The sequence below is a fragment of the Zunongwangia pacifica genome (assembly GCF_023499215.1).
GTDB classification, from domain to species: Bacteria; Bacteroidota; Bacteroidia; order Flavobacteriales; family Flavobacteriaceae; genus Zunongwangia; species Zunongwangia pacifica.
Map to the genome: position 1 here is coordinate 57,672 of NZ_JAKHSK010000016.1, position 46,734 is coordinate 104,405.

46 protein-coding genes and 2 pseudogenes (1 of these 48 cut by a window edge) are annotated in these 46,734 nt (G+C 37.1%); 14 read left to right on the forward strand and 34 right to left on the reverse strand.

Annotation, left to right across the window (positions count from 1 at the left end; all coding sequences use genetic code 11):
• The 17 genes and pseudogenes from L1967_RS12280 to istA all read right to left on the reverse strand — a co-directional run.
• Window positions 1–1,510, reverse strand: partial view of a heavy metal translocating P-type ATPase gene (locus tag L1967_RS12280; protein ID WP_249601871.1) — the 5' portion only. Its footprint begins 1,040 nt before the window's first position; only the first 1,510 of its 2,550 coding nucleotides appear in the window; its start codon is at window positions 1,508–1,510; its stop codon lies beyond the left edge, outside the window.
• A gap of 12 nt (window positions 1,511–1,522) precedes the next feature.
• Window positions 1,523–1,606, reverse strand: a pseudogene (locus L1967_RS22480) (SpoIIAA family protein); the annotation flags it as partial.
• Between the two features lie 39 nt (window positions 1,607–1,645).
• Window positions 1,646–1,777: a hypothetical protein gene (locus L1967_RS22280; protein ID WP_258539130.1), complete on the reverse strand. Its 132-nt coding sequence runs from the start codon at window positions 1,775–1,777 to the stop codon at window positions 1,646–1,648.
• Between the two features lie 24 nt (window positions 1,778–1,801).
• On the reverse strand, window positions 1,802–2,563 hold the full coding sequence (locus L1967_RS12285) for an AlbA family DNA-binding domain-containing protein (protein WP_249601872.1): 762 nt from the start codon (window positions 2,561–2,563) through the stop codon (window positions 1,802–1,804).
• A gap of 58 nt (window positions 2,564–2,621) precedes the next feature.
• The gene (locus L1967_RS12290; RefSeq protein ID WP_041250021.1) at window positions 2,622–2,813 is read right to left on the reverse strand and encodes an SHOCT domain-containing protein; all 192 of its coding nucleotides are present in this window, start codon (window positions 2,811–2,813) and stop codon (window positions 2,622–2,624) included.
• A 57-nt stretch (window positions 2,814–2,870) separates the two neighbouring features.
• Window positions 2,871–3,092, reverse strand: a complete 222-nt coding sequence (locus tag L1967_RS12295; protein WP_013073459.1) for a SpoIIAA family protein — start codon at window positions 3,090–3,092, stop codon at window positions 2,871–2,873.
• Between the two features lie 210 nt (window positions 3,093–3,302).
• On the reverse strand, window positions 3,303–3,845 hold the full coding sequence (locus L1967_RS12300; protein ID WP_013073460.1) for a hypothetical protein: 543 nt from the start codon (window positions 3,843–3,845) through the stop codon (window positions 3,303–3,305).
• Window positions 3,845–4,096, reverse strand: a complete 252-nt coding sequence (locus L1967_RS12305) for an SHOCT domain-containing protein (RefSeq protein ID WP_013073461.1) — start codon at window positions 4,094–4,096, stop codon at window positions 3,845–3,847. The genes L1967_RS12300 and L1967_RS12305 overlap by 1 nt, the downstream gene beginning before the upstream one ends.
• Before the next feature lie 30 nt (window positions 4,097–4,126).
• Window positions 4,127–4,486 carry a SpoIIAA family protein gene (locus L1967_RS12310; RefSeq protein ID WP_128766681.1) on the reverse strand — a complete coding sequence of 120 codons (360 nt, stop codon included), beginning with the start codon at window positions 4,484–4,486 and terminating at the stop codon, window positions 4,127–4,129.
• Between the two features lie 26 nt (window positions 4,487–4,512).
• A complete protein-coding gene (locus L1967_RS12315) occupies window positions 4,513–4,935 on the reverse strand; it encodes a Fur family transcriptional regulator (RefSeq protein ID WP_249601873.1) in 423 nt (140 codons plus the stop codon).
• A gap of 15 nt (window positions 4,936–4,950) precedes the next feature.
• Entirely contained in the window at window positions 4,951–5,289 is a 339-nt protein-coding gene (locus tag L1967_RS12320; RefSeq protein WP_009778856.1) for a P-II family nitrogen regulator, read from the reverse strand.
• Between the two features lie 96 nt (window positions 5,290–5,385).
• A complete protein-coding gene (locus tag L1967_RS12325) occupies window positions 5,386–6,636 on the reverse strand; it encodes an efflux RND transporter periplasmic adaptor subunit (protein WP_187288243.1) in 1,251 nt (416 codons plus the stop codon).
• Between the two features lie 22 nt (window positions 6,637–6,658).
• The gene (locus tag L1967_RS12330) at window positions 6,659–11,092 is read right to left on the reverse strand and encodes a CusA/CzcA family heavy metal efflux RND transporter (RefSeq protein WP_249601874.1); all 4,434 of its coding nucleotides are present in this window, start codon (window positions 11,090–11,092) and stop codon (window positions 6,659–6,661) included.
• 138 nt (window positions 11,093–11,230) lie between these two features.
• Entirely contained in the window at window positions 11,231–11,551 is a 321-nt protein-coding gene (locus L1967_RS12335) for a DUF6660 family protein (protein WP_220114942.1), read from the reverse strand.
• 178 nt (window positions 11,552–11,729) lie between these two features.
• Window positions 11,730–11,888, reverse strand: a complete 159-nt coding sequence (locus L1967_RS22485) for a YkvA family protein (protein ID WP_220114933.1) — start codon at window positions 11,886–11,888, stop codon at window positions 11,730–11,732.
• A 748-nt stretch (window positions 11,889–12,636) separates the two neighbouring features.
• The gene (istB, locus tag L1967_RS12340; protein ID WP_228249459.1) at window positions 12,637–13,362 is read right to left on the reverse strand and encodes an IS21-like element helper ATPase IstB; all 726 of its coding nucleotides are present in this window, start codon (window positions 13,360–13,362) and stop codon (window positions 12,637–12,639) included.
• Between the two features lie 7 nt (window positions 13,363–13,369).
• Entirely contained in the window at window positions 13,370–14,896 is a 1,527-nt protein-coding gene (gene istA / locus L1967_RS12345; protein ID WP_228249460.1) for an IS21 family transposase, read from the reverse strand.
• 74 nt (window positions 14,897–14,970) lie between these two features.
• Here istA and L1967_RS12350 point away from each other — a divergent pair, with 74 nt between their 5' ends.
• Window positions 14,971–15,396, forward strand: a complete 426-nt coding sequence (locus tag L1967_RS12350; RefSeq protein ID WP_249601875.1) for a hypothetical protein — start codon at window positions 14,971–14,973, stop codon at window positions 15,394–15,396.
• A gap of 159 nt (window positions 15,397–15,555) precedes the next feature.
• A complete protein-coding gene (locus L1967_RS12355; protein WP_249601876.1) occupies window positions 15,556–16,029 on the forward strand; it encodes a hypothetical protein in 474 nt (157 codons plus the stop codon).
• A gap of 504 nt (window positions 16,030–16,533) precedes the next feature.
• Here L1967_RS12355 and mobC read toward each other — a convergent pair.
• The 5 genes from mobC to L1967_RS12380 form a co-directional block, all read right to left on the reverse strand.
• Window positions 16,534–18,519, reverse strand: a complete 1,986-nt coding sequence (gene mobC / locus L1967_RS12360) for a conjugal transfer protein MobC (RefSeq protein WP_041580061.1) — start codon at window positions 18,517–18,519, stop codon at window positions 16,534–16,536.
• A 20-nt stretch (window positions 18,520–18,539) separates the two neighbouring features.
• Window positions 18,540–19,844, reverse strand: coding sequence for a relaxase/mobilization nuclease domain-containing protein (locus tag L1967_RS12365; RefSeq protein ID WP_013072826.1), 1,305 nt, complete (start codon window positions 19,842–19,844; stop codon window positions 18,540–18,542).
• Complete coding sequence (locus L1967_RS12370; RefSeq protein ID WP_013072827.1) at window positions 19,832–20,221, reverse strand: plasmid mobilization protein; 390 nt, start codon at window positions 20,219–20,221, stop codon at window positions 19,832–19,834. The genes L1967_RS12365 and L1967_RS12370 overlap by 13 nt, the downstream gene beginning before the upstream one ends.
• A 237-nt stretch (window positions 20,222–20,458) precedes the next feature.
• Window positions 20,459–21,358 carry a toprim domain-containing protein gene (locus tag L1967_RS12375; protein ID WP_249601877.1) on the reverse strand — a complete coding sequence of 300 codons (900 nt, stop codon included), beginning with the start codon at window positions 21,356–21,358 and terminating at the stop codon, window positions 20,459–20,461.
• A 100-nt stretch (window positions 21,359–21,458) separates the two neighbouring features.
• Window positions 21,459–22,031, reverse strand: a complete 573-nt coding sequence (locus tag L1967_RS12380) for an AAA family ATPase (protein ID WP_249601878.1) — start codon at window positions 22,029–22,031, stop codon at window positions 21,459–21,461.
• A gap of 73 nt (window positions 22,032–22,104) precedes the next feature.
• On the opposite strand from L1967_RS12380, the gene L1967_RS12385 reads away from it, so the two are divergent.
• Window positions 22,105–22,395, forward strand: a complete 291-nt coding sequence (locus tag L1967_RS12385; RefSeq protein ID WP_072319141.1) for a hypothetical protein — start codon at window positions 22,105–22,107, stop codon at window positions 22,393–22,395.
• Window positions 22,396–22,409: 14 nt separating this feature from the next.
• Here the strand turns inward: L1967_RS12385 and L1967_RS12390 are convergent, their stop codons facing one another.
• From L1967_RS12390 to L1967_RS12405, 4 genes and pseudogenes are all read right to left on the reverse strand, one after another.
• Complete coding sequence (locus L1967_RS12390; protein ID WP_249601879.1) at window positions 22,410–22,619, reverse strand: hypothetical protein; 210 nt, start codon at window positions 22,617–22,619, stop codon at window positions 22,410–22,412.
• A gap of 325 nt (window positions 22,620–22,944) precedes the next feature.
• Window positions 22,945–23,229 carry a hypothetical protein gene (locus L1967_RS12395; RefSeq protein WP_249601880.1) on the reverse strand — a complete coding sequence of 95 codons (285 nt, stop codon included), beginning with the start codon at window positions 23,227–23,229 and terminating at the stop codon, window positions 22,945–22,947.
• A 72-nt stretch (window positions 23,230–23,301) separates the two neighbouring features.
• Window positions 23,302–23,505: a helix-turn-helix transcriptional regulator gene (locus tag L1967_RS12400; protein ID WP_249601881.1), complete on the reverse strand. Its 204-nt coding sequence runs from the start codon at window positions 23,503–23,505 to the stop codon at window positions 23,302–23,304.
• 52 nt (window positions 23,506–23,557) lie between these two features.
• Window positions 23,558–23,879 (reverse strand): annotated as a pseudogene (locus tag L1967_RS12405) (transposase); the annotation flags it as partial.
• A gap of 145 nt (window positions 23,880–24,024) precedes the next feature.
• Here L1967_RS12405 and L1967_RS12410 point away from each other — a divergent pair.
• The gene (locus tag L1967_RS12410) at window positions 24,025–24,177 is read left to right on the forward strand and encodes a hypothetical protein (RefSeq protein ID WP_249601882.1); all 153 of its coding nucleotides are present in this window, start codon (window positions 24,025–24,027) and stop codon (window positions 24,175–24,177) included.
• A 63-nt stretch (window positions 24,178–24,240) separates the two neighbouring features.
• On the opposite strand, the gene L1967_RS12415 is transcribed toward L1967_RS12410, so the two are convergent.
• The 5 genes from L1967_RS12415 to L1967_RS12435 all read right to left on the reverse strand — a co-directional run bounded on the left by L1967_RS12415 (window position 24,241) and on the right by L1967_RS12435 (window position 29,004).
• Window positions 24,241–24,750, reverse strand: coding sequence for a nucleotidyltransferase domain-containing protein (locus L1967_RS12415; protein WP_249601883.1), 510 nt, complete (start codon window positions 24,748–24,750; stop codon window positions 24,241–24,243).
• A complete protein-coding gene (locus L1967_RS12420; RefSeq protein WP_249601884.1) occupies window positions 24,743–25,612 on the reverse strand; it encodes a hypothetical protein in 870 nt (289 codons plus the stop codon). Before L1967_RS12420 ends, L1967_RS12415 begins: the two co-directional genes overlap by 8 nt.
• A gap of 153 nt (window positions 25,613–25,765) precedes the next feature.
• Window positions 25,766–26,581: an SMODS domain-containing nucleotidyltransferase gene (locus L1967_RS12425; protein ID WP_249601885.1), complete on the reverse strand. Its 816-nt coding sequence runs from the start codon at window positions 26,579–26,581 to the stop codon at window positions 25,766–25,768.
• A 1-nt stretch (window position 26,582) separates the two neighbouring features.
• The gene (locus L1967_RS12430) at window positions 26,583–27,044 is read right to left on the reverse strand and encodes a hypothetical protein (protein ID WP_249601886.1); all 462 of its coding nucleotides are present in this window, start codon (window positions 27,042–27,044) and stop codon (window positions 26,583–26,585) included.
• 1,711 nt (window positions 27,045–28,755) lie between these two features.
• Window positions 28,756–29,004, reverse strand: coding sequence for a hypothetical protein (locus L1967_RS12435; protein WP_249601887.1), 249 nt, complete (start codon window positions 29,002–29,004; stop codon window positions 28,756–28,758).
• A gap of 706 nt (window positions 29,005–29,710) precedes the next feature.
• Here L1967_RS12435 and L1967_RS12440 point away from each other — a divergent pair.
• From L1967_RS12440 to L1967_RS12450, 3 genes are read left to right on the forward strand one after another with little or no spacing between them, the layout of a single operon-like run.
• A complete protein-coding gene (locus tag L1967_RS12440) occupies window positions 29,711–32,671 on the forward strand; it encodes a SusC/RagA family TonB-linked outer membrane protein (protein ID WP_249601888.1) in 2,961 nt (986 codons plus the stop codon).
• A gap of 10 nt (window positions 32,672–32,681) precedes the next feature.
• A complete protein-coding gene (locus tag L1967_RS12445) occupies window positions 32,682–34,076 on the forward strand; it encodes a RagB/SusD family nutrient uptake outer membrane protein (protein WP_249601889.1) in 1,395 nt (464 codons plus the stop codon).
• A 3-nt stretch (window positions 34,077–34,079) separates the two neighbouring features.
• Window positions 34,080–36,929, forward strand: coding sequence for a M16 family metallopeptidase (locus tag L1967_RS12450; RefSeq protein ID WP_249601890.1), 2,850 nt, complete (start codon window positions 34,080–34,082; stop codon window positions 36,927–36,929).
• A gap of 75 nt (window positions 36,930–37,004) precedes the next feature.
• Here the strand turns inward: L1967_RS12450 and L1967_RS12455 are convergent, their stop codons facing one another.
• The 3 genes from L1967_RS12455 to L1967_RS12465 form a co-directional block, all read right to left on the reverse strand.
• Entirely contained in the window at window positions 37,005–37,295 is a 291-nt protein-coding gene (locus L1967_RS12455) for a DUF6520 family protein (protein WP_249601891.1), read from the reverse strand.
• A 214-nt stretch (window positions 37,296–37,509) separates the two neighbouring features.
• Complete coding sequence (locus L1967_RS12460; protein WP_249601892.1) at window positions 37,510–38,433, reverse strand: helix-turn-helix transcriptional regulator; 924 nt, start codon at window positions 38,431–38,433, stop codon at window positions 37,510–37,512.
• A 21-nt stretch (window positions 38,434–38,454) separates the two neighbouring features.
• Window positions 38,455–38,826 (reverse strand): DUF7793 family protein, encoded by a 372-nt coding sequence (locus L1967_RS12465; RefSeq protein ID WP_148211755.1) that lies wholly within the window; start codon window positions 38,824–38,826, stop codon window positions 38,455–38,457.
• 223 nt (window positions 38,827–39,049) lie between these two features.
• Between L1967_RS12465 and L1967_RS12470 the strand changes: the two genes are divergently transcribed.
• The 7 genes from L1967_RS12470 to L1967_RS12500 all read left to right on the forward strand — a co-directional run.
• Window positions 39,050–41,464: a bifunctional aminotransferase class I/II-fold pyridoxal phosphate-dependent enzyme/GNAT family N-acetyltransferase gene (locus tag L1967_RS12470; protein WP_249601894.1), complete on the forward strand. Its 2,415-nt coding sequence runs from the start codon at window positions 39,050–39,052 to the stop codon at window positions 41,462–41,464.
• A gap of 198 nt (window positions 41,465–41,662) precedes the next feature.
• The gene (locus tag L1967_RS12475; protein ID WP_249601895.1) at window positions 41,663–42,880 is read left to right on the forward strand and encodes a hypothetical protein; all 1,218 of its coding nucleotides are present in this window, start codon (window positions 41,663–41,665) and stop codon (window positions 42,878–42,880) included.
• A 12-nt stretch (window positions 42,881–42,892) separates the two neighbouring features.
• The gene (locus L1967_RS12480; protein WP_249601896.1) at window positions 42,893–43,423 is read left to right on the forward strand and encodes a hypothetical protein; all 531 of its coding nucleotides are present in this window, start codon (window positions 42,893–42,895) and stop codon (window positions 43,421–43,423) included.
• A 239-nt stretch (window positions 43,424–43,662) separates the two neighbouring features.
• Window positions 43,663–44,136 (forward strand): hypothetical protein, encoded by a 474-nt coding sequence (locus L1967_RS12485; RefSeq protein WP_249601897.1) that lies wholly within the window; start codon window positions 43,663–43,665, stop codon window positions 44,134–44,136.
• A gap of 131 nt (window positions 44,137–44,267) precedes the next feature.
• Window positions 44,268–44,606: a DUF4134 domain-containing protein gene (locus L1967_RS12490; protein ID WP_084839765.1), complete on the forward strand. Its 339-nt coding sequence runs from the start codon at window positions 44,268–44,270 to the stop codon at window positions 44,604–44,606.
• Between the two features lie 12 nt (window positions 44,607–44,618).
• Window positions 44,619–45,047, forward strand: a complete 429-nt coding sequence (locus L1967_RS12495) for a hypothetical protein (RefSeq protein ID WP_249601898.1) — start codon at window positions 44,619–44,621, stop codon at window positions 45,045–45,047.
• 87 nt (window positions 45,048–45,134) lie between these two features.
• Window positions 45,135–46,734, forward strand: a 1,600-nt coding sequence (locus L1967_RS12500; RefSeq protein ID WP_249601899.1) for an Eco57I restriction-modification methylase domain-containing protein, incomplete at its 3' end; no start/stop codon positions are given.

A 46,734-nucleotide genomic window follows, 5' to 3' on the forward strand; every position in this document is an offset into this window, starting at 1 on the left:
GGGTCGAGATTGCCAACGCACAGGGACTTGCAGCTACCAGTACCGCCATTGCCCGGTAAAAGCTCGCGCTAAAGGGTTCGTCAATAACTAAAAAAGCGAACAAAAGAATCCCGACCAAAATAAGGACGGACGGCACAAAATATTTTTCAAATTTATCGGTGAGCAACTGGGTAGGTGATTTTTGGGTCTGGGCCTCGTTAACCAGTTTCACCAATCGGGAAAGCGTTGAATCTTTGGCTGCTTTGATCACTTTAATTTCCAAAGTATTGTTCCCATTGATCGTTCCGGCAAAAACGCGGTTTTCATCCTTGATATCATCTTGCGCCGAATAATCCTTGTCAACATCTTCTACGGGAACTTTATCTACCGGTACACTTTCCCCGGTAATCGGAGCTTGGTTGACACTGCTTTTTCCGTTGACCACAACGCCATCGGCAGATATTTTACTGTTCGGCTTGACCACGATAATATCGCCTATACCCAATTTTTCGATACCCACCTCTTCGGTTTTGCCATCTTTTTTGAGCAAAGCTGTTTTTGGTGCGAGATCGGCAAGGGCCGCTATGGACTTTCGGGCCTTGTTCATTGCATAATGCTCCAGGGCATGCCCCAGGCTAAAGAGAAATAATAACAAAGCTCCTTCAGCCCATTCCCCAAGAATAGCTGCTCCTATAGCTGCGACCAACATGAGAAAATCAATTTCAAATCCACCTTTGGCTACGGTCTGTATGGCTTCTTTTGCTGTAAAGTAACCTCCAAAAAAGTAGGCACCTATGTATAGGGATAAGCTGACCCATTCCGGTATTGATGTTACGTAGGACAAACCAAAACCAATACCCAAAAGAGCACCACAAATAATAGCAAAAATAAGTTCGGTGTTTTTCCCAAAAATACCTCCGTGGGCGTGGGAATTTTCTTCCCCGGCCCCGTGGCTATCCGCTTCTCTATGATTCTGGAGATCAGTATCTTTATGCTTTTGTTCTTCTATATCCCTTACCTTTTCTTTATTTAAATTTTGAGGATTCTTTTCGGCAGATTTAAAGCCCTTATTCTCAGCAGAGGAGCTTTTTTTAACTTGTAGGTTTTCTTTTTCGAGCTTTGTAGTTATCTCATCAAAACTTGTTTCCCGTTTATCATATTCTAAACGGATCATTCCTCCGGCATTGGCGGAAGCTTCCAAAACGCCTTTGATATTCAGCAGACTCTTTTCTAAAGTCCTTGCATGCCGGGTATGTCTAATCCCCTCAACCTCTATAAGCAAATGTCCATATTTCGCGGTAATTTCAGCCCCGGTTCTTTCTGCCAATGATTGAATGCGGTCAATAGAAATTATATCCGGATCGTAATGAAAGCACAATTGTGGCACCGTATCTTCCTGATCGTCTTTTATATGCACTTTATCAAGACCTTCTTTGGCTTCTAATTCTTCAATGAGCCTTTGCACACAAGTGTCTTTTTCATTTGGCACCTGTGGAAGGATTACGGGAATTTTGATTTTTAGTTTTTTCATATCCTTAGTTATTTATATCCAGTTTTTTGCTTGTTCTTTATCCTGAAGGTCAAAATATTTGACTTCTGAACCAGTAAAGAAATCAGTAGCTTTAGCGACCCATTCCTGCTATTTTTTTCGCCTACAAATGCCATTTTACACCTTATGATATTTACCGATGATGTTGTGGATGAGCGGATGGATTTTTTCTATATCCTTCTTTGTGATTTTACCATTGACTTTAGCGGCAATCAAGTTTTCTTTTTCTATGTCCAATACCTGTATCATTTTTTCAATTTTATAGGGTCTATATTAATTTAAGTGTATCTCCAAATACTCCAGAGCCTCAGGCATATCCAACTCACGGGTACCATTCCCGGTTCTGATAAAGAAATGCGAACGGTCACTCAAATTCAAATACACAGGTTTTTGTGATTTATGAACCCTTACATAACAGATATCCTTTTCTTCAAATTGGTGAAAAGACACTTTAACCAAAGTGCAAAAATGGGTACCCAACTTGAGGGACACCAATTGCATTATATATTGCTCAAACCCGTCCTTGCCAGGTTTTTTTAAAGTACCATAATCCTGTTCCAGCCCCAGAATACTACCTTCATCATCAATTCCGATAATTAAATGCCCTCCTTGGGTGTTCATAAACCCGGCAATTGTTTTTGCTATTACGTCTTCCAAAGCCTTATTCGGTTTAAACTGCCTCAAATCCCATCTCAAGGTAGATTTAAATTCTACTTGCTGGTTTTCTCCTGCCGCAATCAGCTCTCTGATCTCCTCCAGCTTATCTCTTCTTCCGGTCAATTGAAATATTCTTTGCCTGACCATAAACATAAGCGACAAGGCAATGCCCAGCAGTCCAAATAGCAATTTGATTATGGCTTGATCCAAATCCCATGAACTAAATTCCTGCTGATATGAAGCAAGCAGAGATTTCCACCATTCGCCATTACCTCCCTGCATGTCATACATGTGGAGTGAAATAACCAGGGGCTGTATTATAAATAAGCCAAGGGCTAATCCAATGAATATAAAAACAAATACTTTCCGTTTTTTCATTTTTACCTTCTTTTATATGCCATAGGTGCCATCGCCTTCGATACCTGTGGCCTTATAACTACTTCTTCTTATCCTGAAGGACTTTCTTCTTTTGTTCAAATTCCTCATCGCTTATCTCGTCCCGGGCGTATCGATCTCTCAGGGCTTCCATAGCCTTATCCTTCCGTCTGTTTTGTCCCGGGGTGGGATAAGGAATTAAGAATATCCAAAAGATAAGGATTATCCAAAGCCCCCACCATATCCAGTGCATTCCCCCAAAATATCAGTCGTCCATCATAATCTTTCTGTTTAAATTTATTTAACTTTTTTAATGATTTCCTTTCTCCATCCATTCCTTGGCCAAATCTTTTTCTTCAGGGCTAAAGAATTTAATATGTGCCCTTGTAAAGGGAATCAAAACTTCCGTAAACTGTTCCTTCCATTTTGTATTTCCCACCAATGCAACCTTTTTAACGCGTTCTTCGTTCGGAAGTTTCAGTTCAATGCTCTTCCAATACGCACTTGCGGTCCACCCCTCAAAATTTTCCATTATTAGTAATAAGCGAAAAATGATAAGACGGAAATATTTATATATCACATCTATGTCCCTAATTGCGGTACAAATTTTGTACGGCAGGAGGATATTTTATTTACACTTATTACATCTCCCCAGCGCTATTTTAATAAGGCACTACTGGAAGAGGATGGGATTCTATTTATACTTTTTCATCTTTCTATGTTATTTTGAATTAAATGGCATTCACTCTTTCTTTAAAATAAGCTGGGCAAATTTTATTTCTATGGATCCTTCAAGTCCAGGAACCACTTGATTTAAGCTTGGGCTTATAGTTTTCTCTATAAATCCACCGGCACTTAAAAGACAGGAAAATGTAGGACCTTGGGGGATGTGGGTCAATGTCGCTTTAAAGTAGTTTTGCACTTCTTTATTAGGAAGCCTGATCGTTACCAACCAATTAAAATCAATTGGTTCATGTGGGCGCAAAAGGAAATCCTCAACCGGGACCTTCCCGGAAAATCTTATCCATATAGGTGCTTGAGTACTTTTAAGATAGGTGGCTAGCTGTGGATTATTTGTGTCTATAGTTCTCAAATCTATGGAACCCGTAATTTCTTTACTTGTGTAATCAAAAAACATGGAAAGTTGATGGCTTTCCGCCTTAAATGCATTGCCATCTATATTAGCTTTTATAAGGATATGCCCCTCCCGTGTACTGTATATAGTTTGGGTATGCAGGATAGGAGCCAGCATTAAAAAAAATATAGTTAGTTGTCCTTTTCCCATTATTTTTCCTGCCTAATTTTTTTCTGGTCCTTTGGTTCATTTTTATTTTGAAGTATATTTACCCGGTGTTTATATTCTTCCTCGCTTATTTCGCCCCGTGCAAAACGCTCCCTTAGAATTTCCATTGCTCCGTCTTTTTTCCGTTTTTGTCCCGGGGTGGGGTAAGGAATTAAAAATATCCAAAAGATAAGAATTATCCAAAGTCCCCACCATATCCAGTGCATTCCCCCAAAATTCCAGTTGTCCATCATAATCTTTCTGTTTAAATTTACTTAACTTTTTTAATGATTTCCTTTCTCCATCCATTCCTTGGCCAAATGTTTTTCTTCAGGGCTAAAGAATTTAATATGTGCCTTTGTAAAGGGTATCAAAACTTCGGTAAACTGTTCCTGCCATTTTGTAATTCCCACCAATGCAACCTTTTTAACGCGTTCTTCATTCGGAAGTTTCAGTTCAATGCCTTTCCAATACGCACTTGCAGTCCACCCCTCAAAATTTTCCATTTCAATATACCAGTATACTTTATGGTTTGCCTGTATATGGTTTTTTAATTGAGATATCAAATTGTCATAATCGGTAGCATCCAATCTATTTTGAGCTACCATATATACCTTGTTTTCTTTTTTATAAATTTTCATCATTGTTCCAATTTTTTAAATCAAAAAACTTAATCCAAGTCATTGCTACATTTCTCACAGACTCCCTTGGCCACCAGATTGATATCCTCTGCCACATAGCCGTCGGGCAGGTTTATCTGAGGGATTTTGTGCTCTGTAAGGCACACGGTTTCCCCGCAACTATTGCAATGAAAATGTAAGTGAAGGTCGTTTCCCTCCTCACATTCACAATTGTCTTCGCACAGGGCATATTTAATGATGCCGGTGCCATCCTCAATTTGATGCACGATTCCTTTTTCTTCAAATGTCTTCATAGTACGGAAAAGCGTACTCCTTTCCGAGCTTTCGAAATCCTTTCCAAGGTCGCCTAAGCTAACGGCCACATTCAGTTGTGCCAGCCGTCTATAGGTCATCAAGCGCATTGCCGTAGGGCGGATGCCTTTGCTTTCCAACTTTTTTACTATTTTTTCCATTTGCTATAAAAGTATTTAGGGGTCGTAACGCTTTATGGATTCCCCGGTTTTTATCTGGAAGGCATCTTCAATATCGGAAAGATAAATTATTCCGTCACCGGGTTCAGTTGTTTTTGCATTCTCAAGGATAATATCTATTGCTGATTGTGCTTCTTCGTTTTGACATACCAGTTCTAACTTTACAACCGGACTGTCTGTTACACGGAAATCTAAAGAAGGTGATGCGCCTTTTGCTTTAAAAGCCCCCGTTCCTTCTCCCTGGGAAAGGGTCATACTTTTAAATCCGCTTTCACTAAGAGCTTCAATTACATTTTGAACTCGTTTCGGTTTTATAAATGCTTTTATTTCTTTCATTGCTGTAATATTAATTTTAGTATTAAGGATGAACCCTCTGGAATTTTAATTAAGACAAACATTTAACAGAGAGTCCATCCATCTAATTTTTTTAATTTAATGACCATGGGAAGTCTGGCTTTTCTGCATTTCAGAAACCAGATAATAGGCATTATTATAGGCAACCAACGTACCTTCAGGCAGAGGCTCCAGCAGTTTAATTTCAACCCAACCATCTTCATTTATTCCCGTTCTAACCTGCACTGGTTTCAATTCCCATTCGGTTTCACCATCTTCCTGGTGTTTTTGGGCCGTAAAGATGTAGGGATTTCCTTCTTCTTCAATTATTGCTTCTTCCGGTAAGGCAGGAACAGCTTCTTCACCGGTCCTGATTTTTCCGTTTATATACATCCCCGGAATTAGAAAATCTTCTTTATTATCGATTTCTGCATGCACATGTACCGCTTTGGGGTTTTGTTCAAATTGTTTCCCCACTGAATAAATTTCCCCGGTTAAATTACTGCCTGGAACCGATTCCAGTGTAAACGCAATCTTTTGGCCTTCTTTCACCTTATAAATATCTTTTTCAAAAACCATTAGATCGGCATGCACATATTCATTATCAACTACCATAAACATACTGGTCTGAGGGTCTACATATTGTCCTACCTGTACCAGTACTTTTTCAATATAACCTCCAATTGGGCTTACTACCGGAATATATTCATATAATTCACCGTCTCTAACCTGGGAAGCATTTAGGTTTAACTGCCGTAACTGTGATTCATACCCCCGCACTTCACCTTGTACAGACTGGTAATCTGATTGGGTTTGTTGAAAAGATTTTCCAGATCCTACCTCTGCTTCATATAAACGTTTCTGTCTTTCAAATTCCTTTTCCAAAAATTGCATCCTACTATATGCATTAATATAATCAGACTGCATTCTGGTTAAATTTGGGTGAGAAAGATAAGCCAACACCTGACCTTTATTTACCTTATCCCCCTCAATAACCTTTATAGAAGTTATATTACCGCCTAAAATTGCCGTAACGGTAGCTTCATATTGTGGCGGCACTTCTAACTGGCCATTGGCTTCCACAATACCGGACAAAGCTTTTTTAGGCAAGGTATCTACTTTAATCCCCAGACTATTGAATTTCATTTCTGAAAGATGTACCGAACGCATCCCACCTTCTTCTTCACCGTGTTCTTCATCTCCTTCCTCACCGTGATTTTCACCTTCTTCGGTATTAGTAGTTGCAGTTTCACTGGAAGCATCTTCCCCTGCCGCAGGATTTTCTTTACATCCAAAGAATATGCTGAGCGTTAAGGCAAGCATTAGAATATTTATTGATCTTGTATTCATATCGATTTTCTTATTTTAATTTTTAATTTGAATTCTTAAGGTAATATTCCAGTTGGTAACGGCTGTCGAGATAATCGTTAAAAGCACTCCAGGCATTTACCTCGATTCTAATGGCATCTCTTATATTTTGGAGAAATGTCACATAATCGATAGCGCCTTCCTTAAAGGCCAGCACTGATCCATCTTGTTGCTCTTTGGCCAGCGGAAGTGCTTCATCCCTATAATAATTCCATGAGTTTCTCCATTTGATATAGTCTTCACGCATATTTTTATAGGCGGTTTCCAGTTCGATTTTATCCTGATAAAAGTTTTGCTCTGCAATCTGTCTATTTACTTGTGCTTCCTGTGTACGGCCTAATTCCGGCCCAAAAAACAGCGGAATTTGAATTCCTATTTGATATTGGAAGAAACCCGATTGCCCGGCTATTTCCTGCCTACCGTACTGACCCTGAAATTTGGGCAAAAATTCAGATTTTCGTTCTCTGGTAACCGCTTTGGCAACATCTATCCTTTGTTCCGAAACCTGTAGCAACGGATGATTTTCAAGCGACTCTACCAGAAAGTTTAAAGGTTCGTCTAAAGTTTCAACAGGCAAATCTGGTACATCATAGATTGTGTCACTAACGAACCATAGGTTTAAACGCTGTATTGATTTCAGGTAATCTCGGTACGATTGTTCCAGCTGTATTTTAACCTCGTTCGCCTGGTTGGAGGTAGCAAGATATTCCAATTTGGAGGTGGCCTCTGTTTCATACCTGATTCTTGCAGCCCTTTCAATATCTTCAAAAATTGAATCCATTTTTCTATATACCTGATACGCCTTTTTAGTTGTATAAACCGAGGCCCAGGCCCTGCTTACTTCACGTTCAATTTCAATAGTAGATAACTCTAAGGCACTTTCAGCAAGGGCAACCCTTTCTTTCTGCAATTTTAACCGGGGGGCAATTCCAAAAATATCAATGCCTTGCTGTTGGACGCCAATTTGAGTATAGACCCCATCAGAACCATTTCCTACCTCTTCTTTTCCTGTAAAGATTTGGGTATTCCCAAAATCATAAGCGGTTTTACGCAATACTTCCTCACTTTCAATTTCAAGTTGGGCAGCTTTTAATTGTGGAAAGTTTTGGATTGCCATTTCTTTAGCCTCTTCCAAACTAATAGTTTGTAAAGAATCCTGTATTGGATTTTCCGATGACATTTCATCAGATTGTGCATTTACGGAAAAGGTTCCGCCTAACATCAATCCAATTATCAAAATTGTGGCTAAAGATCGTGAATTGGAAGAACCAAGCTTGTTCTGTTCCTTTTTCTCTCGTCTCTTCTCTACAAATGTATAAAGGACAGGAAGAACCACCAGCGTAAGCAAGGTAGCCGTAAGCATACCACCTATAACAACTGTAGCAAGTGGTTGTTGAACTTCTGCACCGGCAGATGTGGAAAATGCCATTGGTAAAAAACCGAAAATATCTGTTGTTGCTGTTAACATAATAGGTCGTATTCGTTCTTTGGTTCCTGTAAAAATTCTATCTCTTAGACTGGTTACTCCTTCTTCTTTTAAAGAATTGAATCTATTTATTAGTACCAGTCCGTTTAAAACTGCAACACCAAACAGAACAATGAAGCCTACACCTGCGGAAATGCTAAATGGCATACCTCTTAACCAAAGGGCAAAAACACCTCCGATAGCAGCCAATGGTATCGCCATATAGATCATGATAGATTGGGAAAAAGATTTTAAGGCAAAATATAGAAGCACGAAAATCAGGAATAAGGCTATCGGTACCACAATCACTAATCGGTCTTTGGCACTCTGAAGGTTTTCGAACTCCCCTCCATAAGTAATATAATAACCTGGTGGCAATTCTAATTCCTCATCTAATTTTTGCTGAATGTCGTTCACCACAGACTCTACATCCCTTCCCCGGGCGTTTACACCCACATAGGTTCTTCTGTAGGTATCATCTCTTGAAATTTGCATGGGGCCCGGAACATACTCAATATCTGCTATTTCTTTTATAGGCACCTGAGTTCCGTCTGGAAGATCGATATACATACCACGCAAATCATCAATATTCTTTCTATGATCTTCATCAAATCTTACTACCAGATCAAATCGTTTTTCTCCTTCAAAAATGACTCCGGCTGTTCCTCCTGCAAAAGCTGTACTTATGTAATCATTGGCTTTTTGGATATCCAGTCCATATTGCGCAATTTTATCACGGTTAAATTTAACGGTCATTTGTGGGAGGCCTGATGTTCGCTCCGCGTTTACATCACCAGCTCCAGGTACAGTTTGGATAATATTGGCCATTTCCTGCACTTTTTCCGATAACACCTCCAGGTCCTCTCCATATAGTTTAACCGCAATATCTTCTCTAACCCCTTCTAATAATTCGTTGAACCTTAATTCTACAGGTTGCGTAAACACAAGGTTTACCCCAGTAAGTTCTTTATTGAGTTTTTCCTTGATCTGCGCTATAAGTCCTTCTTTAGTTTCAGCAGTTGTCCATTTATCCTTATCTTTTTCAAGAATCAGGTACATATCTGCTATATCCATCGGCATGGGATCTGTTGGGATGTCGGCCACTCCAATTCTTGCTGTTGCCGTTTTAATTTCAGGAAAATTTTCTAAAAGGATATTCTCTATTTTTTTTGAAACATCAATAGACTCTGTTAATGAACTTCCTGGTCTTATTAAAGCCTGCATCGCGATATCCCCTTCATCTAATTGAGGCACAAATTCTCCTCCCATTCTCGAAAAAAGAAAACCGGCTAACACAAGCAGTACCACTGCAGATCCTATAACAATTAATTTCAGTTTTAAGGCTCCTTTTAATAAGGGCATATATACTCTTTGTATTCCGCCAATTATCTTATCACTGATTTTTTCCAGCCAACGTTCAAATTTTCCAAACCAGTTCTTTTTATTCTGAATTGGTTTCATGAATAAGGCCGACATCATAGGTACGTAGGTAAGACACAAGAAGATAGCACCTATCATGGCAAAACCGAAAGTGTAAGCCATCGGCTTAAACATTTTGCCTTCTACCCCGGTAAGAAAAAGAATGGGTGTAAATACGATAAGAATGATAATTTGTCCAAAAAATGCAGAGCCCATCATCGTGGTTCCGGCATCATAGGCTACTTTATCCATTACGCCTTGATTGAATTTTAGCTTTCCAGACCTAATCCGTTTTTGGATCTCATACACCGTTCCTTCTATAATAATCACGGCACCATCTATAATAATCCCAAAGTCTATAGCTCCCAAGCTCATTAAGTTTGCCCATACATTAAATTGCTTCATTAATATAAAGGCAAAAAGCAAGGACAACGGTATGGTCGTGGCCGTTATGATGCCACCTCTTAAACTACCCAACAATAAAACAAGGGCAAATATCACGATTAGGGCGCCTTCCAGTAAATTGGTTTTAACGGTATCGGTCGTTCTGGCAATTAGCTCACTACGATCAATGATAGGGGCGATAGTGAGACCTTCTGGCAGGGATTTTTCAATTTCTGCCATACGATTCTTAACATTTTGAATAACCGCATTAGGGTTTGAACCTTTTAGCATCATTATTATTCCTCCCACGGCTTCCTTACCGTCTTGCGTAAAAGCACCATAACGTACCTGATTCCCAAAATGGACGCGTGTTGCAACATCTCCAATAGTTACGGGAATGTTGCCCTCGTTAATAATCGAAATATCTTTAATGTCTTCCAAAGAGCGAATAAGACCTTCACCTCTTATGAAATTTGACATTTTATTTTTTTCTATGTAAGCACCGCCTGTATTCACATTGTTCCGAGCGAGAGCCTCATACACTTGTGAAATACTAATACCTAAACTATTCAACTTATCTGGGTTGACAGTGACCTCGTACTGTTTAATACTGCCTCCATAAGAGTTGACCTCTACCACGCCTTCCAGTAATGTGAGTTGTCGTTTGATAACCCAATCTTGCACGGTGCGCAGTTCCATAGGCGAATACTTGTTTTCAAAACCCTCCTCTGGCTTTATAGTGTATTCATAGATTTGACCTAAACCAGTAGAGATGGGACCCATAGATGGACTTCCAAATTTTTCAGGGATAGATTCGCCCAGTTCGTTTAGTTTTTCCTGTACCAGCTGTCGAGGAAGATAGGTTCCCATATCGTCTTCAAAAACGATAGTAACTACGGAAAGGCCAAAGCGTGAGATAGATCTTATTTCTGTAACGCCTGGTAAATTACCCATAGATAGTTCTACGGGATAGGTTACAAATTGTTCAATATCTTCTGTGGCAAGATTTGGCGACTGGGTGATCACCTGAACCTGATTGTTAGTAATATCTGGCACCGATCCCAGGTTGACGGTCATCATGGACCAAATACCCGTCCCTATCAGCGCTAAGGTAAGTAGTCCAATAATAAATTTATTATTAATGGAAAATGCGATAATCTTATTAATCATATAAATAAAAATTTAATTCAGTTAAAATTCTTGATAATAATTTTGTGCCTAACAAAATCTATCAATAGGACCAAGGATCTAGTATGAGAACCAGGATTTGGTCAAAAAAGGATATAATTATCCTTTAAAAAAACTGAATTAAACTTTTGGGGGATCTAAAAAGGAAAGAATAGGTTCTTCCACTGAGCTGTCAAAATGGACAAAGGCTTTTGATGGAATTTCAATAATCAAAGCCTTGAAATTTGAAGAACCGAAATCTACTGTATGCACATGGCAGCAATGACAACTACAAAAAGGAGGGCATAAATCTGCTACTTTATCATGTGAATGGTCGATATCTAAATTCTGCGTAGCAACCACTGTTACTTCTGAATCAGAAATCACTTGTGAAGTATCACTATCATTACAGGCTAATAAGTTAAGCCCGAATATATATAGAGATAATATGACAGCGATCATTTTCACACTACAAAGATAAAAGAAAATCAATGCACAGATTGTGCAAAAATATAATGAGTACGTTGTTAAAGGATATTCATTTATTTCAAATCTTGAAATAATTGCGAAAATCTGTACAACAATGAACAGGCAAAATAGAATAATGATGGCCCCGATCACCCAATTGTTGGTAGTTCTTTTAATTTATCAAACACTTTACATCTTCAGGAATAAACCTTACGATGAAATAAATTCCAATCGGTAGTAAGATTAGGCCGTCAAGATATCCAATTATCGGGATGAAATCAGGATTAACATCAATTGGACTTAACGCATAACCGATAATTATAAAAATCAAAAGTTCGGCTTATCAGGGAGTTCGCTTTTCTTTCGAAATCAAATGGAGCATCACTATTCGCTGCTTTAGGTTATTCCCCCAGGTTTTTAAATTTTTAATAATACATAGGCCTGTTCAAAATACTTAAGAATTGTTGCACAAAGGGGATGCCAAATAGAAATTGATTCTATTTATTGTCTTTTAGTTTAAGATAATCATATATCTTTGCATTTACGAATAAAATCGGTGCAAAGGTTACCTATCCGGTTACCTGATTTTATTGAAACAATGTAAGTGTCTGGTTATTAAAATATTGTCTAGTGGTAATTTAGTTCTGCCACCCCGACTTTTTAAACTACCAAATTTTGGTTAATTAAGGGTAATTATATGGTTTTCATATAGTTACCCTTTTTTAATGCGTTAAATTCCACCAAACTTCACCAGCTATAATGTGAGTTATTCGTGAGTTTTGGTGTTTTTCGTGAGTTAATCGTGAGCTTATTTTTTGTAACTTGATTAGCCCCATGACCCTTAGTACATATTGATCGTTTTGGCTTTCAACCCTTAATTATTGTTTCATTTAAAAAACAAAACGATGCGTACCACTCAAACATTTATGATTTCTTTTTTCATCCGTAAGAAAAAAAACAAGCCGGAAGAAGCCCTCCTTTATTGGATAGGGCGGACAAACTGAGCCACCCGCGGCGGGTCAAACTGAGCATAGTAAACTAAGTGCTCAAAATCGATTCATTTGTGGTTAAATTTAGTGTTATTTTTTTAATTTTTTACGCATCGACTCTCCCTTAATATCGATACGGTGAGCTGTGTGAACAAGCCGATCCAAAATGGCATCAGCAATAGTTTGTTCTCCTATCATTTTATGCCAGGCTTCCACAGGTAATTGAGAAGCAATAATAGTACTGCGTTTACCATGGCGATCTTCAATAATTTCCATTAAAGCATGTCGATTAATATTATCCAGAGCTTTAAGTCCAAAGTCATCCAAGATTAATAGATCTTGTTTTTCCAGTTTACTAATCATCTTTAAATATGAGCCATCAGCTTTAGCTGTTTTTAATAAGGTAAAAAGCTTATTAGCGTTGTAATAAACCACCTTGTACCCAAGAGAACAGGCTTGATGGCCTATAGCTGAGGCCATATAACTTTTTCCAGCCCCAGTACTACCTGTTATGAGGATATTTTGGTTATTCTTAATAAAATCGCAGCTGGCAAAACGCTGGATCTGGTTCTTATCAAGTACTCTTGAAGGATCGTAATCTATAGCTTCTATAACCGCATTATACCTAAAATGTGCTGACTTTGTCAAGCGGTCTATTTTACGATTTTGACGATCATCCCATTCGGATTGGGTAAGATATGCTATGAGTTCATCACTGGTGTAATTGATGCTCTCAGGTGCTAAACTACTTTCAAAAGCTCTGTGCATGCCAAAGAGCCTTAGTTGCTTCATTTGTTCTAATGTTTTTGTATTCATAATCTATTTATTTGTAATAATGACTGCCTCTGATGTTCTTATGATTAGGGATATCTATAGACGCTTCTGTGTCTTCTTCATCGAGTTCATCCCATCCGTTTTTCAGGATTCTATCTATCATATTATAATTGTATGAGTTATAGTCTAACGCCCGTTTACAGGCGTTGTCCAGTCGTTGTTTTCCTACTTTTTTAGCCAGATGAAGGATGCCTAAACAGGATTTGTAAGATTGCTCCGGATGTTGTTTTTTATCTAAAATTTCAATAATCATGGTATGGCAATACACACCTATTTGACTAGCCCAGTCGATAAACTTTTCACTGCTCCATTCACTAACAAACCTATGGTGCGAAGGCATGTGTTCCTTTATGGTGGTATAACTATATTTCTGGCGCTCTCTGGCATGGAAGGTTAAGAGTTCATTCTGGTGGTAAATCTCTATAACACTTTCCGAGTATATAACCTTAACACGCTTACCTATGTGCTGGTAGGGCACGCTGTAATAATGCTTATCTTTACTGAAGTAGATATGACTATTTTTATGAACGGTAGCTCTGGACTGCCTCTTAATTTCATAACGTTTTTCAGGCAATGGTTTCAGGGCCTGTTTCTCTATTTCTTTGAATAGAGAATATCTAGAGTACTCGCGTCCCCTAAAAGACATGGCATTATGCTTTTTAAGCTGTTCTAATATAGCTTTATTAAGTTCTGCTATACTATGGAAGGTTTGATTGCGAAGTGGAGCAAATACACGTGTGTATATGATGCGAACCGCATTTTCTACAATGGCCTTATCCCGAGGTCTGTATGCTCTTGTGGGGAGCACTGCGGTTTCGTAATACTCTGCAAAATCAGCAAAATCGGCATTAACTCTGGGCTCGTAGCGACTACTTTTACTAACGGCTGCCCGAAGATTGTCGGGAACCAAGGCCTGGGGCACTCCTTCATAGAACCAAAGCGCATTTTCTACACAAGCCATAAAGTCTTCTTTCTTCTGGCTCTCACAGGCTTCTACGTAAGCATACTGGCTACTACCCAAAACACAGACAAAAACTTCTAAGTCCTGGATCTCACCGGTATGCTTGTCTACAATGGAGAGTTTCTTTCCTGTAAAATCTATAAATAATTTATCACCGGCTTTATGGGTAAAATGCATCACTGGAGACACTTCCTTGGTCCACTCGCGATACCAGTATCTAAACTGGGATAACTTATATCCATCAGGGTGTTTTGTGTAGTATTCCTGCCATAAAAGTTCTTTAGTGACACCAGTTTTACGAAGTTCCTTATCAAAATAAGGGAAGTACTTTTCTAATATGACAAGTTGTTCTGGCTTAGGTTTTTGGTCGGATTTAAAAAGCCTGTCCAACTCTTCTAAGGTCATAGCTGAGACTTCATAGCCTGTAAGCTGATAACGCTTGAAGAAATCGATGTACTTAACAATGGTATTGCGCGAGATACCTAACTGAAGGCTTATTTTTCGTTTGCTAACACCTTCTGAGTAAAGCTTAAATATCTGTTTTACTTTTCGCATATCTATTTGTTTATTGGCCATGATCTTTTTCATTAAAAGATCCGTAATGCCGTACAAATAGAATCGATTTTTTAGTGGCTCACTTTCGTCCGCTGCAGGTGGCTCAGTTTCATCCGCCGCGCTATGCTCACTTTAATCCGCTGTGGGTGGCTCAATATAGCCGTTTTTTGCAGTCCAAGACAGAAGAAGCTTTAAAAAACAGAATTCGAAGAGAAGAAATTAGAAGCTATGATCGAAAAGTTTTATTCAGCCGGATTATTTGGTTTCTCATAATCCCCCTTGCTGTGACATCCTTGGCTCTTTTAGCAGTTTATATACTTCAACAAGAAACCTCACAATCAGCTTTTGAAAATTACATCATAACAATTGCTGTAAGTGTACTTTTATGGATTCTAACGTCATTTGGAGTTACGAAACCAAGATTAGCAAAATTGAACGAAACTAGAAAGGCTCAAATTGAAATCCAAGTTGAGGAGAGATTTAGTAAGGAAATAGTATAAAAACGACTCGCCAACATCAGTTAATCGCAAATAACGGATTCAGCCGAAAAAGTGTAATTTTAGAAACAAGGAAAGAAAATGGTTAATCCGACAAGTCCGAGACCCTACTCCCGCAACTTACGATAACATTTGTGTGTAAGCTGAAAAAAAGCATCGTAAATGACAAAAGAACGTGCGAAAAAAATTGGAATTAAAGTTGCAACAATATCTGTGTCAATCGGAATTGTTTTAGCATACTTAATTCCGACTTGGATATTTTGGGACGGAACTTCAAAATCTTTTATGTGGATTTTTGACATCGGATTTTGGTTTAATGTAATAATGGGAATTGCATTCTTTTACGGAATGGGAAACTTTTTCGGAAAAAAAGCTGGGATTGAAATTCTTGTAAAAAAGCGGAACTATATTCTGACTGGAGTTAAATACGGAATTCTGACTTTGGTTACAGCTACCTTTTTGACAAGTCTAATCGGTTTTTTCCAAGAGGGAATTGACAATATTGGCGGATTTAGTAATCCTTTTTACGATTACATTTTCAAACCAATGTATTGGATTTTAATGTACGGAATTATTCCAGCAATTCTTGTTGGGATTTTATTCGGACTGACTATAAAACTAAATGGAAATAAATAGCCTACACACAAAAGCGGTAACCGTTGCAAAAGCTAATAATTCCTAGAAATCCTCATCCAAATAAACCGTTTTAAGCGGTTTATTATTTAAAGGTGGAATTGTATCCTTCAAAAAATAGACTGTTTAGGAGGCTGCTTTTAAACGCTCCTTCGAGGTTTTGATAATGATTGAACCGGGCAAGCTGGGCTGCACCAGTTTTTACACGTTTACCCGAATATTTGGGGTATTACAAACTTTTCTTGAAACCGAATTGTTCGTAAATATGCAATATGATTAATGTAAATAAAGAATTTTTTTAAGAATCTTAGTCATTTTTAGTATCAAAACCTTATAAATTTTTATATTTGAATCATATAGGCGCATAAATTTTGTCGCTTTTTAAGCTCTTTTGGATTTAATGAATGATTCGGTGAATGCTTACTAAAATTCGACGATAAAGTGGCGTAAATCCTACCAAAACTTTTGGTTTAGATTTCCTGCCACCCCGACTTCTTAAAAATCATTTTAACCTTTCCTCACCACCAAATGGCTCAGTCCCGGATCATTTAGTAACCGTTCCATTTCCGATTGGATAATATCTTGAATATCCTGTTTGATTTGGAAATAATTCCGCTGTACCATGCCCGAATCCAACTTTCGGATCACTTCAATGTCCTGGTAATTTTGTTCCTCACGCTTAAGGCTATCATGGTCATTGATAATCTCGCAATGGAAAGCTTTCAAGTCAATCTTACAATCAGGATTATCCGTTACCATGCCCACAAATTCACCAGAGCTTAAACTTGAGATTTTGGAAGGTGGTATCGCTACTTCCAATTGTTTGGATCGACTAATCGAGGTATCTCCGCTGTTGATGGAATAACTTTCCCTGTCCTGCATGATTTTACCAAAGCGTTCCGATAATTGTTTAGCGGTATCACCTGTCACCTGACCACTAACAATATTCCCAGTAATATTCATAATCACATCTGCCTGTTCACGGCCGTAATCTTTGCGGAGCTGACTAAAATCCTGAATGCCCAGACAGGTAGAAACCTTATTGCTTCGTGCAGTAGCGATCAGGCTGTCCATATTGTTCAGGTAGATGGTCGGGAACTCATCAAAAATAAGGCTGCTCTTTAGCTTCCCTTTTTTGTTCACCAGCTTAATTAATCGGTTTACATAAAGCGATAATACCGCTCCATAAATTTGTATTTTCTGCGGATTGTTCCCCATACACACAATCTTTGGATCATCCGGATTATTAATATCCAGATTAAAATCATTTCCCGATAGCACATAATACAATTGCGGGGATGAAAGCCTTGCCATCGCCACTTTTGCCGAAGCTATCTGGCCTTCCAATTGTTCCATGACATCATTCAAATAAGCGTTAACAAAAGGATTTATCAGTACTTCAATTTCCTTTTCGGTACGAAGCAAAGAAAATAGGCTATCATAATCTACCTGCATCAATTCTATTACATGCGGCAAGGTGCAAAATTCTCCATCCTTGTATTTTTTCAGATACCAGATAATAGCCGTCAGAAAGTTAATCGGAGATTCCACAAAGAAGTCTCCCTGACGTTTGATCCATTCCCTGTTTAACCCCATCAAAATGGTACGGGCACTTTCTGCCGCATCGGTAATATCGGTCATAGCTGAAGGTTCCAAGGGATTGCATCGATGGCTCCGGGTGAGATCATCAAAATTAATCACATAAAATGCTGGTGGCTTGATGTATCGATGTTGATTTTTAAGCCAGGTGTTATAAGCTATTTTGGAAAGGTCATCAAACTTAAAGTCATATACGAACATACTAAACCCTTTCCGAATATGCTGGGTAATCACATGGCGTATGACAAAGTAAGATTTTCCGGAACCGGGTGTTCCCAATACCATAATCGCCCGAAATGGATTAATGATATTGACCCAACTTTTCCGATGCTTATCCTTTAATTGATATTGGGCAGGAAGGTTAATGGAATATTCATTTTCCAGCAATCGTTCTTCCTGTGGAAAGGTTTCATTTTCCTTATTAAAAATATCCTTGTTATTGAGTTTGTCCCTTATGATTCGGGAAAGTAAAGTTCCTCCCGTCAATACCAGTAGAAAGCCTATTCCTGTGAGTGCCATATACAGGATAGCAGTGGTCACCATTGGTATGTTCAGCTTCATACACAGATAGCTGATAGAATAAATAAGCAGTCCGGTAATCAGATAAGCAAATGCTGTTCTATTATTTAATTTCTCATCCTTTTTCCCTTTGGCTCCTAAAAGGGATATACCCAAAAAACAAAGTGCAATTAATTTCGATTTGTGAAAACTGCTGAATAATCCCGTCTTATAAATATTGCTTAAAATACGGTCACTAAAAGTGCTGCTCCATCCCCATATTTCAAATGCCCTGTAACAGTAGTAATAGAAATGGATGATTAAAATGGAAATGCTGATGAGCCTGGTCATATCCAGTATCTTTCTCAGCGCCTGTTCATTTTCTCCGGTGTGCATTGCCATAGCTTTAATTTTTTTTACTGATTATTATTCAGGTTTCTTTTTTTCTTCTTTTTACGTTTCTTTTTAAGCTGATTAGGTAAATAATTCGAGGTGTTTTCTGCCTGGGTTAAAACCTCCAATACATTTTCTTTTCCTGTTAATATGGAAACAGATTGATATTCTTTATCAACTTCTTTGGTTTCTGCCGCAGCGGCAGTCTGTGGCTGTAACCCAATGGTTTGTTTCGGGTCGGGATGCCTTAGCAAATCCTGTCCTGAAACCCTTTCCGGTAAACACCTTTCCTGAATAGCTTTGGCACTATAGGCTTTGCCCAAAACACTTCCGTTAAAAACACATTTGGTTTGGTGATCTACATAGGTGATTCCGTATAAAATTCCGTTAGCGTTTTGCCTAAGCACAGTATGGATACCCTGTTTTTCCAATGCAGATATAAGTTCTGGAATGGATATCTTTTTTGATAACAATTTCTTATCCACCGCATTTTTTATCCGTCTTTTAAAAGGTGTTCGTTTAGTGGCATTTTCTTTGAATTTCTGCTCCAGAAATTTCAAAGTTGGTTTATTATAAAACAGGCTGGCTTTGATAGGGACACCTACCGCATTCCCATCCGCATCCAGCACCCGGTATAACAATCCGCCAGTTTGATAAACCTTTGAATTTTCCGTTCCTCGTTCTGCTTTTACATTATATTGATTGAGTACTGCATTTAGTTCCGGAAGGCTGGTATATTTGTATGGATTCAACACATTTTCCAGAATGTTCTGAATAGCCATTTTGGTTTGCGATTTGCCATACATTGCCTTGCCTACAACTATGGGTTTTAACTGATAATTTTCATCTTTTTTTTGGGCTTCAGCCTGCACCAAACCAAACTCTTTTTCCAATGCTTTTCGAGCTGGTTCAGATTTACGAATACCCAAATGGTGCAAGTCAATTCGCTTGCCGTCCGCTTCAATATTAGTAGTCACCAAATGGATGTGCGGATGCCCTGCATCGTGATGTTGATAGACCAGATAAGGTTGTTCACCGAAACCGATTTTATCCAGATAACCATTGGCTATTTCAAGCAGTTTTTGTTTAGGTAAATGCTTTTCTGAAACATCAAAATTGAGAGAAATATGGACACTATTCCGCTTGGTTTTTTCATTTAATTCCATCTGTTTTAGGAAGCGATTGAGCTTCATGGTAAAGCTCATTTTATCCGGGTCAACAGGGTAATTTCCTGCTCCGATACACTCGGCTACTCCCTGCTTTACCTTGTTCTCATTGTAGTTTAAAATGCGGTGAATGGAGTGTCCTGTTTTAATTACTGCAACCATATCTCTGCCATTTTTTTGATATGAGTTTTAATCTCATCCACCTTATTGAACAGGGTTCTTTTTTCCACTTCGTAGGTGATCAGCCAGTTTTTAAATTCCGCAATTCCATGAAGTGTATGCAGCTTTTTTACCGCCTGATTAAAGTTGTTCCCCACATGGTTAAGTTCCTTTCTAAGTTTACCCATCTCCACCATAAAATCATCGGCAGATTGGTTGCGGTAGGTAGTTACAATGGGCTTTTCAAAAAGGCTGTGACGGACATATTCGCTTAGCTTTCGGCAGGTGCTGTTTTGCCATTTCTTTTCAATTTTTTCATACTCATCGGGTGTCAAACGCAGCCCGATAATGCGTGTTCTGTTTGATTTTTTTCCTTCCATCTCATTCTCCTTTATCCTGTTATCAAACTCAAAAATTCATTCTATACGCCCTGCCCACGAGTTCCGAGTGATAGGCAGCAAGATGTCGGTTGTTAAACAACCGTTCATCTTGCCGTTTGCAGGAACGTGGCAAACTCATCGTTTTTACCAAAGTCTGCCAGTAGCTTATCATTCACTTTCAGGAGTTTTGGCGACTTTCTAAATAGTGAAGTTTTCAAAAAATGCTTAGCAACACTTTTACAGTTTATTCCCTAAGCGTTTTTTCTGCTGCTTTCCTATACCCACCAACCAATCATTAAGATCCTTATGATTTTTGTATAAGGTGCTTTTATCAATATATTTTGTATTCATTGAAAGTGCACGCTGGGTAAGATTTTGTCCAGTGGCATCCCTATCCAGGTACAGTCGAATCACCTGATGTTCCTCCATAAACGGGCGTGCTCTTTCAAAGAAGGAAACCGAATTTAAAACCACAAAATCCTGACTATTTTCAGGAAGGTTTTTGTGGAGGGCTCTAAGGGATAAAAAATCGGTAAAACCTTCGAAAACTGCCACCTCTTTAGAACTATTTTTTATAGTGGTCATATCCTTGGGAGTACTGCTGGCTTTGAAATAAGGATTACGTATTTCAAAGCCGCCGGAATCATTTTTAAAACCAATTCCGTAATAGTTTTTGGCATTCAGCTCATAATGTACTTCCTGGCAATATCGGGTTGCAATTTCAACAGGGATTTTTCGTTGTTCCAAGTAGCGGATTAACGGGTAAGAATTAAGCGCAACCTCTTTTAAAATTTTAAGTGGATGCTCCGGTTCATTTTTTATTTTAGGACTATTTTTTAAGGGCTTTTGAAAAGAAAAACCACCATCCAATTTTTTTAGAAATTCTCCAACGGAACAACTGTAATATTGAATCCCGAAATCGATAATATTACCTCCCTTACCAAGTCCATGATCATACCATCGGTTCAGCATTCGATTTACCTTAAAAGAGGGTGTCTTTTCCTGCCGTAATGGTGAAACATACCAATAGTCATTGTTTCTGATTTTTGAAGGCTCATAACCTAACAAGGACAGGTACTGAACCATATCCATTTCCTTAGCTTCCACAATGGAAAGTTTTTGTTTCCTGAAATCCATAACCGCACATTTTCATCTTCACTATTCAGTTCACGGACATAAAGTTAAACAAGTGCTATGGCTTCTACCTATCCTCATTATATTTTGAATGGGATGGTAGTCAATAGGTTAAAAGATAATTAAGAATGATTTTTGCTCTTTTTAAAACTGTAGTTTTAGGCAATTCAACCAATTCATATCCCAAGAAATAATAGGTTTCCTTCATTATATGATACGTGGCAACTGCTTCTTCAAAAGTCTGTTTTCTCTCGGCATCATTTACATAAATAGCTTTCCAAGGTGTAGTTATAAAAACCATAGGATGATATTGGTTTTCTTTTTCTGCCTGCCACATTGTTTCAGGAATGGAAATATTGCAAAGTTTTAGGTATCCAATGACATCTGGAATACCACGGTCAAAAAATGTTAATCCACACTTCTCCGACACATTCTGAAAATCTTTGAGGGATTGCCGAAACATAGCCATTGCAAATCCTTCTTTATCAAGCCAAGGTAAACGATTTCCATCTGTTTTCAGTTCTTTTTGGATAATGCTTCTACCAGTTTCTTCAACGGAATGATATCCCATAACTGAAAGTTGTTCTAACACGGATGTCTTTCCCATTCCGGGACCTCCTGTAATAATAATAGCGCTTGATTTGTTTTTCATAGTTCTAATAATTATCTCCTTCATATTTTGATGAGGATGATTTCTTTTACTCTTAATACTTTTGTTATTAATGTTGAATGATTTAAAACGTGTGATTATGTTGACAACAAATGATGTAGCCAAAGTTTATGATACGATCTTAAGTATCCCTGGCATGAATGACACAGTGAAGATTGATTTGAGGATCTCACGTAAAAATGTGCTATTACTAAACCATGTAATTGAGCGTGGATTAGTCGTGAAAGATGATGAGAAAAATGATGGACTTCTATCTAATGTGCCCGAAGAAAACCTGGTAGAATTGAAAAGTATTGCCGGTCAATATCTCGAAAAAGCCGGACTTATTGAACTCAAAGAAAAGTTGAATGAGTTAGGAAAAGGGAAGTAAAGTATTCAGGCTGGTTATTCGGTTATCCAGCCTTCTTCTTTTCTGATATTTTGAACCTTATTTGCTATGAGCCAATCTTCAAATAATGAATCGTTAATAGGAGTAAATTTAATAAATTCTCCTGAGGATAGCATTAAGGTAAAATCATTAGCTACGGTAATGTATTTGAGGAGTTCTGAAGCTGAATAATGAAATCCGGGAAAATGCTGGGCGGCTGCTTTCATATCAATATTTTTATGGATTAATACCGCCTGATTTAAAATAGCGCAGGCAGCAACTTATAGCACTGAGGTCTTAGGAAACCCAACAACAATAAGTGCACCCACGCAGTAGCATGAGCTTTCTTCACTTGTTGTCCAGCTGTTATCGCAAGTTCCCAACTTTCAGTGCTGGACTCAAAGCAAAACTCTTCAAGAATATTCTAACTAAGATAGCTGTTTGAGCCTTAGATGAAAAGGGAAATTTATACTTAATTATCTGAGCTATTTTGAATTAAAAATCTTCTAAGAATAAATGAATTAATAAAAATAAACTCCTTATATTTTAAGTTTAATTTAAACGATCCAGAATTTTTATCATTTCTAAAAGGGTCCCTTTAGGCTCAATTTTCCCGTCCTCCCAATCTTTAATTTCCTCAACAACACTACTACCGGAATATACTGTCTTGATTTCTCCACTAAACGAAAATTCCTTTTCTCCTTTTTTATTAAATAGCATATTTAAAGTTTCACAGCATTTGTCTGCGGTCTGCTGAGTATCAAAAATCAGGCTGGTCAAACGCTGTTTTTTGTAATAAATAGTCAATTCTGCAATCGTTTTTTTATCTTGTTCCATATTAATTCTATTAAAATTTAACCTTTGCAGTCATAGTTAAAAAAAGGAATATTATATGCAAGGCTTTACGATTCATAGCACCTCTTTCTTAACCAAAAATACAAACAATTGAATAGTGGTTTTTACTTTATATTGCTTCCGTAATTTTGCTAGTAGTTTCTCGATGGTACTTAAAGATGTGGCAGAATAGCCATTTTTTTTGAGTTCTTGGCTTACTTCTTTTTGGGTATACCCTTTAGCTAATAGTTTCATAACCTTGTATTCTTTTTTATCCATCGTAATTGGATTATTATTCTCTATTTTCACTATTACCTCCCCTAGCCTAACGAAGTTCTTTTGTGATAACTCGTTTACGGCTGGGCTTTAAAGCTTTCCTGCCTGCCGGCAGGCAGGTTTTCAATAATCTCTTTGGCCATCTGATGATCCAGAGATAAATTAGCATACATCTGTTTGAGCCTTCGATTTTCTTCCTCAAGGTCTTTTAAACGCTTGAGTTCTTTACCGTTCATACCGCCATAGCGTTTCCGCCACTTGTAAAAAGCAGCTGTGCTGATTTTGTACTCCAGGCTGATCTCAGCGGCCGTTTTGCCGTTATCAAATTCCTTTAAAATCTTGGCGATTTGTTGTGGTGAATATCTACTCTTCTTCATAATTACTGTTTAAAATTAAGCAAAATATTATACTTTTAAACAGTTCGCTTTTAGGGGAAGCTTACAATGGCTGCGGAATCGTTTACGGTATTACATCTGGCACCACTGGAAAAAACCCGAACGAAAACGGAAAAACCTGATTCGGTTGGGAATTAACCCAGACCACGCCTACGCTTGGAGCCGTACCAGAATGGGCGGTTGGGCAGTTGCCAAGAGTCCTATTTTGCGTACCACCATTACCGTAGAACGCTTAAAAATGAAAGGTTATGTTAGTCTAATCGAATACTACAATCGATGAGTTTCATTGTTGAACCGCCCAGTACGAGACCCTTACGCTGAGTGGTTTGAGGGATGTACTCCGTCATTTGTTGGCAGAGCCATCCACTCGATTCTCGGCAGTTTTCTTTTTTTCAATTATTTTATTTATCGCATCGAGTTTTTCTCTCCGATTCAAAATTTCACTTACTTTTCTTTCAATTTCAAGTGGCAAAACTGGTATTCTTCTGTTGAAAAGAGTCAAATATTCCACGCATTCCAAATTCGGTATTCTAATCCAATCTCTGTCCACTTCATTGAAGACTTCACTCATGATATCAAAATCAATTTCTCCGATTTTCAATTGTCCATAATATGATTTTATTCCTCCTGAAGTTGAGTATCCAAAAGGTTTAGCAATGTATTCTTCAAATAGTTCTTTAATTGACTTAGCCCCCTCTTTATCCGTCAATATGTCAATATCATTCGGTCGAATTATTCCTTCTCCTCCTTCTAAAAAAAGTCGATAAGAACCAGTTAAAGCCCAATTTAATTTATGATTCTCTATTCTGTTGATAAAGAATATCATCCTATCCTTGTACAAGTCCTTAATCATTGTTAACCCTATTTTCCCAGACAAAATTTATTTTTTTTTTAATTCGGTCATATGCAAAATCAGGACAAGGCAATGCATTACAGAGAATGCAATTATATTCGGTAAACGAAGTAATTATTTCATCTTCATGAGGATTGTTTTTTATCCAATTTAAGCTTTCGTCAATTTTTTTTAACTCTTTGGCTTTCTTGTCAAAAAGTATGTAATGATCAATAATATTTAGAGTAAAAATGAAATTTATTAGTAAGGCTAAATATCCAGCAATACTTTTGCTTAATTCCTGGTCAGCATTACTTTCTGATAAAATGAAAAAGCCATATATGATTGAGCCGGCTAATAGTACAGAAATTCCAATTATGACTGATAAAATCAATAATGAATAACTTCTCATTATTTCAGAAGTGAAGTAGCAATTTTGCTGAATATTTTCTATCAGCTTTTCATATTTATCTACCCTATCGGTATAATAATCAGTCTTTTTATCAGGGTTCTTTTTTGCCTTTTCTAATATTGAACGCGGTAGCCTTGAAATTAAATATGACCTAGATGTGCCATTGGCGGCATCGGGGAAAATTCTCTCAATCATATCCATTTTCCTTACATTTTCACCCAGTTCGTAATATTTTTTTGACTTGTATATCAATGAAATGCTTAGGATGATTACAGCAATTGAGAATGCAAGTAAAGCCCAAATTGAACTATTCGTTTCACTCGGATTAGCCAAAATCAGGTAAATATTAATCGCAAAAAGTAGGGCTTGAACAAAGTATGACCAATAGACAAATCTATTCGAGACTTTATAAAGCTCTCTCATTGTTATTGCAAGGCTCAAATGAATTGCTTGGTCTTTTTCTTTGTCCATTGTTTTTTATTTTAATTGCCGAGAACAGTCTCCTACCGCAAGTTGCGGGAGTAGGGACGCAGATTTGTCTGCTTACATCAGGTATGTTCGTCAAGTTAATTATTTTCTTTCTAAAGGTGCCGCTATTGGCGATGAACCGTTGTGGTGCGTTTATTAGTACGGTAAAACTTTGTGTAGCCAGTATTTGGCAGTCGTAGAATCATAAGCCTCTAAGTAATCTTTAACTTTACTAATATTATACCTTAAACTATTCAACTTATCTTTTTTTGACTGGGCAGCTGACCAATCTAGAGATAATTGATTTACTGCATAAAAAAATCCTGTTTGATAATTATCGTTGTAAAAATTCATATCGGCCACCTTCATTTCTAAATCATATGAATCAAAGGGATAGCCATTTTTTGCGTTCCAAGCTTTCATTAATCGAATTACTGTTTTTACAATGTAATTATACTTTTTGTTGACCTCCGCTAATTTTTCTTTTACATCGTAAGGATTTGTTTCCTGCCAGTTACTAGAAAAATTTTTACTTGGAATGAATAATTTTTCTTCATTCAACCAATTTGTTTCTAATTTAGCAGGTACTAAGTCAAAATTTATATTGTTTAGCCTAACGGTAACAGTTGGAAAACTTTTTAAAACCTCAGATCCATATCTATCTTTATAATTTTTATCTGCAAAATTCTTAAGCCATGCCCTGTAAGTTTCTGGAGTTCTTTCATATTCAGAATGCTTAAAGACAACCATAATATCTACATCCGATTTGATATCAATTGACCGGCTAAGTATTGTGCCCCGGCTATATGATCCGAAAACAAATCTTTTTCTAAGCAAGTATTCAAAATCCTTATCTAATTTCGAAAGCATATTGTCTACAGAAGTGTTTATCCTGCTAATCTCGTATGAATCCTTTTTTAAATAATAATTGTATGATAGATCTTTTAGATAATTATTAAGAGAAAGTGCCATATTATTTCCACCATTTTTTCATTTCACCTTTGTTTTCAATTGCACTCTCAGCCATTCTTTTTGCGATTTGATTTATTATCGGTTTGTCTTTTTTATTCAATCTTTCTATTTTTTTTGAGACCTCCTCGAATTCTTCATCCGAACAACTTTCTTTATAAAACAATTCTTGAAGTTTATAATGAATACTTAAATATTCATCACCGATTTTCATATGTCTACTGATGGTGTTTTCGTCTTCTTGCGATTCGTAAATAAGTAAAAGTATTGAGGCAATTAAAGAAACTACTCCGAATATTTTTGTGATTAATTGTAGTTCAAGTTCTAAAATTGAAAATATAGCGAATAGGATATTTGTAACAATTAAACTTTTTAAGAAAATTCTTTTTAAGTCTGCTGTCTTATAATGACTTTTAGCACCGTAGGCTGTGTTTTCACCCCACTCTTTAATAATCTTTTTGTTCATATTTTTTTATAAATGCACCACAACGGTTTTGTATAATAGTCAGTTGCGGATTCGTTTAGAATAAAGATAGCAAAAAAACATCTAATTTAATGCAAGCGCAGTTTTGTCCGCAGGACAAAAAGCCGCAATTGCTATTATACATTGTTACCTGTTTTTGCGACACGTTCTGCTTTTTATCCGTTAATAATTTTATCCTAATTTATCAATTTTTGATTATTATTTTATTGAAAGTTTCAATTTTCATTTGTCAGAGCAGAGTGAAAGTCAATTTTTTACCGATTTGATTTTTTTCAATTAGTTTTTGGTCCAATTTTATGCGAATTTTTCTCTTTTTCCTCAAATTCTCTTTTGGAAATAATCCGATTTGATTTTTGTCATTTTAAAATTTAATTTGCTGCTAAAAAAGACTTTAAATCTGTAGATTTTCGATTGTTTTCACTCCTTTTTCGTCTGAGTAAATTTTTTATTTTGAACTCAAAACATTCTTTTTGAATTCTAAGATTTCTTATTTAGTTTTTTGTCAGAAATTTTGTTTTTGAATAAAATGAAGCTTTAAAAATGATTTTCAATTAATCGCTTTTCGCTTTTTGAGTATCCATTTTCTTCTTGATTTTGAGTGAGTTTTCTATAGAATAAGGATTTATTTTATCAATTTTGAGTTTTCTTGTGTATCAATTATTTTCATCATCACCGGCCTGAGTGAGTTTTTGGAGCAATTACAGGTAACGGTTTTGTATAATAGTCAGTTGCGGATTCGTTTAGAATAAAGATAGCAAAAAAAAAATCGAATTTGATGCATGCGCGGTTTTGTCCGTAGGACAAAAAGCCGCAATTGCTATTATACATTGTTACCTGTTTTTGCGACACGTTCTGCTTTTTATTCGTTAATATTTTTATTCTAATTTATCAATTTTTGATTATTATTTTATTGGAAGTTTCAATTTTTGTTTTTCACAGAGTGAAAGTCAATTTTTTACCGATTTGACTTTTTTCAATTAGTTTTTGGTCCAATTTTATGAGAATTTTTCTCTTTTTCTTCAATTTTTCTTTTGGAAATAATCCGTTTTGATTTTTGTCATTTTAAAATTTAATTTCCCACTAAAAAAAGCTTCAAATCTATAGATTTTCGATTGTTTTCGCTCTTTTTTCGTCTGATTAAATTTTTTATTTTGAACTCAAAACATTCTTTTCAAGTTCTAAGCTTTCTTATTTAGCTTTTCTGATAAATTTTAAGATTAAAAAAACTGGTTTTGCATTGATCGATTTTCGCTTTTTGATAACCAACTTTTTTGAGTTTGAGTCAATTTCTATAAAATCTGGATTTATTTTATCAATTCTGAGTTTTCTTGTGTATCATTTATTTTCATCATCACCGGCTTGAGTGAGTTTTTGGAGCAATTACAGGTAACTCGTTATATCCATATAAAAATAATCATTTATTGTATTTATTTTCTGGATATCAACACTATAAAGATATTTTTTTTCTATATACATACAATAAGGTTTACCGTAAAATGAAGAAAAAACTGGAATTAGTAATGGGAAAAATCAAAAACTCTGTAGATTAATATTTATTGTTATTATTAAGACCTTTAGCAAATTGATCCATTTCAGAGTACTTTATTGAAAAATAAAAAAGAATATAGAATAAACGTATACTTGAGGATGTTGCCAACATAAGATATACAAAGAATAAGTAAATTACTTCGGTTTATTTATTAATCTTCACTTCTGGAAACATTTCCTCAACTTCCTTAAAGAATTGAGATAAATTCATGTTTTCAGCTTCGCAAATATTTATAATTGTATCGATACTTGTTCTATAGCTTTTTCTCTCCTTAATTAATCGAACAGTTTTCTCATTTATATTATGTTCGTCGGCAAAAGCGCTATTATTCTCCACTTTACCAATCCATTTTTCATATAAAAATTCGACTATTTTGAGATTTCGATCCACCATTTATACAAAAAAAATGAAACCTCAGTAAAACTTCTCGGATTCAAATCCGAATATTAAATTTTTTTATTATATTTACTTCAAATTGATATATTTGCGAAACTTCTTAAAGTAAAAATATTAGAAGCATTCGCTTTGAATCTCGCATTAGAAAACTGGTAATTTTTATATGTGTACGAGAGGATAAGTATGGATGCCTACGACCCGGGCGTAGGATCATCGCTTATTTGTACACAGGTATACCAGTACCTCTAATGCATTAAGTTGAGTTCCACGCCCTTTTTTAATTTCGCAATATAGGTCGTTTCTCTTCATAATGTTCAAAGTGATTTTCTATAATTTTTAAGTCTCGCAATCCCAAAATATACAGTTTTGGTCATCACATCTTATGTCTAATCGTAAGCTTGTTGCGGGACAGGCTAAAATTTACAACATCCCGTGGGTGCTGTTAACCCTATTTTGTACAGTGTGGGTTGGGAAAAGCCTAAGGGCTTTGGGAACATTGTTAGTATTGCAATTTCGGCTATAGGGAGCCGTCATGCCCCCTACTCCTTTATCTAGAGGATAGGGATAATTTGATTTTAGCTTAACATAAGCTTTTCCCCGTGAGATTGGCGTCTGGACGGGGAAGGCTTAAGCTTAAATAAAACATTGTTTCATTTAAATCACACGTAAAATTATGAAAAATAATTACCCGTGCCATATATACATGGCACTAATAATTATAGGTGGGATACTCTTAATTCTGCCCAAAGCTGCACATGCCGCAACCCCTACTCACCCGAGCTTGCAACAACAAGAAATCACCGGAACGGTCACAGATCAAAACGGCCTTCCTATTCCTGGAGTGAATGTCCTTATTAAAGGAACCTCTGCCGGAACTATGACCAATTTGGATGGTTATTATAGTCTGAGGGCTTCCATTGGTAATACCCTTCTCTACTCTTATGTTGGCTATCAAACCATAGAAAAAGAACTCACGCCCGGGTTTAATGGAGACTTAATGATGCAACCGGCAACCGATGCCTTATCCGAGGTCGTTATTAACGCCGGCTACTATAATACAACAGAGCGAGAGCGAACGGGCAATATCGCAAGAGTTACCGGAGAAGAAATAGAACTGCAACCCGTAGTAAGTCCAATACAAGCATTGCAAGGAAGAATGGCAGGAGTAGAAATCATACCGGGTGGAAGTAATCCGGGAACAGCTTCTACCATTCGCATTAGAGGGACTAATAGTCTTAGAGAGGAAGGAAATTATCCGTTATATATTATTGACGGTGTTCCTGTTAATTCCACCCCTGTAGAAACAAATTCAATAATAGGTAATGCTGGTTTAGACCCATTAAATAACCTGAATGTTTCCAATATTGAAAGTATTGAAGTTTTAAAGGATGCCGATGCTACTGCGATATACGGGTCGCGTGGGGCCAACGGGGTTGTTTTGATCACCACTAAAACGGGTAAACAACGCAGATCGGGTCTAGAAGCCAGATTATATACCGGCGTTACCACCGTTCCCAATCGACTGGATTTATTAAACACCCAAGAGTATTTGGAAGTAAGAAGACTGGCTTTTGAAAATGACAGGGTTGAACCTACGGCACAAAATGCTTATGATCTGGTAACATGGGATCAAGATCGATACACCGATTGGCAGGATTTTTTATTTGGTGGCACTGCTGAAACTACCAATGCCAATCTCTCCTTTTCAGGAGGGAATGATAAAACTTTTTTTAGATTGGGCGGCTCTTATTTTTCTCAGGGAACGGTTTATCCAGGAGATAATACTTACAACAAAATAACCGGTAATTTAAACATTGATCATTTATCTGAAGATGAAAAACTAAAAATCAATTTTTCTGCGAATTACGGAGTAGACATCAATAAACTCTTTTGGAGCAATAGTTTAAGTTCGTCAACGGTTTTATTACCTCCAAATGCACCCGAACTTTTTAACAATGATGGCAGTTTAAATTGGGAAGAATGGGCAGTAGCTGATTTAGAAAACCCTCTGGCCGGTTACTATAATCGTGGAAGGACGGAAACCAGAAACTTATTATCTAACCTTGGTATATCCTATCAAATTCTAAACAGCCTAAAAATACGATTGAATGCCGGTTATACTTATTACGAAAGTCAGGAGTTAATGAAACGCCCGGGCAGATCGTATAATCCTTCCGCAGGTGAACCAAACAATTCTTTTCATTTAAATTCCGATAGAAAATCTTGGATTTTGGAACCTCAGTTGATCTTCAATCAATATTTCGGTGATTTCAATTTAGATGTTATAATTGGCGGAACTTTTCAGGAAAATACTAATAGTCAGGTCAGATATCAGGGAGCCGGTTACGTCACCGAATCGCTTATTGGCAATTTAGATGCAGCCGAACAAGTAATTAATGCTTCAAGCCAAACAAATCAATACAGATATGCTGCAGCCTTTGCCCGGATAGGGACAAATTGGAAGAAGAAAGTATTTATAAATTTTACGGGGCGACGTGACGGATCTTCCCGATTCGGCCCGAAAAACCGTTTTTCAAACTTCGGAGCAATAGGTGCAGCTTGGATTTTCTCCGAGGAAGAGCTCATTGAAAATGCCCTGCCATTGTTGTCATTTGGGAAATTAAGGGGGAGTTATGGTACTACTGGAAATGATCAGATTGGCGACTATGGTTATTTGGACGCCTACCAAGCTACTCCGGGTCCCGGAGGCTTATATCCTGTTTCCCTTGCTAACCCTTCATTTTCTTGGGAAGTTAATAAAAAACTCGAAGTTGCGCTGGAATTGGGGTTTCTAGAAGACAAACTGAATCTTGCGATAAGCTGGTATCGTAACCGTTCTTCCAACCAATTGGTAGGATATCCTTTGCCTGCTATTACAGGGTTCAACACTGTTCAGGCCAATCTTCCGGCCACAGTAGAGAATAGTGGTTGGGAACTGGAGCTATCTTCAATCAATCTTAACTTAGATAATTTTCGTTGGCAGACTTCCCTGAATTTTAGTGTTCCAAAAAACAGCTTAGTAAGTTATCCGAATATTGAACAGTCTTCTTATGCAAATATCTATAGAATTGGTCACCCCGTAAACATATCCCTTTTATATCGATATGAAGGAATTGATCCGGAAACGGGTTTATACAGAATTGCGGATATTAATGGTGATGGAAGTTTTGATTATGAGGACAGGGTCGTAATCCAGGATTTAACCAGAGAATATTACGGCGGAATTAATAATAATCTCAGCTTTAAAAATTTTAGCCTCCAGTTTTTATTGCAATATGTAAAACATGAAGGTATGGCTTCATTCTTTAATGCAGGCAGACCTACCAACCAAAGGCGTGTTGTCTTGGATGCTTTAAATTCAAACGGAGATATCCAAAGAATATCACAGTTACCTGCATTTAATCAAGCTTATTCCAATGCCTTAAATTCGAACTTACCTATACAGGATGCTTCCTTCTTACGGTTAAAAACATTTTCGTTAGGGTATAATTTGCCGGAAAGTCTTTTAAAATCATTCCTATTAACGAAAGGGAAAATTTTTCTTACAGGCCAGAATCTTTTTACAATATCTCCTTATGAAGGTTTAGATCCCGAATTATCCTATTCCAATACTTCATTTGCGAACCTTAGGACAGTAACCGCCGGTCTTCAGTTTAATTTTTAAATAGAAAATTATGATAACTAAAAAAAGAATAAAACAAACAATGGTAGTTTTTATGGCTTCCATTTTAATTGCTTGCGAAGACTTTGTAGAGGTCGACGCACCCGATTATAAAATTATAAGAGAGGATGTCTTTAATAGTGAAGAAACGGCCAGAAGCGCCATGACAGGGATATATAACGAGTTATTCCGATCCTCTTTTAGTAACGGGACACAATACAGCGTAACAGTTTTAGGAGCCCTTTCGGGAAACCTACTAATGAACATTAGGGAAACCAATCTCGTTCGAATGGAATTCCAGCAACACGAAATTTCCGCTGAGAACACCTCAAACCTATTTCTCTGGACTAGTGCTTATAATATGATCTATAATACAAATGCTTTTTTAGAAGGATTACAGTCTTCGGAAACCATAGGTTCTGAGGTTAAAAATCAGTTACAGGGAGAGGCTAAGTTCGTGAGAGCTTTTACCTACTTTTATTTGGTAAACCTTTATGGTGAAGTTCCACTTGTACTCACCACCGACTACGAGCAAAATCAACTGGCCAATCGAACTCATTCCGAGGAAATTTATGCACAAATCATATTGGATTTAGAAGATGCCATTGAAAATCTAACAGACGAAAACGAAGATATTCGTACTAAAGTTAATAGGTATACTGCCATGGCTTTACTATCCAGAGTACATCTCTATAACCGGCAGTGGCAAAAGGCTGAAGAGTTGAGCAGCCGGGTAATTTCGAACAACTCCTATATACTACTGGAAGAGTTAAGTGATGTTTTTCTGGCTAATAGCCAAGAAGCTATATGGCAAATATCACCCATAGGAAGCGGAGCAACAACGACACATACCAATGAAGGTAATTTTTTTATCATAGATCCTATTTTTTCATTCTTGGCAAGTGTTCAATTGAATGAAAATTTTATTGCAAATTTCAATGATGACGATCTTCGATTGTCAAACTGGATTAGCTATAATGAAAGCCTTAACGCTTACTTCCCGTTTAAATATAAAATATGGAATAGTAATGAGCAGCCAAGTACAGAGTATTCCATGGTGCTTCGGCTAGCCGAACAGTTCTTAATAAGGGCTGAGTCCAGACTGATGCAAGATGATCACAAGGGTGCAATAGACGATATTAATACAATTCGAAATAGAGCTGGCCTGGCTCCACTTTCCAATACAGATAATCTAGAAACCGAAGTACTCCTTGATGAAATAATGGAGCAACGCAAAAAAGAATTTTTTACCGAATGGGGTCATAGATGGTTAGACCTCAAGCGAACAGACAGATATGAAAATATATGGGAGGATAATCCATTATGGGAAGATACGGATCTGCACTATCCTATCCCAGCAGAGGAAAGAATAAAAAACCCTAACCTAACTCAAAACCCCGGATATTAACTTATGAAATTATTAAAAACATTAGTAGTCTACAGTCTAATATTCTTATGGGGCCTATCCATGTCTGCGCAAACTACTTATGATAATCCTGAAGATAATTGGACTCTGGATAAAAACATAAAAACAGGTGTTTTGGACAACGGACTTACTTATTTTATAAAACCTGTCAAAAACTCTAACCAGCACGTCAGAATGATTTTTTTAGTAAAAGTCGGTTCATTAAATCAACAACAGCATGAATTAAATTTTGCTCATCATATTGAACACCTATCCTTTAGACCGAGCGCTAATTTTCCTAGCGGCCTTAAAGGTAATTCTAAAGAACTGAGTCATCTTGATATGCAGCCGCATAATATTTACGGAAGAACGGGCGCAAGGGTTACAAGATATTTTTATAATGCTCCATATGAAAATAAGCAAGCAATAAATACCGGTTTACTCTGGTTTAAAGACATTGCTACAGGTCTGGATCTTTCCCAAAAGAGTATAGATAGGGAAAGAGGTGTTTTGTTGCAGGAATATCGAGGTAGTGCGGCTAGTCGTGCTCAAAAATTAGCGTATAACGAGGTTTATAGCAACCTCTTTTCGGAAGTTAACAGTACCAAATCTTTTTCTTTGCATAACAGAAATTTTCCCCATCAGGATTTACAAAAATTTTATAAAAAATGGTATCAACCGCAACGAATGGCTGTGGTGATTGTTGGGAATATAGAAAATTCGGAAAAACTAGAAGATAGCATTAAATCCATTTTCCAGGAATTAAAGTCCTTAGAAATTGAAGTAGAACCTGAAAGAAAAGAACGAAATAAACCAAATATTGAAAAAAGTTTCACCAGTGTTTTTCGAAAATCAAATGGCAATTCTAAATATGCATTTAACGCTGTTAACATGTATCTTTTTTATAAGCACAAGGTCGACAAAAAAGAGGACAAAGGCTTAGGTAGACTACAAAGACAAATAAAGGGAGAACTTATTACGGAAATACTTAAAACAAGATTTAGCGAAAGTTCTAAGGTAGATAATAAAACTACTATTTCCAGTTCGTACACACCTGTTTGGGATATACCTTCGGATATGCTAACTATAACTATAAATACAGAATTGCAATATGAAGTAGTAGCGTTGGAAAATACTGTAGATATTTTAAGACAATTTATAGAATATGGGGTTACAGAGGAAGAATTTGAAAACGCCAAAAATAATAGTTTAAAAACCATAGAATCTTATAATACTTTGGAAAGTTCATATTGGATAAACGAAATAGAAAATTATTTTGTAAACCACGAAGTGCTCCCGCTCAATAAAAAAGAAATTATTAAAAATTGGTTATCAAAACTTCCTAAGGAAGAAATAAATCATTTAGTAAAGGATATAATAAAACCTTTACCTGATAAAATGGGCTTGATATTTCCTTCAGACAGCGAATCTCCTTTATTTTATAAAGAAAAAACCCAGGAAATAATTCAGAAAAAAGCTATGGAAAAAGTGCTTCCATATAAATCTAAATCTGAAATAAAAAGATTAATGAACCGAGACCAAATTGATTCTCTACCAAAGGGGGAAAAATTATACGCCAAATTAGGTAAATTAGATACCGAAGTATATTCTCTAAAGAATGGATCTAAGCTCATTCTAAAACCGTTGAAGAGCGAAAACTCCAATACTTTAACTATTCGAGGATTCTCACCATTTGGGGCGTCTTGTTATCCGAAAGAAGAATATAATAGTACCATGTTTGCTACATCCGTTATTAAAAGCTTAGGAGTCGGATCTTATAAAAACAAGGACTTAAAGAATTTTTATGAAAACACGCAATCAATAAAAATGGGATTTACCCCTTATATATTTAGTAATGAAAGTGGGTTCGAATCTGAAGTATCGATTAAAGAACTAGATAAATTTCTTCAGCTTTTATATTTATATTTTACAAAACCTCGTAAAGACCAGGTAGCTTTTGAAAACTGGAAAAAAAGATTTTTACAGGATGCTACACATTTTATAAACCCCACAAACGACCTGATTGATGCTTTGAAAAAAGTAACAAGAGACTCCACGAGGCTTCCCATAGCCTCAGATTTGGTAAAAGCATCTCAAAGCGTAAATTTGAATATCGCATATAGAAATTACTTGGATCTATTTGGGAATATGGAAAATTTTACATTTATCGTTACAGGTGATTTTGATAGTAATGAGGTGGTCGCTACTTTTCAGAAATATATAGGGAATATAGCTTCCACTTCAAAAATGAATTTCGAGGCAAAAAACAAAGTAATCGGCACGCCTATTGGCCCCAAATATTATGAGCTAAGTACCTCTGACCTGTATCAAACAAAAAACTCCTTTTATGGAATAAGATTTGTTAATAATGTTTCAAACCAAAAAATTTGGCAAGAAGAATTGAAAGTAAGGGTTTTAGGGATGGTACTTAATAGTTTAATTTATGACTTAAGGGATAAAGAAGAACTTTCATTATATAGATTCAGTGCCGGCGGCTATTTTGATAGAAGAACACAACGAATTGAAATACAGTTCCGTTTCAGCTGCTTACCAGAACAATTACCTATCATAAGAGAAAAAACAAATCAAATAATTGAAAACTTAAAAAAGGGTAATATTTCGGAGAAAGTATTTGAAAATCAAAAAACAGGAATAAGATCCATTTACACACATCATGCACTCAATCAGCCTTCTTATATTGCGAAGAAGTTGTATCGCTATTACAGATTTGAGGAACCTCCGGTAGCATCAATAATCATAGAAAATTATCTCAAAAACCTTACTTTTGAGGAAGTAGTCCGGACAGCTAAAACATATTTAAAACCGGAATTCAGGCACGAAGTAAAAATGGAATAATGTTTTTCATTATTAATAATTAACCCATTGTAGAACAACTACAATGGGTTAATATTTCAAATCTACTTAATAATCTTAAAGATTAATCACAGTAGGATCTTGATCAGGCGGACTAAGTTTTTCAGTATTTAGATCCATTTCATCATAAACATTAAAAACAGGCCCTCCTTCACCAATCTGAACTCGACAGTTCTCTTCGGTTCCTTGACATTCTTGCTCCGGGATCTCCTGCCAATTATTATTACCCAGATAAATAAAGTCAGTACTTTGAATATCAGGTTTTGTCTCGGATTTAACGCTTGCAAAGGTCAATCCTATGGCAAAAATGAAGACCAACATCGGTAAAATTACTTTTAACTTTTTCATGGTTTTAAGTTTTAATCTATACCTACTCTTTGAAGGATTTTCGGCTTCTCCTACTTTCTGCGCAAAAAGATTTGTCATTTCTCTTGGGTGTAAATTTCCAGTACATCACTGGAAAAAGAAAGTAGTTTCTATTAAAGGCTACGATCATTTACAATAGTAAATTTCATCAAATAACCTCAAATAAAATGGTCGCTAAAGCCTAAAAGCTATTCTATTATGATGATGAGAAGGAATTTTCTATTCTGTATTGTGAAGGGGTCTTCCCGTATTGAAGCCTAAACTTCCTGGAAAAATGAGAGTGATCTTTAAAACCGCATTTTTGGCTAATGATAGAAATCGGTATTTCTGTAGTACGGATTAACAGGGCGCCTTTTTCCAGCCTCTTTTGCATATGAAACCTCGGGATCGTGATACCATACATCTTCTTAAATTCTTCTTTGAGCTTCGTTTTATTAGTACGGTGGATAAGTCCCAATTCTTTAAGGGAAGGAAGCTCCTTATGAAGATTTCGAAGGATATATAAACGCACTTGCTTAACCAGGGATTTTGTTGCGGTACTTTCTTTTTTCTCTGAATTCGAGGATCTGGCAGTAGTCCTTCTTTTCCCACCCTCCCTTTCTTTATTTTTGAAACGAAAAACATTCATTACATAAGAAATATGGGCATCAGAGCCTATCATTTTCTGCACAGTACAAAAAGCTCGATAGAACTTAATATTTTTAATTACAAAATCTACAAAGAGTAATCGCCGATAGTTTTTATCTCGGTTTAAACGCAGTTCCTCTTTTAACATTTTAACCGAAATATTTGAAAGAATTTCTGATACCGGCCTGCCCCGGTATTCTTTATCCCATTGCAGTATTTGAGGGGTGTTGGGAGTATATGCGCTAATGTGATACTCTTTATCCAAAAAAATCACAAAATATAATTCGGGATGTTCCATCAACTGCTGGGGGTTAAAACAGGAATCCTCGATCTCCTCAGACATCATGTTCAATAATAATGAAATAGTATCAAAAGGATCACTACGCCCAGGGGAATCTTGTCGAAACATAAAATTACCACAGGCAATCTCGATAATTTGATTGCATAACGAATCGAATCTCATTTTATCCTCCTTACTCATTTGTTTTTTCATAATTATAGTTTTTAGTATGGGTTACTTTATATAGTCCTGTAGAAACGAAAGCGCCTCGTCCTTATCAGTAAATATCTGGGTAGGATAAGGCGGTTCGCTTGCTTTTACATATAGGCGGGCAACCTTCATGGCAAGCTCATCTTCTACCAGCAGGGCGAGGGCTTTAGTCAAATTGCCACCTTCAATGGCCAAATAATCCCTGGCTTGCTTTTGTGCTGTGGTCACGCCTCGTAAATCGCAAAATATAGGATAGGAATTCTCGTTTTGAAGTTGTAAGCGTTCACTTACAATCGTCTTAGCCATGGGCCCGTCAATCTCATATATCTCTTTATAGATAAAATAGAAAATTCCATGGGAAATCCACATTTTTGCGTATGTACCATCCACCATCATCCCGTAAAAATTTGAATATCACTAATATAAATAAAAAATCAATATGTCTCAATAGCCCGGTATCCAGGCATTATAAAGTAAAAGAAAGCTACTCTCATAGATTTTAATGGTATTTGAACGAAAAGCCGAATAACTATTCCGAAAAGCCTTTTTATTATAACGGTCAGGATTATGATCAATATTTATCATAGCTTAAAAAAGAAAATTTTTACATGAAAAAGTTATGGCTAAGGTTAAACACAATAATTTCCTGGATACCGTTGATGAAGTCATCACTAATGCCACCAATGCCGGGGTCATCCATTTACAGGCAACGGGCGATGCGTTAAATGGACGGTATATAACTATTAATGGAAAACCTTCATATCATTTCGGAACAACAGGTTACCTGGGTCTTGAACAAGATAGACGGTTAAAAAATGCCGCGAAAGAGGCTATTGAAAAGTATGGCACACAATTTCCCTTATCCAAAACATATATTTCACATCCGCTCTATGCGCCGCTAGAAGAAAAGATTTTCGAAATGTATGGACACCCCATACTTATCACAAAAAATAGTACCCTGGGGCATTTAGCCGTAATTCCGACGGCTGTTCGGTACGGCGATGCCGTGATACTGGACCACCAGGTGCACTGGAGTGTTCAAAGTGCGACCGAGGTATTAAAGTCAAAAGGAATAACCGTGCGAATGATCCGACATAGCAATATGGATATGCTGGAACACGCTATCAAAGCATTACAAAATAAAGCCAGGAAAATTTGGTATATGGCAGATGGGGTGTATTCTATGTACGGGGATTTTTCCCCTTTACAGGATTTGATGGAGTTATCGAAAAAATATCCCCAGTTACATCTCTATATTGATGATGTACACGGAATGAGCTGGAAAGGACCATACGGTACGGGATATGTGATGTCGGTATTAAAAGAGCTTCCCCAAAATATACTACTGTTTGGTACACTGAGTAAAACTTTTGGAGCCAGTGGCGCAGTACTAGTTTGCCCTGATAAGAAATTACATCAAAAGATTAAAAATTTTGGAGGGCCTCTTACATTTTCTGCCCAGCTGGAACCAGCCTCTGTGGCTGCCGCAACTGCTTCGGCCAATATTCATCTATCTCCCGAGATCTATGCGTTACAATCAGAATTGGAACAAAAAATCAATTACTTCAATCATTTAGTGGCGTTAACAGATTTGCCGCTGGTACATAAAAACAGCTCCCCGGTATTTTACATTGGCACCGGACGACCTGCCACCGGGTATAATTTTGTTAAGAAAATGATCGATGCCGGATTTTTTGTAAACCTTGGATTGTTTCCGGCTGTTCCCGTTAAGAATACCGGGGTTAGGATAACGATTTCCAGACATAACAAATTAAAGGATATCAAGGTATTAGTGGATGCGATGATCCATCATTTTCCCATAGCAATGACAGACACCCATACTGACCTAAGCAAGATTCACAAATCATTTGGAATGCCGCAACCTAAAGAGCATCATACTTTAGCTACACCGTTTGAGGAATTACAGCTGGAATATACCGAAAGCATTCAACAGATAAACAAAACGGAATGGGATACCTGTTTTTCCGGAAAAGGTACGTTCGACTGGGACGGTCTTGCATTTTTGGAAAAGGTCTTTACCAACAATCAATTACAGGAGCATAACTGGGGATTTCACTATATCACGATAAAGGATCAAGACGCCAAGATAATCTTGGCAGCCCCGCTTACTAGTGCACTCTTAAAAAATGACATGCTTTCAGAGGTAAATACCTCAAAAGCCATCGAAGAATTGCGGATAGAAGATCCCTATTATATGACCGATGTGGCACTATCCCTAGGTTCTGTTTTTTCAGAGGGCGCTCATTTATTCTTAAACGATGCTCATCCAAAGCATCTTCAAGCCACACGATTATTTCTCGAGAAACTTGAGGAAATAAAAACCAGAGTTGGTGCTCAACTTATTATATTAAGGGATTTTGAAAAAACAAATACTTTGAACACTTTCCTCCATGAGCAGGGTTTTATTGCCATAGCTTTACCCGATGCTTGTGAACTTACCAATATCCATTGGAAGAGTGAAGAGCAGTATTTGAATATACTTAGTAAACGATCCAGAAAGCATTTTAGAAAAGAGATTAAAGTTTTTGAAAACTATTTTACCCTATCGATAATAAAAGATCCATCCCCTTCTGAAATTGATCAATTCTATAGATTGTTCCAACAGGTGTGGCGCCATAACTTAGGGATTAACACCTTTATGTTTCCAAAAAAATTGTTTGTGGAAATGGGGAAACATCAAAATTGGGAGTTTTTAGTCCTCACATTGAATGCAAACCTTGAGCCCTCGGCAAACGTTATTGGTGTGATGTTTTGCACCCATTCGGGACATACGTATATTCCTAGCTTAGTAGGCATGGATTATGATCAAAACAAAAAATTTAATACCTATCGACAACTACTATATCAAACCATTAAAAGAGCAAATGAGCTTAATTGTACCAAGGTAGATTTAGGATTTAGCGCGAGTTTCGAAAAAAGAAAATTAGGAGCAAAATTAATCCCAAAAGTAGCCTATATTCAGGCAGATGATAACTTTAGTCTTGAAGCCCTGGACTGGCTTAGAAAAAATTGAGACCTCCCCCTTTGAAGTATATTTTTAAATATTTACCCGTTAAAAAGCCCTATTGAAAATAGCACAACAAAGGCATTATTTGTTTTCAAAAAATACCGAAGTTATGCTCACATGTAGCGAACATTATAAGTAAAAACTAAATTTTTCAATAGCGATTAATTTTTTATGCAATCAGCTCTTAAAAATTCTAAAATAACAATGAAAAATATAGTCCAATCATATCCGCTAGAGTGGCTTGATTTATTAATCACAGTCACACTCAATCCTACCAAGACAAAAGTGAGGGCTATAACTAATGAGCAATTTAATAATATTATTAATCGTATTCCTGAAGAAAATCTACGTCTTCAAAAACTTATTAAAACCCACGTATTTTCCACTACGAAAGAGGAAGAAATTGCTTTATTGATCAAACAGTATCATTCATCACTTATTGCCCTACTTGATCAGACACTCGAAAATCAAAAAGAAGACACCTCTCGAAAGCTTATTTTAAAAAAAGTCTTTAAAGTACTACTCTCAAACATAGATGAGTTGCTATCTTTTATTGAAACCCGCTTTTCTACAAATCTTATCCTGGACGAAAGGGTTCCAGAGATGTATCTCTCCGTTACCAAAAAAGAACTAAAGAAAAAATTAGATAAGCTTAAATCAAATGCCAGTCTGAAGCTTAAAACACATCCCGCATTTGAAATCATTCTTAAAAGATTATATCATTTTATAAATAGCACACAACTTCATTATGAAGTGACGTTTCGTGATATTTTTTATAAAAAAACACTTGTTCAAGGACTTGGAGGACTTGAATCTAATAAAGAAGAAGTAGAAGCGTACTCCGCTTTGGATGAATTCCTAATCTATTTAAACTTTAACAGCAAGGCCTATATGAACCTGTTTACGGATCATATCGCCAAACAAATAAACAGACATGATAGTACCATTGAAAAGATGGATACACTACTCTATTATTACAAAGCCTTCAATCAATTACATCGTAAGCCGGAGATGATCCTTAATCCAAAATTCCATGATCTGGAAACAGTTTTAGGGAATTGGTTTACGCAGGAAATTCTTTACCTGGAAAAGAAATTACATCTATCAGTTGTTCCGCTACAAAGCAAAAAGAAAAACCCGATAGACAAGCAAGCAACCGCAAAGGAAAAGCAGAAAGTTCTTTGTATGCTTTCTACCGATCAAATGGGACTTATCCTTCGCGCTTCCGATGAATTACGAATATTGGTTGCAAAATCCATGAGTCAGGTATTTAAAACTATAGTACCCAATTTATCAACTCCTTATAAAGAAGACCTGTCCTACGATGGCATGCGCAGCAAATCCTATGTAGCAGAAGAACGTGACAAACAAATAGCCGTTGAAACATTAGAGCGGATTATTAAAAAAATCAAAGAATATTAAAACCACTATACCATGAAAAAGCTATTTCTTATATTCATGATCATCCCTGTTATTGGATGCCAAACAAATCAAAAACCTGATAAGGAGACCGTCTTAAAAATGATCAATGATGATCTGAACTATCCACGTACTATTGATTATGAAATCTTTTGTAGCGATCCTGCTCATGCTAATAAGTTGCTGGATTTAAAACTTGATGAGAAAAGAATGGTAACCATTCAGAAAACACAAAAATTAAAAGATATCGGTTCACCACTAATCTCTTTTACCGAAGCAGCCCAGCGGTACCTGATCAAACCTACAGAAAAGGAAAGGAAGCTGGACATTCAAAAAGTAAAGATTGCAGAAGAAACCATAAGTGATATCAAACTCGGAAATAGTTCTGAATCCAATGGAAAAACAACTATCCCGGTGACTTATACCGTAACCTGTACCAATATCACTCCATTTTCGGCCTTGATGAAACGTGATCTTTCAAAAACAATAACCCGCTCCGCTACACTACTTTTCATTGACAGAAAGTGGAAATTGATGAAGCCATAAAAATCATTTTTCCATATCATAGTTACAAAAGAGAACTTTTTAAGAAGGTTCTCTTTTTTTTTGAATAATCTCTTCCCGAAAGACATCTATTTCGCTAAGGTTCCAATGGTTACAAAAAGGTTCCAACAAAAAGTTGGACTTGTAGCAGCTTGCATTCGTGCGTTTCTTTGTTATCGAAATTAATAGAAAAACCCCGTCACAAGATTGATGGGCTTAATAGTAACGATAAAAAACAGCTTATGTTTAGCCAAATTTCATGGACAGACTACCTGTTGGCGGTCGCCATACTACTAGGTATTTATTATTTGTTTGTTGGGGTACGGTATTTTTCTAGTGACCTTAAAGCCCTGTTAGCAGGCAAACGAAAACGTATCTTAAAGCCATCTGGTTTTCCGCAAAATGAACCTTTGCAAAATGAAGTTTCAAAAGATACTTCGGTAACTACCGATGAGGAGACCGATGACGAATTTGCCGAAGTAGAACACCTGATCGAAAAGATCCAAACGGTCATTACCGATGCGCTTGGTAAACAACTTGTCAAGGAAGAATTTAGGCAGTACCTACGCCTTGTCCTCAAAGAATTTCCCTCCGTAAAAACATCGGGGCTTCGCCCTTCAGTAAATGAACTGATTGTATCCGAGTGTGAAAAACAAGGGATTGTGGCCTTCAATGAAGAAGAAGTGGATGCATTGTGGAGTGAAGAACGGCAATAATCCCGGCGGAACGTCTTTTCCTGCCCAACCCCGAGCCGAAGGGCAAAAGTGATTGAAAAAGATGGGTAAGTGACAGCGAAAGCGTTCCGCTTTTTTTAAAAAATTTAAGTGTAACCTAAATATGATGAATGATGAAAATGTGCAGCAAGAAAACAACAAAGTTTAACCGAAAAAAGGTGATCACCATTTGTGCCGCTATGGCATTACTGGCCATTCAATACAGTGCTTATGCTCAGGATGGTATTGAGGGAATTAACGAAGCAAATACCAAAGTACGCAGCTACTTTGCCGCAGGCACCAATCTGATGTATGCTGTTGGAGCTATCCTAGGATTGATCGGAGCGGTCAAGGTGTATCAAAAATGGAACAATGGTGATCAGGATACCGGCAAAGTGGCTGCCGCTTGGTTTGGCAGTTGTATTTTCCTGGTGGTTGTGGCTACCGTGATACAGTCGTTCTTCGGTATCTAAAATCCCTGAAGTATGCAGATACAATTAAAAGAAAAGTTGTGGGCGTTTATCGTCCACAACAATCCTGAATTGATGTTCAATTTGCAGGAAGACTATTCGGTGACCAACTATCTGGATTCAAAAGTAAAGGACATTATGCCTTTGGCAGAACAATTACTTTCTGAAAACCGACCCGGTTATGTTGTGGAAGAATTGTGCCTGGAGCAGATGACTGAAGAACTTAAACCTTCCCGTTACCACTACCTGCTTTCAATACTTGAGGAAGAATTTACTGCCGACTATGAGCGGTTACGGGAAAGCGGGACGCTCACCTATGAAGTCGTCAACCTGATTGCCTATTGCAAGGACATTTTTGACGGATACGGATTTAATTCAACAAATGAAGAGGACAGGCAGCTACGGTACACTGTCATCGGACAGGTACATGAATATCTCAATTAACTACTGAGAAGAAAAAAAGCTGGTCATCAAAATATGGTGACGGCTTTATAGCCATAAAGGAATGGTGAGAATGAAAAATGTGTGGATATGGCTTACAATATTTCAGAAAAACTACAAGATAATATTAGGGCAATCCGAATCGCCCTGAACCATCAAAACGGTAAAGAACTAGGCCCGGATGAAGTCTCGAACCTGAAAAAATTCTCAGGTTTTGGAGGGATCAAGGCTATCCTATATCCTTATGGTACACAGGAAGAATGGTCAGCTAATGGGGCTACCAAAGAAGACCTGAAACACCATGCAGATATTATGGAGCTGCATGACCTGCTAAAGGAAAACTATACCGAAACTCAATATCGGGAAATTATTTCTTCTTTACGTAATAGTGTGCTGACCGCCTTTTATACCCCGCAGGTAGTTCCCGAAACCTTATACACTGTTATGGCAGCACAAAATCTGCAACCCAAACGATTGTACGAACCTTCGGCAGGTTCCGGTATTTTTATTAGTGAAGCGGTAAAGGCTTTTCCTGAATTGGAACAGATTACCGCCGTAGAGAAAGATACCCTTTCCGGACTGGTACTCTCTGCTATAGGCGGTACACTGCCTGTTCCGGCAGAAACCCATATCACCGGTTTTGAAGAAACTCCGGTAACCGAAAATTCCAGCTATGACCTTATCGTCAGCAATATCCCGTTCGGTAATTTTTCAGTATACGATGAGGCGTATCCCGATAAAGCACTCTCGGGAAAAATACACAATTACTTTTTTGCCAAAGGCTTGGACAAACTGGCTGATGGCGGTCTCATGGCTTATATTACCACGGATGCTTTCCTAAATAGCCCATCCAATCAGAAAGCGAGGGAATACCTATTCGGTAAATCGGATTTTATAAGCCTGTCCGTTATGCCCGACAACCTGATGAAGGATACCGGCAATACCGAAGCTCCCAACCACCTGCTGATTGTTCAAAAGAATGGAACAAAAGAGACCCTATCCGAAGAAGAAACCTTACTGGTGACTACCGTATCCTTAGAGAATGAATATGGAACCTACCCTAGCAATAGCTATATTCAACAGCATCGGGATATCATTACGGGAAATACCCTCCAACCGGGTAAAAATCAATACGGACAGGCACACGAAACCGTATGGCAGCAAGGCGACCTCAATGACATTCGTGAAAAACTTGGACAGACGATTACCGAAGGGTTTAATACCCGTTTAAATCGGGAGCGTTATTTCCAAAGTCAATCCCTGCCAAAAGAAAAACAGGAAGTTGATGGCAGGAAGCTCACCTATCTTCCGATGCCCGAAAACAAAGCAGAAACCGTTTCGGTACAGTTAGGGCTTTTTGATACCGCTCCGGCAGAACAGATTAACCGTGCCATAGCCTATATCAATCCTTTGGATGCCACCGTCGTCAGAAAAGAAAGTGCACGGCTTATCAGTACCATTCGTACTACTGATAATCCTATACACGAGAGTATTGTACTCTTGGCAGCCAAACAACAAAAATCCAATCGCTACCTGTATAAACTGTATTCCAACGTCAAGGAGATCGACCATTTCTCTGCCAACTGGATGGATGCACGCTTATTAAGGCATGAACTGCAAAACCTGTCCGGGGAGTTACAAGGGTTTGCCCATGCATTTACCTATGAGGGCGACCAAACCTTAGAAGGAA

What these genes read in the sequence shown, in the direction of transcription:
- L1967_RS22280 (WP_258539130.1), bottom strand. Translation starts at nt 1,777, where the DNA reads ATGATACAGGTATTGGACATAGAAAAAGAAAACTTGATTGCCGCTAAA.
- L1967_RS12285 (WP_249601872.1), bottom strand. Translation starts at nt 2,563, where the DNA reads ATGAAAAAACGGAAAGTATTTGTTTTTATATTCATTGGATTAGCCCTT.
- L1967_RS12290 (WP_041250021.1), bottom strand. Translation starts at nt 2,813, where the DNA reads ATGCACTGGATATGGTGGGGGCTTTGGATAATCCTTATCTTTTGGATA.
- L1967_RS12295 (WP_013073459.1), bottom strand. Translation starts at nt 3,092, where the DNA reads ATGGAAAATTTTGAGGGGTGGACCGCAAGTGCGTATTGGAAGAGCATT.
- L1967_RS12300 (WP_013073460.1), bottom strand. Translation starts at nt 3,845, where the DNA reads ATGGGAAAAGGACAACTAACTATATTTTTTTTAATGCTGGCTCCTATC.
- L1967_RS12305 (WP_013073461.1), bottom strand. Translation starts at nt 4,096, where the DNA reads ATGATGGACAACTGGAATTTTGGGGGAATGCACTGGATATGGTGGGGA.
- L1967_RS12310 (WP_128766681.1), bottom strand. Translation starts at nt 4,486, where the DNA reads ATGATGAAAATTTATAAAAAAGAAAACAAGGTATATATGGTAGCTCAA.
- L1967_RS12315 (WP_249601873.1), bottom strand. Translation starts at nt 4,935, where the DNA reads ATGGAAAAAATAGTAAAAAAGTTGGAAAGCAAAGGCATCCGCCCTACG.
- L1967_RS12320 (WP_009778856.1), bottom strand. Translation starts at nt 5,289, where the DNA reads ATGAAAGAAATAAAAGCATTTATAAAACCGAAACGAGTTCAAAATGTA.
- L1967_RS12325 (WP_187288243.1), bottom strand. Translation starts at nt 6,636, where the DNA reads ATGAATACAAGATCAATAAATATTCTAATGCTTGCCTTAACGCTCAGC.
- L1967_RS12330 (WP_249601874.1), bottom strand. Translation starts at nt 11,092, where the DNA reads ATGATTAATAAGATTATCGCATTTTCCATTAATAATAAATTTATTATT.
- L1967_RS12335 (WP_220114942.1), bottom strand. Translation starts at nt 11,551, where the DNA reads ATGATCGCTGTCATATTATCTCTATATATATTCGGGCTTAACTTATTA.
- istB (WP_228249459.1), bottom strand. Translation starts at nt 13,362, where the DNA reads ATGAATACAAAAACATTAGAACAAATGAAGCAACTAAGGCTCTTTGGC.
- istA (WP_228249460.1), bottom strand. Translation starts at nt 14,896, where the DNA reads ATGCGAAAAGTAAAACAGATATTTAAGCTTTACTCAGAAGGTGTTAGC.
- L1967_RS12355 (WP_249601876.1), top strand. Translation starts at nt 15,556, where the DNA reads ATGACAAAAGAACGTGCGAAAAAAATTGGAATTAAAGTTGCAACAATA.
- mobC (WP_041580061.1), bottom strand. Translation starts at nt 18,519, where the DNA reads ATGCACACCGGAGAAAATGAACAGGCGCTGAGAAAGATACTGGATATG.
- L1967_RS12365 (WP_013072826.1), bottom strand. Translation starts at nt 19,844, where the DNA reads ATGGTTGCAGTAATTAAAACAGGACACTCCATTCACCGCATTTTAAAC.
- L1967_RS12370 (WP_013072827.1), bottom strand. Translation starts at nt 20,221, where the DNA reads ATGGAAGGAAAAAAATCAAACAGAACACGCATTATCGGGCTGCGTTTG.
- L1967_RS12375 (WP_249601877.1), bottom strand. Translation starts at nt 21,358, where the DNA reads ATGGATTTCAGGAAACAAAAACTTTCCATTGTGGAAGCTAAGGAAATG.
- L1967_RS12380 (WP_249601878.1), bottom strand. Translation starts at nt 22,031, where the DNA reads ATGAAGGAGATAATTATTAGAACTATGAAAAACAAATCAAGCGCTATT.
- L1967_RS12385 (WP_072319141.1), top strand. Translation starts at nt 22,105, where the DNA reads ATGTTGACAACAAATGATGTAGCCAAAGTTTATGATACGATCTTAAGT.
- L1967_RS12390 (WP_249601879.1), bottom strand. Translation starts at nt 22,619, where the DNA reads ATGAAAGCAGCCGCCCAGCATTTTCCCGGATTTCATTATTCAGCTTCA.
- L1967_RS12395 (WP_249601880.1), bottom strand. Translation starts at nt 23,229, where the DNA reads ATGGAACAAGATAAAAAAACGATTGCAGAATTGACTATTTATTACAAA.
- L1967_RS12400 (WP_249601881.1), bottom strand. Translation starts at nt 23,505, where the DNA reads ATGGATAAAAAAGAATACAAGGTTATGAAACTATTAGCTAAAGGGTAT.
- L1967_RS12415 (WP_249601883.1), bottom strand. Translation starts at nt 24,750, where the DNA reads ATGATTAAGGACTTGTACAAGGATAGGATGATATTCTTTATCAACAGA.
- L1967_RS12420 (WP_249601884.1), bottom strand. Translation starts at nt 25,612, where the DNA reads ATGGACAAAGAAAAAGACCAAGCAATTCATTTGAGCCTTGCAATAACA.
- L1967_RS12425 (WP_249601885.1), bottom strand. Translation starts at nt 26,581, where the DNA reads ATGGCACTTTCTCTTAATAATTATCTAAAAGATCTATCATACAATTAT.
- L1967_RS12430 (WP_249601886.1), bottom strand. Translation starts at nt 27,044, where the DNA reads ATGAACAAAAAGATTATTAAAGAGTGGGGTGAAAACACAGCCTACGGT.
- L1967_RS12435 (WP_249601887.1), bottom strand. Translation starts at nt 29,004, where the DNA reads ATGGTGGATCGAAATCTCAAAATAGTCGAATTTTTATATGAAAAATGG.
- L1967_RS12440 (WP_249601888.1), top strand. Translation starts at nt 29,711, where the DNA reads ATGGCACTAATAATTATAGGTGGGATACTCTTAATTCTGCCCAAAGCT.
- L1967_RS12445 (WP_249601889.1), top strand. Translation starts at nt 32,682, where the DNA reads ATGATAACTAAAAAAAGAATAAAACAAACAATGGTAGTTTTTATGGCT.
- L1967_RS12450 (WP_249601890.1), top strand. Translation starts at nt 34,080, where the DNA reads ATGAAATTATTAAAAACATTAGTAGTCTACAGTCTAATATTCTTATGG.
- L1967_RS12455 (WP_249601891.1), bottom strand. Translation starts at nt 37,295, where the DNA reads ATGAAAAAGTTAAAAGTAATTTTACCGATGTTGGTCTTCATTTTTGCC.
- L1967_RS12460 (WP_249601892.1), bottom strand. Translation starts at nt 38,433, where the DNA reads ATGAAAAAACAAATGAGTAAGGAGGATAAAATGAGATTCGATTCGTTA.
- L1967_RS12465 (WP_148211755.1), bottom strand. Translation starts at nt 38,826, where the DNA reads ATGATGGTGGATGGTACATACGCAAAAATGTGGATTTCCCATGGAATT.
- L1967_RS12470 (WP_249601894.1), top strand. Translation starts at nt 39,050, where the DNA reads ATGGCTAAGGTTAAACACAATAATTTCCTGGATACCGTTGATGAAGTC.
- L1967_RS12475 (WP_249601895.1), top strand. Translation starts at nt 41,663, where the DNA reads ATGAAAAATATAGTCCAATCATATCCGCTAGAGTGGCTTGATTTATTA.
- L1967_RS12480 (WP_249601896.1), top strand. Translation starts at nt 42,893, where the DNA reads ATGAAAAAGCTATTTCTTATATTCATGATCATCCCTGTTATTGGATGC.
- L1967_RS12485 (WP_249601897.1), top strand. Translation starts at nt 43,663, where the DNA reads ATGTTTAGCCAAATTTCATGGACAGACTACCTGTTGGCGGTCGCCATA.
- L1967_RS12490 (WP_084839765.1), top strand. Translation starts at nt 44,268, where the DNA reads ATGAAAATGTGCAGCAAGAAAACAACAAAGTTTAACCGAAAAAAGGTG.
- L1967_RS12495 (WP_249601898.1), top strand. Translation starts at nt 44,619, where the DNA reads ATGCAGATACAATTAAAAGAAAAGTTGTGGGCGTTTATCGTCCACAAC.